General features: G+C 30.1%; 69 protein-coding genes and 1 riboswitch (1 of these 70 cut by a window edge). Of the genes, 17 read left to right on the top strand and 52 right to left on the bottom strand.

The annotated features are described in order from the left end of the window. The 10 genes from LQ679_RS05445 to LQ679_RS05400 form a co-directional block, all read right to left on the bottom strand. Window positions 1-682, bottom strand: a protein-coding gene (locus LQ679_RS05445; RefSeq protein ID WP_232193896.1) for an IS3 family transposase whose coding sequence is annotated in 2 segments (ribosomal slippage) — window positions 1-5 and window positions 8-682 — 1,551 coding nt in all (it extends 871 nt beyond the left edge of the window). Because the reading frame shifts where the segments join, the coding sequence is not laid out codon by codon here. Window positions 683-992: 310 nt separating this feature from the next. Further along, complete coding sequence (locus tag LQ679_RS05440) at window positions 993-1,598, bottom strand: short chain dehydrogenase (RefSeq protein ID WP_025904373.1); 606 nt, start codon at window positions 1,596-1,598, stop codon at window positions 993-995. 124 nt (window positions 1,599-1,722) lie between these two features. Further along, entirely contained in the window at window positions 1,723-2,553 is an 831-nt protein-coding gene (locus LQ679_RS05435) for an N-acyl homoserine lactonase family protein (RefSeq protein WP_191836566.1), read from the bottom strand. Between the two features lie 158 nt (window positions 2,554-2,711). Continuing rightward, on the bottom strand, window positions 2,712-3,533 hold the full coding sequence (locus LQ679_RS05430) for a MetQ/NlpA family ABC transporter substrate-binding protein (protein ID WP_037588813.1): 822 nt from the start codon (window positions 3,531-3,533) through the stop codon (window positions 2,712-2,714). A gap of 12 nt (window positions 3,534-3,545) precedes the next feature. After that, a complete protein-coding gene (locus LQ679_RS05425) occupies window positions 3,546-4,241 on the bottom strand; it encodes a methionine ABC transporter permease (protein WP_025904371.1) in 696 nt (231 codons plus the stop codon). Beyond that, window positions 4,234-5,259 (bottom strand): methionine ABC transporter ATP-binding protein, encoded by a 1,026-nt coding sequence (locus LQ679_RS05420; protein ID WP_037588812.1) that lies wholly within the window; start codon window positions 5,257-5,259, stop codon window positions 4,234-4,236. The genes LQ679_RS05425 and LQ679_RS05420 overlap by 8 nt, the downstream gene beginning before the upstream one ends. A gap of 76 nt (window positions 5,260-5,335) precedes the next feature. Continuing rightward, window positions 5,336-5,442: riboswitch (SAM riboswitch) on the bottom strand. 29 nt (window positions 5,443-5,471) lie between these two features. Next, window positions 5,472-5,795 (bottom strand): thioredoxin family protein, encoded by a 324-nt coding sequence (locus LQ679_RS05415; protein ID WP_025904369.1) that lies wholly within the window; start codon window positions 5,793-5,795, stop codon window positions 5,472-5,474. Next, window positions 5,752-6,156 carry a toprim domain-containing protein gene (locus LQ679_RS05410; protein WP_025904368.1) on the bottom strand — a complete coding sequence of 135 codons (405 nt, stop codon included), beginning with the start codon at window positions 6,154-6,156 and terminating at the stop codon, window positions 5,752-5,754. The genes LQ679_RS05415 and LQ679_RS05410 overlap by 44 nt, the downstream gene beginning before the upstream one ends. Window positions 6,157-6,259: 103 nt before the next feature. Continuing rightward, the gene (gene gcvH, locus LQ679_RS05405; RefSeq protein WP_025904367.1) at window positions 6,260-6,640 is read right to left on the bottom strand and encodes a glycine cleavage system protein GcvH; all 381 of its coding nucleotides are present in this window, start codon (window positions 6,638-6,640) and stop codon (window positions 6,260-6,262) included. A gap of 67 nt (window positions 6,641-6,707) precedes the next feature. Then, a complete protein-coding gene (locus tag LQ679_RS05400; RefSeq protein ID WP_025904366.1) occupies window positions 6,708-7,061 on the bottom strand; it encodes an arsenate reductase family protein in 354 nt (117 codons plus the stop codon). 141 nt (window positions 7,062-7,202) lie between these two features. Here LQ679_RS05400 and LQ679_RS05395 point away from each other — a divergent pair, with 141 nt between their 5' ends. Then, window positions 7,203-7,523, top strand: a complete 321-nt coding sequence (locus tag LQ679_RS05395; RefSeq protein ID WP_037588811.1) for a thioredoxin family protein — start codon at window positions 7,203-7,205, stop codon at window positions 7,521-7,523. A gap of 51 nt (window positions 7,524-7,574) precedes the next feature. Here the strand turns inward: LQ679_RS05395 and LQ679_RS05390 are convergent, their stop codons facing one another. The 3 genes from LQ679_RS05390 to LQ679_RS05380 all read right to left on the bottom strand — a co-directional run bounded on the left by LQ679_RS05390 (window position 7,575) and on the right by LQ679_RS05380 (window position 9,506). Then, window positions 7,575-8,114, bottom strand: a complete 540-nt coding sequence (locus LQ679_RS05390) for a nitroreductase family protein (RefSeq protein WP_191836565.1) — start codon at window positions 8,112-8,114, stop codon at window positions 7,575-7,577. Window positions 8,115-8,242: 128 nt separating this feature from the next. Continuing rightward, window positions 8,243-8,980, bottom strand: coding sequence for a type I 3-dehydroquinate dehydratase (gene aroD / locus LQ679_RS05385; protein ID WP_191836564.1), 738 nt, complete (start codon window positions 8,978-8,980; stop codon window positions 8,243-8,245). 112 nt (window positions 8,981-9,092) lie between these two features. Then, a complete protein-coding gene (locus LQ679_RS05380; RefSeq protein ID WP_025904362.1) occupies window positions 9,093-9,506 on the bottom strand; it encodes a universal stress protein in 414 nt (137 codons plus the stop codon). A 271-nt stretch (window positions 9,507-9,777) separates the two neighbouring features. Between LQ679_RS05380 and LQ679_RS05375 the strand changes: the two genes are divergently transcribed. Beyond that, a complete protein-coding gene (locus tag LQ679_RS05375; protein WP_126476607.1) occupies window positions 9,778-10,572 on the top strand; it encodes a DUF4352 domain-containing protein in 795 nt (264 codons plus the stop codon). A 69-nt stretch (window positions 10,573-10,641) separates the two neighbouring features. Here LQ679_RS05375 and LQ679_RS05370 read toward each other — a convergent pair whose 3' ends face one another. Then, window positions 10,642-10,824, bottom strand: a complete 183-nt coding sequence (locus LQ679_RS05370; protein ID WP_037588806.1) for a CsbD family protein — start codon at window positions 10,822-10,824, stop codon at window positions 10,642-10,644. An 86-nt stretch (window positions 10,825-10,910) separates the two neighbouring features. Further along, window positions 10,911-11,873 (bottom strand): DMT family transporter, encoded by a 963-nt coding sequence (locus tag LQ679_RS05365; protein ID WP_196308010.1) that lies wholly within the window; start codon window positions 11,871-11,873, stop codon window positions 10,911-10,913. A gap of 139 nt (window positions 11,874-12,012) precedes the next feature. Between LQ679_RS05365 and LQ679_RS05360 the strand changes: the two genes are divergently transcribed. After that, entirely contained in the window at window positions 12,013-12,429 is a 417-nt protein-coding gene (locus tag LQ679_RS05360) for an organic hydroperoxide resistance protein (RefSeq protein ID WP_025904358.1), read from the top strand. Window positions 12,430-12,487: 58 nt separating this feature from the next. Here the strand turns inward: LQ679_RS05360 and LQ679_RS05355 are convergent, their stop codons facing one another. The 5 genes from LQ679_RS05355 to LQ679_RS05335 all read right to left on the bottom strand — a co-directional run bounded on the left by LQ679_RS05355 (window position 12,488) and on the right by LQ679_RS05335 (window position 17,691). Next, complete coding sequence (locus LQ679_RS05355) at window positions 12,488-13,888, bottom strand: MFS transporter (protein ID WP_037588804.1); 1,401 nt, start codon at window positions 13,886-13,888, stop codon at window positions 12,488-12,490. 196 nt (window positions 13,889-14,084) lie between these two features. Beyond that, window positions 14,085-15,017 (bottom strand): nucleoside hydrolase, encoded by a 933-nt coding sequence (locus tag LQ679_RS05350; protein ID WP_025904356.1) that lies wholly within the window; start codon window positions 15,015-15,017, stop codon window positions 14,085-14,087. 47 nt (window positions 15,018-15,064) lie between these two features. Then, window positions 15,065-16,225, bottom strand: a complete 1,161-nt coding sequence (locus LQ679_RS05345; protein ID WP_191836560.1) for a DUF4352 domain-containing protein — start codon at window positions 16,223-16,225, stop codon at window positions 15,065-15,067. Window positions 16,226-16,390: 165 nt separating this feature from the next. Then, window positions 16,391-16,927 (bottom strand): hypothetical protein, encoded by a 537-nt coding sequence (locus LQ679_RS05340; RefSeq protein WP_191836559.1) that lies wholly within the window; start codon window positions 16,925-16,927, stop codon window positions 16,391-16,393. Between the two features lie 74 nt (window positions 16,928-17,001). Next, window positions 17,002-17,691 carry an MBL fold metallo-hydrolase gene (locus LQ679_RS05335; protein ID WP_196308012.1) on the bottom strand — a complete coding sequence of 230 codons (690 nt, stop codon included), beginning with the start codon at window positions 17,689-17,691 and terminating at the stop codon, window positions 17,002-17,004. Between the two features lie 142 nt (window positions 17,692-17,833). Between LQ679_RS05335 and LQ679_RS05330 the strand changes: the two genes are divergently transcribed. Further along, on the top strand, window positions 17,834-18,235 hold the full coding sequence (locus tag LQ679_RS05330; protein WP_025904352.1) for an NUDIX hydrolase: 402 nt from the start codon (window positions 17,834-17,836) through the stop codon (window positions 18,233-18,235). Here the strand turns inward: LQ679_RS05330 and LQ679_RS05325 are convergent. From LQ679_RS05325 to LQ679_RS05280, 10 genes are all read right to left on the bottom strand, one after another. Further along, complete coding sequence (locus tag LQ679_RS05325) at window positions 18,232-18,732, bottom strand: GNAT family N-acetyltransferase (RefSeq protein WP_103361536.1); 501 nt, start codon at window positions 18,730-18,732, stop codon at window positions 18,232-18,234. The two genes, LQ679_RS05330 and LQ679_RS05325, sit on opposite strands and share 4 nt — an antisense overlap. Window positions 18,733-18,882: 150 nt before the next feature. Continuing rightward, on the bottom strand, window positions 18,883-20,511 hold the full coding sequence (locus LQ679_RS05320) for a peptide ABC transporter substrate-binding protein (protein WP_191836558.1): 1,629 nt from the start codon (window positions 20,509-20,511) through the stop codon (window positions 18,883-18,885). A gap of 442 nt (window positions 20,512-20,953) precedes the next feature. Further along, complete coding sequence (locus LQ679_RS05315; protein WP_191836557.1) at window positions 20,954-21,457, bottom strand: GNAT family N-acetyltransferase; 504 nt, start codon at window positions 21,455-21,457, stop codon at window positions 20,954-20,956. A gap of 12 nt (window positions 21,458-21,469) precedes the next feature. Then, window positions 21,470-21,979, bottom strand: a complete 510-nt coding sequence (locus LQ679_RS05310; RefSeq protein WP_191836556.1) for a GrpB family protein — start codon at window positions 21,977-21,979, stop codon at window positions 21,470-21,472. 11 nt (window positions 21,980-21,990) lie between these two features. Continuing rightward, entirely contained in the window at window positions 21,991-22,497 is a 507-nt protein-coding gene (locus LQ679_RS05305) for a GNAT family N-acetyltransferase (RefSeq protein WP_191836555.1), read from the bottom strand. Between the two features lie 131 nt (window positions 22,498-22,628). After that, window positions 22,629-23,828 carry a GTP-binding protein gene (locus LQ679_RS05300; RefSeq protein WP_191836554.1) on the bottom strand — a complete coding sequence of 400 codons (1,200 nt, stop codon included), beginning with the start codon at window positions 23,826-23,828 and terminating at the stop codon, window positions 22,629-22,631. Between the two features lie 48 nt (window positions 23,829-23,876). Next, window positions 23,877-24,146 (bottom strand): 30S ribosomal protein S14, encoded by a 270-nt coding sequence (gene rpsN, locus LQ679_RS05295; RefSeq protein ID WP_025904347.1) that lies wholly within the window; start codon window positions 24,144-24,146, stop codon window positions 23,877-23,879. A gap of 275 nt (window positions 24,147-24,421) precedes the next feature. After that, entirely contained in the window at window positions 24,422-24,973 is a 552-nt protein-coding gene (locus LQ679_RS05290) for a hypothetical protein (protein WP_103361532.1), read from the bottom strand. Between the two features lie 241 nt (window positions 24,974-25,214). After that, window positions 25,215-25,649, bottom strand: a complete 435-nt coding sequence (locus LQ679_RS05285; protein ID WP_159315275.1) for a pyridoxamine 5'-phosphate oxidase family protein — start codon at window positions 25,647-25,649, stop codon at window positions 25,215-25,217. Between the two features lie 12 nt (window positions 25,650-25,661). Next, window positions 25,662-26,405, bottom strand: coding sequence for a hypothetical protein (locus LQ679_RS05280; protein WP_191836553.1), 744 nt, complete (start codon window positions 26,403-26,405; stop codon window positions 25,662-25,664). Between the two features lie 137 nt (window positions 26,406-26,542). Between LQ679_RS05280 and LQ679_RS05275 the strand changes: the two genes are divergently transcribed. Beyond that, window positions 26,543-27,502, top strand: coding sequence for an arsenic resistance protein (locus LQ679_RS05275; RefSeq protein ID WP_191836552.1), 960 nt, complete (start codon window positions 26,543-26,545; stop codon window positions 27,500-27,502). A gap of 51 nt (window positions 27,503-27,553) precedes the next feature. Here LQ679_RS05275 and LQ679_RS05270 read toward each other — a convergent pair whose 3' ends face one another. The 3 genes from LQ679_RS05270 to LQ679_RS05260 form a co-directional block, all read right to left on the bottom strand. Next, window positions 27,554-28,543 carry a LysM peptidoglycan-binding domain-containing protein gene (locus LQ679_RS05270; RefSeq protein WP_239762234.1) on the bottom strand — a complete coding sequence of 330 codons (990 nt, stop codon included), beginning with the start codon at window positions 28,541-28,543 and terminating at the stop codon, window positions 27,554-27,556. Between the two features lie 136 nt (window positions 28,544-28,679). After that, complete coding sequence (locus LQ679_RS05265) at window positions 28,680-29,057, bottom strand: YxeA family protein (protein WP_159315279.1); 378 nt, start codon at window positions 29,055-29,057, stop codon at window positions 28,680-28,682. A 210-nt stretch (window positions 29,058-29,267) separates the two neighbouring features. Then, entirely contained in the window at window positions 29,268-29,807 is a 540-nt protein-coding gene (locus tag LQ679_RS05260) for a 2'-5' RNA ligase family protein (RefSeq protein ID WP_159315280.1), read from the bottom strand. Between the two features lie 232 nt (window positions 29,808-30,039). Here LQ679_RS05260 and LQ679_RS05255 point away from each other — a divergent pair, with 232 nt between their 5' ends. The 4 genes from LQ679_RS05255 to LQ679_RS05240 all read left to right on the top strand — a co-directional run bounded on the left by LQ679_RS05255 (window position 30,040) and on the right by LQ679_RS05240 (window position 32,537). Continuing rightward, the gene (locus LQ679_RS05255) at window positions 30,040-30,579 is read left to right on the top strand and encodes a GNAT family N-acetyltransferase (RefSeq protein ID WP_191836551.1); all 540 of its coding nucleotides are present in this window, start codon (window positions 30,040-30,042) and stop codon (window positions 30,577-30,579) included. Between the two features lie 116 nt (window positions 30,580-30,695). Then, window positions 30,696-31,955, top strand: a complete 1,260-nt coding sequence (locus tag LQ679_RS05250; protein WP_126476625.1) for a Y-family DNA polymerase — start codon at window positions 30,696-30,698, stop codon at window positions 31,953-31,955. A gap of 19 nt (window positions 31,956-31,974) precedes the next feature. Further along, window positions 31,975-32,169: a hypothetical protein gene (locus LQ679_RS05245; protein ID WP_191836550.1), complete on the top strand. Its 195-nt coding sequence runs from the start codon at window positions 31,975-31,977 to the stop codon at window positions 32,167-32,169. A 119-nt stretch (window positions 32,170-32,288) separates the two neighbouring features. After that, window positions 32,289-32,537, top strand: coding sequence for a GlsB/YeaQ/YmgE family stress response membrane protein (locus tag LQ679_RS05240; protein ID WP_025904335.1), 249 nt, complete (start codon window positions 32,289-32,291; stop codon window positions 32,535-32,537). Window positions 32,538-33,628: 1,091 nt separating this feature from the next. On the opposite strand, the gene LQ679_RS05235 is transcribed toward LQ679_RS05240, so the two are convergent. From LQ679_RS05235 to LQ679_RS05205, 7 genes are all read right to left on the bottom strand, one after another. Continuing rightward, on the bottom strand, window positions 33,629-35,026 hold the full coding sequence (locus LQ679_RS05235) for an MFS transporter (RefSeq protein ID WP_025904835.1): 1,398 nt from the start codon (window positions 35,024-35,026) through the stop codon (window positions 33,629-33,631). Between the two features lie 170 nt (window positions 35,027-35,196). Next, window positions 35,197-36,117 carry an AEC family transporter gene (locus LQ679_RS05230; protein ID WP_037588786.1) on the bottom strand — a complete coding sequence of 307 codons (921 nt, stop codon included), beginning with the start codon at window positions 36,115-36,117 and terminating at the stop codon, window positions 35,197-35,199. Between the two features lie 143 nt (window positions 36,118-36,260). Further along, a complete protein-coding gene (locus tag LQ679_RS05225) occupies window positions 36,261-36,854 on the bottom strand; it encodes a histidine phosphatase family protein (RefSeq protein WP_191836549.1) in 594 nt (197 codons plus the stop codon). 235 nt (window positions 36,855-37,089) lie between these two features. Further along, window positions 37,090-37,170 carry a type I toxin-antitoxin system Fst family toxin gene (locus LQ679_RS05220; protein ID WP_126476718.1) on the bottom strand — a complete coding sequence of 27 codons (81 nt, stop codon included), beginning with the start codon at window positions 37,168-37,170 and terminating at the stop codon, window positions 37,090-37,092. An 18-nt stretch (window positions 37,171-37,188) separates the two neighbouring features. Continuing rightward, window positions 37,189-38,118 carry a thermonuclease family protein gene (locus LQ679_RS05215; protein WP_191836570.1) on the bottom strand — a complete coding sequence of 310 codons (930 nt, stop codon included), beginning with the start codon at window positions 38,116-38,118 and terminating at the stop codon, window positions 37,189-37,191. Between the two features lie 180 nt (window positions 38,119-38,298). Further along, on the bottom strand, window positions 38,299-38,457 hold the full coding sequence (locus tag LQ679_RS05210; RefSeq protein ID WP_159315288.1) for a hypothetical protein: 159 nt from the start codon (window positions 38,455-38,457) through the stop codon (window positions 38,299-38,301). A gap of 20 nt (window positions 38,458-38,477) precedes the next feature. After that, window positions 38,478-38,831 (bottom strand): hypothetical protein, encoded by a 354-nt coding sequence (locus LQ679_RS05205; protein WP_191836307.1) that lies wholly within the window; start codon window positions 38,829-38,831, stop codon window positions 38,478-38,480. A gap of 248 nt (window positions 38,832-39,079) precedes the next feature. Here LQ679_RS05205 and LQ679_RS05200 point away from each other — a divergent pair, with 248 nt between their 5' ends. Continuing rightward, a complete protein-coding gene (locus LQ679_RS05200) occupies window positions 39,080-39,700 on the top strand; it encodes a LysE family translocator (RefSeq protein ID WP_037588780.1) in 621 nt (206 codons plus the stop codon). Between the two features lie 66 nt (window positions 39,701-39,766). Here LQ679_RS05200 and LQ679_RS05195 read toward each other — a convergent pair whose 3' ends face one another. Next, window positions 39,767-40,333 carry a hypothetical protein gene (locus LQ679_RS05195; RefSeq protein ID WP_191836308.1) on the bottom strand — a complete coding sequence of 189 codons (567 nt, stop codon included), beginning with the start codon at window positions 40,331-40,333 and terminating at the stop codon, window positions 39,767-39,769. A gap of 599 nt (window positions 40,334-40,932) precedes the next feature. Continuing rightward, a complete protein-coding gene (locus LQ679_RS05190; protein ID WP_191836309.1) occupies window positions 40,933-42,873 on the bottom strand; it encodes a CDP-glycerol glycerophosphotransferase family protein in 1,941 nt (646 codons plus the stop codon). 224 nt (window positions 42,874-43,097) lie between these two features. Here LQ679_RS05190 and LQ679_RS05185 point away from each other — a divergent pair, with 224 nt between their 5' ends. The 6 genes from LQ679_RS05185 to LQ679_RS05160 all read left to right on the top strand — a co-directional run bounded on the left by LQ679_RS05185 (window position 43,098) and on the right by LQ679_RS05160 (window position 47,511). Then, on the top strand, window positions 43,098-43,358 hold the full coding sequence (locus LQ679_RS05185) for a hypothetical protein (protein WP_191836310.1): 261 nt from the start codon (window positions 43,098-43,100) through the stop codon (window positions 43,356-43,358). Window positions 43,359-43,715: 357 nt separating this feature from the next. Further along, entirely contained in the window at window positions 43,716-44,138 is a 423-nt protein-coding gene (locus LQ679_RS05180) for a hypothetical protein (protein WP_126476632.1), read from the top strand. A 175-nt stretch (window positions 44,139-44,313) separates the two neighbouring features. Beyond that, window positions 44,314-44,748, top strand: a complete 435-nt coding sequence (locus LQ679_RS05175) for a MarR family winged helix-turn-helix transcriptional regulator (protein WP_191836311.1) — start codon at window positions 44,314-44,316, stop codon at window positions 44,746-44,748. Between the two features lie 4 nt (window positions 44,749-44,752). Beyond that, window positions 44,753-45,778 carry a threonine aldolase family protein gene (locus LQ679_RS05170; protein WP_191836312.1) on the top strand — a complete coding sequence of 342 codons (1,026 nt, stop codon included), beginning with the start codon at window positions 44,753-44,755 and terminating at the stop codon, window positions 45,776-45,778. 94 nt (window positions 45,779-45,872) lie between these two features. Next, on the top strand, window positions 45,873-46,370 hold the full coding sequence (locus LQ679_RS05165; protein WP_239762233.1) for a GNAT family N-acetyltransferase: 498 nt from the start codon (window positions 45,873-45,875) through the stop codon (window positions 46,368-46,370). A 256-nt stretch (window positions 46,371-46,626) separates the two neighbouring features. Next, window positions 46,627-47,511 (top strand): sulfite exporter TauE/SafE family protein, encoded by an 885-nt coding sequence (locus LQ679_RS05160; protein WP_239762232.1) that lies wholly within the window; start codon window positions 46,627-46,629, stop codon window positions 47,509-47,511. 276 nt (window positions 47,512-47,787) lie between these two features. On the opposite strand, the gene LQ679_RS05155 is transcribed toward LQ679_RS05160, so the two are convergent. Further along, window positions 47,788-48,750 (bottom strand): DUF202 domain-containing protein, encoded by a 963-nt coding sequence (locus LQ679_RS05155; protein ID WP_239762231.1) that lies wholly within the window; start codon window positions 48,748-48,750, stop codon window positions 47,788-47,790. A 387-nt stretch (window positions 48,751-49,137) separates the two neighbouring features. Here LQ679_RS05155 and LQ679_RS05150 point away from each other — a divergent pair, with 387 nt between their 5' ends. Further along, a complete protein-coding gene (locus LQ679_RS05150; protein ID WP_239762230.1) occupies window positions 49,138-49,914 on the top strand; it encodes a hypothetical protein in 777 nt (258 codons plus the stop codon). Window positions 49,915-51,051: 1,137 nt separating this feature from the next. Here LQ679_RS05150 and LQ679_RS05145 read toward each other — a convergent pair. The 9 genes from LQ679_RS05145 to LQ679_RS05105 all read right to left on the bottom strand — a co-directional run bounded on the left by LQ679_RS05145 (window position 51,052) and on the right by LQ679_RS05105 (window position 57,619). Next, window positions 51,052-51,873, bottom strand: coding sequence for a hypothetical protein (locus LQ679_RS05145; protein WP_239762229.1), 822 nt, complete (start codon window positions 51,871-51,873; stop codon window positions 51,052-51,054). 500 nt (window positions 51,874-52,373) lie between these two features. Beyond that, window positions 52,374-53,066: a hypothetical protein gene (locus tag LQ679_RS05140; protein WP_239762228.1), complete on the bottom strand. Its 693-nt coding sequence runs from the start codon at window positions 53,064-53,066 to the stop codon at window positions 52,374-52,376. A 15-nt stretch (window positions 53,067-53,081) separates the two neighbouring features. Continuing rightward, window positions 53,082-53,294 carry a hypothetical protein gene (locus LQ679_RS05135; RefSeq protein ID WP_239762227.1) on the bottom strand — a complete coding sequence of 71 codons (213 nt, stop codon included), beginning with the start codon at window positions 53,292-53,294 and terminating at the stop codon, window positions 53,082-53,084. 372 nt (window positions 53,295-53,666) lie between these two features. Then, on the bottom strand, window positions 53,667-54,197 hold the full coding sequence (locus LQ679_RS05130) for a hypothetical protein (RefSeq protein WP_239762226.1): 531 nt from the start codon (window positions 54,195-54,197) through the stop codon (window positions 53,667-53,669). After that, complete coding sequence (locus LQ679_RS05125) at window positions 54,187-55,392, bottom strand: AAA family ATPase (RefSeq protein WP_239762225.1); 1,206 nt, start codon at window positions 55,390-55,392, stop codon at window positions 54,187-54,189. The genes LQ679_RS05130 and LQ679_RS05125 overlap by 11 nt, the downstream gene beginning before the upstream one ends. Before the next feature lie 278 nt (window positions 55,393-55,670). After that, window positions 55,671-55,823, bottom strand: coding sequence for a hypothetical protein (locus LQ679_RS05120; RefSeq protein WP_239762224.1), 153 nt, complete (start codon window positions 55,821-55,823; stop codon window positions 55,671-55,673). Between the two features lie 56 nt (window positions 55,824-55,879). Beyond that, entirely contained in the window at window positions 55,880-56,164 is a 285-nt protein-coding gene (locus LQ679_RS05115) for a hypothetical protein (RefSeq protein ID WP_239762223.1), read from the bottom strand. A 194-nt stretch (window positions 56,165-56,358) separates the two neighbouring features. Then, window positions 56,359-57,438, bottom strand: a complete 1,080-nt coding sequence (locus LQ679_RS05110; protein ID WP_239762222.1) for a phage capsid protein — start codon at window positions 57,436-57,438, stop codon at window positions 56,359-56,361. Next, window positions 57,425-57,619: a hypothetical protein gene (locus LQ679_RS05105; RefSeq protein ID WP_239762221.1), complete on the bottom strand. Its 195-nt coding sequence runs from the start codon at window positions 57,617-57,619 to the stop codon at window positions 57,425-57,427. Before LQ679_RS05105 ends, LQ679_RS05110 begins: the two co-directional genes overlap by 14 nt. Window positions 57,620-57,671 lie beyond the last annotated feature (52 nt).

Genomic DNA, 57,671 nt, shown 5'->3' with positions numbered 1-57,671 from the left:
TCATCAACTGCCTCTCTATTTCTTCCTGCTTTTTTAATACCTCATTCTCCATTTGGAGAAATTTATTTCTTTGTTCAAGTGCTTTTATTTTTAATTCAAGTTCTTCTTCTCTAGTTAAAGCTTCAACTGGTTTTCCTTTACCTCTACCATCTACTAAACCAATATCACCATGTTTTTCATATTTTTTTACCCAATTATAGACTTGTGAATAGTTAACTTGGTACTTTTCAGCTGTCTTATTAAAGTCTCTATTATTTTCAATACAATATTTAGCTATTTCAATTCTTTCTTCAAATGTTGTTTTTCTAGTATTCATAGTGTCTACCTCCAGATATGGAAAATAAGATTTATTTTCCTTTCCTTCAGTATACTTTACCACCCAATTTTTTAAAGTAGCGTGATGTGAAATATTGTAATAGGCTGCTAGATCTGAATACGTCTTATTAGTCTCTAGATATTCTTTAACAACTTTTTCTTTAAATTCGCGTGTATAGATTTTATTTCGATTCTTATTTATAAGTGCTGTTATACCATGTTGCTTATACACTTTATATTTAAATCGAATCACACTATCACTAATATCTAAATTTAACTTATCAATTACATTTTGAAAGGAATAACCCTTTTCATGCAAATCGAAGATTTCCTGATACAGTTCAACAGGTAGTCTAGTTTTATACATAAAAATACCCCCTATAGATTTTTAGTTTTTTTAATGTCTACTCTATAGGGGATAATACACAGTCTTCGTGCGTTATGCCCTTATTTTGTACCCTGGCGCACGATATCTACCAGTCTTCGTGCGTTATTCCCTATTTTTTTACCCTGGCGCACGATATCTCTCAGTCTTCGTGCGTTATGCCCTTATTTTGTACCCTGGCGCACGATATCTCTCAGTCTTCGTGCACCTTGACCATATTTTCATCTCTACTAAAACAAAAAGCAGTCGAGTCTCCGTTTACATCGGGAGAACGACTGCTTTTTCTCAAATATTATTCATAAACTCGGTATGTTTGACCCGAATGAATACCCTCTACACTTTTCAAGTATGCTTTAGCGGCTTTTTTAGCTGGGACTGCTTGATAACCTTTAAAGAAATCACCATAATCTTCGAGTGCTTCTTCAATTACATTTGGACTTACATTATTAATTCTTAAATCGCGTTTTAATTCATATGCAGCTGATTTCACAAATGCTTGAATACCACCACCAGCCATTGCTGATGAAACGCCACCTTTGATTGGTTCGTCCATAATAACACCAGTTGTTAATGTGAAACTTCCGCCATCATTAATATAATGTTGTCCGATCAGTACTAAGTTGATTTGTCCAAGTAATTTACTTGTAACAGCAACTTCATTTGATTCAGGTGTTAAGTCAGATAAATCATCAAAATTCGCTGCACCTGCAGTAGAAACAACTGCATCTACATTTTGAATTTGTTCAAACATTAATTTAATATCTTCTACATTCGACATATCCATTTGATAGTCACCTGAGTTACGTCCAACTTTCACAACTTCATGTCCATTTGACGCAAGTTCTTCTGCCACTGCTGAACCAATAGTACCATTAGCACCAACTAATATAATCTTCATAATTTACCACCTTTTCATTTAATTAAATAAATTTTAACTATAAATGAAAGCACACACAAACATAATGCCCAAAGATGAGTAATAATACAAAAAAACATCTAACCTTATGGCTAGATGTAATGTCTTATAAAATTATAGTTTGTGGTTCAGTATTATCATCATGATTGGCTATTGCTTTTATACAGTTTTTATCTTCTGAAATATACTTAACCCAATTTAAAGATTCTTGAGCATCTTTTCTATTAACTAAAACTCCGGGTAAAATATTTCTTTCCCATGATCTATTTGCATATCCAACATCAGATGCTAAAAGTACAAATTTATCTTGTCCCTCTTTTTTCACCAACGTTGCACATAACCCTTTACTATGTCCAGGACACCATACCATTTGTAACGTGCCATCTCCGAATAAATCAAATGAATATCCTTTAGGACCTATATTTGTGTAACTTAATTTAAAAGTAGATAAATCTACATCTTTCCATTCATGAGGAAGGTAATGCATTTTATCCGATTTAATCGCTTCATTTTCAGGTTCACTCAGTAATATTTTTTTAGCATTTTTTACATGTCTTAAACCATCCGCATGATCGCAATGCATGTGACTCATGAGCACATAATCAATATCATCAATTTCATAACCTAAGTTTCTTAATTGTTCATGAACAGCTTGACCTTTTGGAAGAGAAGCTTTATTCACAGGATACTGAAATAAAAGATTTTTCTTTTGATTAACTCTATTGTCAGTATGCCAACCTGTATCAATTAAAACTAACCCTTTAGGATGTTCAATTAAATAAACAGATACTGGTAAAGAAATTTGGTGCTTTTTATTCCTAAATAAACCAGTCCAAGCAATAGGATTTCTACTAGAAGTACTAAAAGGTAAAGCTTCATCTACAATAACAGTTCCAGTGTGTAGAACATGAATTTTTATATCATTTACCAATTTCATCACCTCACGTTTATATATCAAATATATCACATTATATTATTAAAGTTAGGTTTACAGCTAATACCATGTAGTTACTATAAGTAATTTTTCTCAAAGAGTTTTTCTACTCATAAATACAAAAAACATCTAACCATATGGCTAGATGTTTTTTAAATTTCTTACTTAGCTGCGATTACAGCTCCGTCGTATTTCTTGTTGATGAAGTCTTTAATTTCTTTAGATTGTAAGACTTTCATTAAAGCTTTAATTTGTTTGTCATCTTTATGACCTTTTTGAACTGCAATTAGGTTTGCGTATGGTGAATCTTTTCCTTCTACTGCAATTGAATCTTTAAGTGGATTTAATCCTTGTTCGATTGCAAAGTTAGAGTTGATGATTGTAGCATCACCTTCGTCTGCTTGATAAGATTTAGGTAAAAATTCTGCTGATTGTTTATTGTTGAATTTAATGTTTTTCTTGTTTTCTACGATGTCATCAAATGTTGCGTCAACTGGTTTAACACCGTCTTTGATTTTGATTAATCCTTCTTTAACGAAGAATGAGATGAATCTACCTTCTTCTGCTGGATTGTTTGATACATAAACTGTTGCATTTTTTGGTAAGTCAGATAATTTTTTGTATTTTTTAGAGTAAACTGCCATTGGCTCTAAATGTACGTTACCAGCTGATTCAATTTTATATCCTTTTTCTTTTGATTCAGTTTTTAAGTATGGTGTATGTTGGAAGAAGTTTGCATCAAGTTCACCTTTATCTAATAATTTGTTAGGTGTTGTGTAATCATTGATTGTCTTGATTTCTAAGTCATAACCTTCTTTTTTAAGAAGTGGTTTAGCTTCTTCTAAAATTTCAGCATGAGGTGCTGGTGATGCACCAATTTTAATTGTTTCATTCTTTTCTTTCTTGTCGCCACTACCGCCACCACAAGCTACTAGCACGACTGTTAAAATTGAAATAAATAATAACCCAAATACTTTTTTCATTTAAAACACTCCTTAACGTTTATCAATTCTTTTTACAATTAAATCTCCAATAAATTGGATAACAAAAACAATAATTAAAATAAAGATTGTTGAAATTAAAATGACGTCATTTTGATTTCGTGTAAATCCAGTTAGGTAAGCTAAGTTACCTAAACCACCTGCACCAATTACACCGGCTATAGCAGTTGATCCAACTAAAGCAATAGCTGTAACTGTGATTCCCGATACTAAAGCAGGTAATGATTCTTTTATTAATACTTTTCGAACGACTGTCCAAGTAGTAGCACCCATTGAAACTGCCGCTTCAATAACACCTTTATCAATTTCTTTCATGCCGATTTCAACAAGTCGTGCATAAAATGGTGATGCACCAATAATCAATGCTGGTAAAGCGCCTTTAGGTCCACTAATTGTACCTAGTAAGATGTCCGTAAAAGGTAGTAATAATAATATTAAAATGATAAATGGAATAGCTCTAAATAGGTTCACGACAAATGAAACGATTGAATAGAACACACGTGAACTTTTAGATGTTCCTCTTGATGTTAAAAATAGTAAAGTTCCTAAGATTAATCCAAATACTAAAGTAAATACTGTAGAAATAATCGTCATATATAACGTTTCATACAATGCTTCCCATACAGCATCCCATCGTACGTTAGGCATCGTGACCATTTCTGTTATGATATCTCCAAATGATTTATTCACCTACGTTCACCTCTACTTTCACGCCTAGATTATTCAATTCTTGCTTAATTGCTTCTTTAGAATAATCTCCTTGAGGTAAATGAACGATCATATGTCCAAATGTACCGTTTTGAGTTAATTTAACGTCACCTTCGATAACATTAATATCGATATTATAAGTTTTTATAATTTTCGCTAATACTGGATCAGAACTTGTTCCACCAACGAAGTTTAACTTCCAAATTTCACCATTTGGTTGTTCTTTCTTAAAGTCTTGTAAAGTTCTTTGTAAATCATCTGCTTTAAGATCATCTTTAACAAATCGTTGTGTAACATATGTTTGAGGGTTATTAAATACGTTAATAACTTCACCCTCTTCAACAAACTTACCGTTCTCCATGACTGCTACATGATCACAAATTTTTCTAATGACATGCATTTCATGTGTAATCAGTATGATTGTTAAATCCAGTTCTTTATTAATATCTACTAATAAATCTAATATTTCATCAGTAGTTTGCGGATCGAGTGCACTTGTTGCTTCGTCACATAATAAGACATGCGGGTCATTAGCTAGTGCACGGGCAATACCTACTCTTTGTTTTTGCCCTCCTGATAGTTGTGAAGGATAGGCATTTTCGCGTCCTTCTAAACCAACTCTTTTAATGAGTGCTTTTGTTCTCTCATTAATTTCACTTTTAGATACACCAGCGATTTCTAATGGAAATGCGATGTTATCTTTAACTGTTCTAGACCAAAGTAAGTTGAAATGTTGGAAAATCATGCTTACTTTTTGTCTTTTCAATCTAAGGTCTTGCTTCGATAATTGTCCGATGTTCGCACCGTCAACAATTACCTCTCCCTCAGTAGGTGTTTCTAGGCCGTTAAACATACGTATAAGTGTACTTTTACCTGCACCAGAAAATCCAATTACACCATATATACTTCCTTTATCTATTTTTAAGTCAACATGGTCAACAGCTGTTATGTCACCTTTTTTTGTTTTGAAAGTTTTAACAACTTTATTTAACTCGATCAAATCTGTTGCCTCCTAATCTCTAAATTAAAAACGCCTCACTCTTAAAATAAGAGAAAGGCGTCAAAAATTTGTCTTTCTCTCATCTCCAAAAGTTAACACTTTTTGTGAATTGGCACCATTTCATATTTATATGACGGTTGCCGGGCTTCAAAGGGCACATCCCTCCACCACTCTTGATAAGAGTTATTACGTATTTAATTAAATACATACTATCATGATAAGTTTTTATCGTCAATAACTTTTTGAATATTCTCTAATATATACGGAACAGACTGAAAGGCATAGATTCGACGGATAACTTGATCTTTATGCATGATAAAAAGTACGGGTACTGACATGATTTCAAATTCTTTACAGAATTCTGGATAAAAATTTAAGTCACACTTATTAATAGGTAATTGTGATACTTCGTTTGCAATATCTAACATGCGTTCTGATATTTTGCACGTTCCACATGTTGGCGTATATCCAAATAATAAATGGATATCTTTATCAAAATGCTTGTATATATCGTTCAATATTTCTGTGTGTTTCATGGTAACGATACTTCCCTTTCAATACAAAATCATTCTTAACTATAAATCCATGATAGTTTAACACATTCGCTAAATATTGTCTTGGACAGCGCGCTACTTCAGAAAATGTAGAATCAATATAAATATGCTGGCTTTCACTCGCATATTTCTTAAACCATTTTCTAATTTTCTTACCTTCCTTATCTTGATCTACTAAGACATATACTTGAGAACCGTATATCTCTTCTAGTAGCTCATCCATTTTTTCGACACCCATCGTTCCATGGGTACAAATGATATGAACATGATCATTTAATACTTCTTCCACTCGTTTTTTATCAGAAATACCTTCTACGATTATAATCTTTTTAATCATCGCCATGAATATCACCTTCTACAAATGAGATAGTATTACTGTTCAGTTTCATGATAAATATTTCAAAAAAACTCCATGACACATCAGTATCGTGGAGTTTAATGTTATGTTATTCACCTATCATTTCGCTATAAGCGTCTGCATCTAATAATTCATCTAATTGAGCTTTATCAGATAGTTCAACTTTGACCATCCAAGCTTTATCATATGATGATTCATTAACAAACTCAGGGCTGTCTTCTAGTTCTTCGTTTACTTCAACGACTTTACCAGATAGTGGTGCATATAGTTCAGAAACTGTTTTAACAGATTCTACACTACCGAATGAATCTCCACTAGTTAATTCGTCACCTTCTTCTGGCAACTCAACAAACACGATGTCCCCTAATTCTGATTGAGCAAAATCAGTAATACCGATTGTTACGATATCTCCATCTACTTTTACCCATTCATGTTCTTTTGAATATTTTAACTCACTAGGCACTGTCAAAGTAATCCCCTCCTATATGTAATTCAATTATAATCATGACATAAAGCCATTATTCAAGCAACTATTTTTATAACCAAGTTTGACGATATTCGTCTTCTTTAAATCCAAGTGTCACTTTATTTCCTAAAACGGCTAAAGGTCTTTTAATTAACATGCCATCAGATGCTAATAAATCAAACTTTTCGTTGTCTGATAAATCATCCATTTTATCTTTTAATCCCAATTCGCGATATTTAGCGCCTCGAGTATTAAATAATTGATTAACATTTATGTCTGTCCCATCAATGATATCTTTTAATTCTTTAGCTGTTGGTGTTAATTGAGTAATATCAATCGGTTCAAAACTGGCACCGTTCATTTCTAAGAACTTTGCTGCTTTTTTACAAGTTGTACAATTAGGATATTGATAAAATTTTATCATGTCTTTACCTCCATATGTCTATTTAATTTTATTATAACAATATTAGTACAGAACATGTAGTAATGAGTTAAATATTTTTTTAAATATTAGAAATAAGATATACTTACCTTATAATCATTATTTCTAAGGAGCAGAATAAATATGAGAACAATAAGTCAATATGCTGAATTTGAAGAAATTACACAAAGCGATGAACCAGTTGTCGTTAAATTCTTCGCAGACTGGTGTCCAGATTGCACAAGAATGAATCAATGGATTGATCCAATCATCGATGAATACAATCAATACAATTGGTATCAAATCAATCGTGACCAAGTTCCTGAAGCAGCAACTGAAAATGATGTAATGGGTATCCCAAGTTTATTAGTATTTAAAAACAACGAAAAACTTGCACACTTACATTCAGCAAACGCAAAAACACCAGAAGATGTTAAAGCGTTCTTAGCTGAGAACTTAAAATAATCATATTAAAACCCACAATTGAGTATAAGAACTCAGTTGTGGGTTTCGTTATTACCACTCAGTGATTAATGATCTATTTTTTCTTTCGGCCGCTTTTACACTTGAATCTTTTTCAGTTAAATATAAAAATCCACATACATCTTCATCATCCTGAGCGCCGACTGTTTTTCTAAATGATGGATTAAATATAAATGCAGGTGTTTTCCAACATGAACCCATTCCCTCATCATGCATCAATAACATTAAATTCTGTACAAATGCGCCAATTGCCATTTGATTTTCAAGATTTTCTTTTTGTCTTGAGTCTCTTTTTGACAAGATGACAAACATGCCACCAACTTTAGTCACTTTATTGATATATTTTTCTTGTTTAGCTGGATCGTTAACAAATGCTGATTGTGCTACTTCTTCTGCAAATTCAGGAATTTGTTTTTTATTGATATACACAAGTCTCCAAGGTTCTCTCATACCATGGTTTGGTGCGTATGTTGCTAAATCAACTAAAGAAAATACTTTTTCTTCGTCTATATACATATCATAATCATATTTTTTGACGCTTCTTCTTTCTTCAATCGCTTTCTTTAATTCCATTATTTACACTCCTAATTCATTGATAATTATTATCAATTGTATCATAAAATAAAGAAGCGAGATAGAAATCTAGAATTATCCTGAAGATTTCTACACTCGCTTCATCATTATTATGCTTAATAATGTGATTAATTTTGATATAAAGCTAACTGTTCTTTAATATCTTTAACATGAATTTGACCTGGTGCCGCTTCTTTACCTACGAAACCATAAGTAAATTTAGATCCAAACATACCACCAGTTATTCTTGTCATCTTACCTAGTTCACCCATAGATATACCAATTACATCAATATCTAACTTATGAAAAGCTCTATTCATAGCATTTAACATCGATAATAAATGACGTTCGTTCTGTGGCATCACAGCTAATTTACCAATATCTGCACCTAACTCTGCCATTTTCTCATATGTGACAAACATTTCTTCAACGTCAGGTGTTGATTTAAAGTCATGATGTGAAATAATAATTTTCACATCATTATGCTGAGCTTTCGTAATGCAATTCATAAGATTATCTTCATACGTATCGAGTTGAATATCGACGTATTCAGCTTTTTTGTTACATATAATATCTTGCATGATTTTGTAATAAGTTTCATGATCAAAGTCACCATGACCACCTTGCCCTACTGAACGATAAGTGAACAGAATTGGCGCATCATAATATGCACTTTTAAATTTCTCTAATGTTTCATTAATGTTTTCAATTGAAGTATTTTTTAAAGTATCTGCTCTAAATTCAACAATATCTATTGAATCCTTATGAGCATTGAGTTCTTGCACTGTTTTTTCAATATCATCTTGAGTTTCTAATGAAATCGTTGCAACGATATACGGAAACGCTTTCTTTTGTCCATCAGTCATAGTCATTCCTCCAATATGCTTCTATTTTCATTTTACATGAGTCGAGGACTTTTTTCTATGAAACGATGCATGATGATTCAAGAAATCTATTACTTAAATCAATGTGTGCTTACTACTTCACAATTAATACAGGAATTTTAGCTCTTTTAGCGACTTTATGGCTGACACTTCCTAATACCATTTTATCTGTGTCTTCTGCTTTTCTATTACTCAACACAACGATATCAAAATCACCACTATTTGCTCTATGCACTAATTCTGTTTTAGGATTCCCTTTCGCAAATTCAATTTTATATTGAATGTTTTGTTCATGGAAATAATCTAAGACATGTTTCATAGCTTCTTGGCGTTTTTCTTGAATTTCATCTAAATGAACACCCATTCTTACTGAAGCTTGAAGGTCTTTATCAGCGACAACATTCAGTAATGTAACCTGAGAACCTTCTCCTACGAGGTGATTAATTTGTTCTAAAACCTTTTGATTTTTCATTTCTGTATCAATGCCAAACAAAATATTTTTATACATATTTATCACTCCTTTATTACTATATTACCCCCTTTTGCATAAAATTTACAAACATTCATATTCTACAAAATCATTAAATATTAAAGTACTATAAATTTTTTATAAATTTAATAATAAGCCTAGATTTATTTCCCAGTTTACTATAAACTAAAAATAATTAATAAATAACACAATTGTTTATCAATAGTTGAAAACTTTCACACAAGAATTTCGATTAAGTGGAAACAATAATTTTTTATTAAAATAAAGTAATGAATAAGGGGGAAATATTATGGCTAATTCTAATCAATCAGATCAGAATCCTTTTAATCAGAACACCTCAGAACAACAAAATAATCCATTTAACGAAACAAATGGTAACAATCAGCAACAACAATCGGGAGACGGCAATGGCTCTAGTATGAAACCTTGGTTATTCGGCTGTGGTGGATGTTTAGTTATATTCATTATTTTAGCTGTTATTTTAGGTGCATGCGCTGCTGGTCCAATTAAAGACCAAATCGATGAGTTCACAAACAAAACTGAAGATAATTCTACTGAAGAAAACTCAACAGAAGAAGAAACAACTGAGGAGTCTACTGAGGAAGAAACGACTGAAGAGTCTACTACTGAAGAATCTACAACTGAAGAAAAAACAGATGAAGATGATAATGATTCATCTATCATCGATAGACAAACATCAGTTGGTAACGGGATTAGTGCAATCGGTACAAAGATTACAGTTGAAAGAGCAGAATTTGTTACTCCACCATCTGACGGAACTAAACCTTTAAAAGATAAAATATTAAAAGTTAACTACAAACTTGAAAATATTAATAACTCTAGCTTAATCGTTGGAGATGCTAACTTCGGTGTTACTGCTGATGGAAGCAGAGTTTCAAAATACTATGGTATGAATGACAAAAATGATGGATTCTCATTCAGTCTAAAACCTGGAGAATCTGATACTGGTTATGTATACTACGATGTTCCTGAAGCGGATCAATATGACGTACAATTACAATTACGTTCATCTGATAAACGTTACAAAATGAAATGGGAAATCGATAAAGACGATGTAAAGTAAATAAAAAGCCATTAGACAGTCAACGTGTCTAATGGCTTTTCTTATGCTTTAAATAAATTAGAAAATGTATTATTTCTTAAATTTATCGATTACTTCGTTCGCTTTATCTTTAACATTTTCTACTGCTTCTTTAGCTTTACCTGAAGCTTTATCTTTTTTACCTTCAGTTTCTAAGTCTTTGTTATCTGTTGCATTACCAACTGTTTCTTTAATATTACCTTTTGCTTGTTCGAATTTGCTTTCGTCTGCCATTTTATATCACCCTTCATTAAACTTTATTGAATGATTGACCATTCATATATGTTTTACCCTGTAAAAGGATTTTTAAACATCTCACTTCATGATTTTTTGAAAATTTTACCAATAGATATATGATCGATAAAACTATATATACACATACCTATTATAATGAGTGCTACACCTACCATACTTAAACCATTTGGTAACGGTAAGCCTAGGAGAATCATTTCACCAATAATGGCAAATACAACTTCCAAAGATTGCGTCGCTTCAACGGCTGCTAATTGTTCTTGGTTATCATTCACAATATTTGTAGCATAGAAAAATAGAATTGTTGCGATGATGCCCGAAAATAGTGCGACGATAAATGCTTGTACAACTTGACTAGAAGAAGGTAATCCTTCTTTAAGTACACCAACAATAAAAATGACTACCCAAATAGGCAATGTGACTAACGTCATACCAAATACACGTTCAATTGTACCGAGCTCACCGTTCACAACTTGCATCATTTTTCTATTTCCTAAAGGATAACTAAAGGCTGCAATTAAAATCGGTAAGAAACCTAATAAAAATAAATTCATTTTAATTTCACTTGCTTGAGGAATTTGGATAATGATAATACCGATAAACATAATGCTTGAAATCAATAATGAACGCCATGGAATTTTATGTCTAACGATTGTTTCTTTACCATTTATAACAACTGTTTCTACAAATAATGGCGCGAGAATCATACCGCAAATAATTGTTATTTGCCAAGTACCTGAAATCAACCACCCTGGGCTATACTCTGCTGAAAAAGTTATCGGTACATAAAATAATACAAACCCAACTGCACTCCATATGAACCAAGCCTTTTTCTCTTGTTGAATATGCTTTAAAACAAACTTTGTTCTACCTTTGATGAGTACAAACAAATATAAAAATGGCAGCATAAAAATAAAACGTAAAGAGGAACTAAAATACCAACTTCCACCATCATTAGCCATCATATGATTAACGACAAATGTAACTGCAAAAAATAAAGCTGCCAAGACACCTATTAATATTGCTTTCATGTTGTGACCTCTCTTATTTTGATAATGTATATTATTTCATATTTCCGACAATTTATATATGAAAATTTATAATTTATAAATGATTTAAAAAACAATATACGGGTAAATAGATAATATACTTTAAAGGAGGTATTTTTTTATGGCAACTCATTATGAAACAAAAGCTACAAACACAGGTGGACGTAAAGGTCATGTTTACACTGACGATAAAGCAATCGATGTAGATGTATTACCACCACAACAAGCAGATGGTAATGCCACTAATCCAGAACAACTTTTCGCAGCAGGCTACGCTTCATGCTTCAACGGTGCTTTTGATTTAATTTTAAAACAAAACAAAGTTCGTGATGCTGAACCAGAAGTTACGTTAACAGTTCGTTTAGTAGATGACGAAAATGCTGAAAGTCCTAAATTAGAAGTAGATATTGCCGCTAAAGTAAAAAACGTATCTCAAGAAGACGCAGAGAAATATTTAAAAGCAGCGCATGATTTCTGCCCATACTCTAAAGCAACACGTGGAAATATTGACGTGAATTTAGAAGTAGAAGCTGTTTAATTGAATATAAGTCACATAAATAAGGACTGAGACAAATTTTGTCTCAGTCCTTATTTTTTTATGATTTATTTGGTTCTTCGTGATTCCACCATAATGCATCTTTCGGATTTTCATAAACTTCTTGTAAGTCTTCTTTATTATCAACATTAGGATATGATCCTCTTAATGATTTATTAGACGTTGTCTTAAACATAAATAAGAAAATGACAAGTCCAACGACATTAATCAATGTTAAATAATAAGATGGTGCAATTTTTTGACCAGTTGTTTCGACTAACGTTGTTAAAATAAATGGTGTTAAACCACCAAATATCGCTGCGCCAATATTGTAAACAAGTGATAATGTTCTTAATCTCACTTTTGTATAGAAAATACTTGGTAATACAGATGGCATAACGCCTTCAAATGTAGACATAAACAGTGCAATGATAAATAGTCCTAAAATAACAATCGGTATTGAAGGAATACTCATTAACCAGAAGGCTAATACTGAGAATAAACTAAATCCTATTAATCCAAATAAAATGGTATTTTTATTTCCAACTTTATCACTGTACCAACCAAAGAAGAATACTGCTGGTATCATTGCTGCCATCGTTAACGTACTCAATATACTACTCATCGTACCACCTAAATCTAAAGTGCCATTTAAAAATGACGGCATATATGATAATACCATGTAATTAGCAACGTTTAAGAAAGCTACACCTGCGAAACAAACAATGATATCTCTCCAATATTTTCTGAAGATATCTTTATAAGAGTATTCAAGCTCTTCTTGCTCTTCAAGTGTTGTTTCATAAGCTGGACTTTCATCCAAATTATTTCTCAAATAGACACCTATAATACCAAGTGGTGCAGCTATAATGAATGGGATTCTCCAGCCCCAAGCTGCCATTTGATCATCACTCAATAGAGCATACATAATACCTACTAATGCAGCGGCTAAAATACTACCTGATAAAGTACCAATTTCAAGTCCGCTACCAAGTCTACCTCTCGTCTTATCTGGTGAAATTTCTGCAATATAAGTCATTGCACCGGCATACTCACCACCAGTAGAGAATGATTGAATCATTCTAATAATTAATAATAAAATTGGTGCCCAAATACCGATTTGGTGTTGTGTCGGTAATAGTCCTAAAGCAAGTGTAGATAAAGCCATCATAATAATTGTAGTTGAAAGGACAACTTTACGACCATGTTTATCTCCTAAATGACTAAAGAATATACCACCAATCGGTCTTACTATAAATGCAAAAGCAAATACCGCAAATGTTGATGCAAGCTGAATTTCTTTTGGCATATTACCAAAGAAATTCATACTGATAATGACGGCTAGTTGAGCGTATAGACCGAAGTCAAACCACTCAATCGCATTACCAATACCTGTTGCAACGACCGTTTTTTTCGTTTTACTGGCGTCGACAACATTAACGTTCTTTCTTTTAAATTTCATAATTATAAACACTCCCCATTTTGTCTATATAATCATATAACCTAATAAAATGGTTTTAATCAGAAAATTCACTATTTTATGAGTTGAACAGTGTTGAGCCCTATCATTATGCAATTTAAAATTTTAATTTTTTCATAAAAAAACTTCATTCAGCTCGCTATTTTATCCTAACGACACTGAATGAAGTGCTTATTTGTTATATTTTTTTAGCTAAATCTGTCATGTAATCAAAGAATCCATCTCTATCAACATCATTAATGATATTAATCATTCTTCCTTCATCACTTTTGAATGTTCTACCTTGACTAGGTCCATCTGTAATGACAGATACTTTATGTGATTCTTTCTTAACGAGTTCAGGTTTCCCAACATAAGCTGTTGTTAATACATCCCATAAGAAATAAGTTGAATTTGTTACAAAATGCGTTAATGGAGGCACAAGCGCATAACATATACCTAAGAAATCAACACCTTCATATTGTCTTTCATTCGCCCATCGTTTACGTACGTCTGGTGTTAAAGGTACTTTATTCGTGCTTTCTAATGCTACAATATCAATCGGTAATTGCGTATCAAAAACAGTCTTTACTGCTTCTGGATCCCAAAAAGCATTCCATTCAGCTGTACCATCATGTTCAGGTTCTTCAACATTACCTTTATTCAACAATGTACCACCCATCCATACAACTCTTTCAATACGACTTTCAATTCTTGGTTCAACTTTCAAACTTTTAGCTAAATCTGTTAACGGTCCCGTAAACAGCATTGTTACCTTTTCAGAACTATTCATTACCTTTTCAATGATATCTTCATATGCTTCTTTTTCAGAAATTGTAGAATTTACTTCAACATCTTCATTTAACATTGGCATCGCATCTACAAAGAAGGCATGCATTCTCCAATCTTTAGGAAATGGATTTTTCCCTCTTTCTTTCGAAGCTGCGACATTTAGTTTTTGTGATGAAAATCGATTAATGATTTTACAAGAAGCGTTTGTTGCCGGTTCTACATAGCTATCTGCACCAATTGCACTTACACCTATCAAATTAACATCTTCCATTTGTAATAATAAAAATAATGAAATTAAATCATCTACGCCACCATCATGGTTGAAATATACAGTCGTCATTTGGTTACCTCTTTCTTATGTTACGCATAAATTGTTCATTTGATTAACTAACGTTCTTTTTGTTCATTTGAATTATTTTGAGATTGTCTTTGCTCTGTTGATCTTTCTTTTGCTTTTTGTGCTGCATCTTGAGCTGCACGATCTTTCTCTCTTTGTGCCTCTTGATCTCTTTGTTGTTGCTGTTGTTTTTCACGTTCAGCTGCTGCTTGTTCATCACGTTTTTTCTGCTCTGCTGCTGCTTTTTCGTCAGCTTCTTGTTGTTTTTGTTCAGCTTCTTCAGCTTTTTTATCCGCTTCTTCTTGACGTTTTTCTTCTTCCTCTTTAGCTGCCTTTTCTTCTTCAGCTTTCTTCTCTGCTGCTTCTTTATCTGCTTTTTCTTTAGCCTCTTTATCCGCTTCTTCTTGTTTACGTTTTTTCTCAGCTTCAGCTTTTTTCTTCTCTTCATCCGCGTTATTGTTAGGTTGTTGAACCGTTCTTTGCTCATAAGTTGGCGCTTCTTGAGTCGAATTGATTTCTTCAGTTGGATTCTCTTTAGGCGTATTATCTTTAATATCCTTATCATTTATACGCCAATTAGCATTATACGTTTTCTTAGAAGTTTCATAATTCATTTTAACATCATATTTATCAGCGTCCGCTACATCATAGTATAAATAACTTGATTTGCTGTCATCTTTATCAAGTTGATGTTGGAATCCACCTTTATTATCTTTCATACCATTAAATTGCGGTTGTACCGCTCCACCAATAGTTAGTTGAAAATTAGAATTATCGATTAATTTTTTATCTTTTTCTAAATTTTTGAACTTATAAGTGACTTTAAGAATTTTGCCATTTTGTGAATAAGAATAACCGTCATCAGGTTGAACAACTTCTGCTTTCGTAACGGTCACTTCTAGACCATCAACAATAATTTTATCACCTAGTTTGATATTTTTTAATTCTTTTTTAGGTGTGTCGGAAACATGTTTAACAGCTTTAGGCTTATCTTCCTTAAATAATTGTTTATATGAATATTCTTTATCGAATGACAGACTGACAAATATACATACAAAACTAATCACACCAATTACAAATAGTAAAATTGTGCTCACTAAATAGCTACTATACTGTTTTTCTTTAGCATATTTAACGACTGTAATAATCAAAGTCGTTATAAAGGCAATCGAAATAACAACCCATAATAACGCAAAAAGTAGACTACTCATTTTTTCTCTCCTCTACAAATGATTAATAATTTCATCATAGCATGAATTATTCAAAATAATAGTACAAAATCAAATAATTATTAACTATAATTGACCTATTTATATATGGCTTCACTTAAAAAAACAGGTTAAAAAATAAATTCAAAACCTGTTTATGTAATACCTTTATTTTTCTAATTTTTCAAAAGTTATTTCATATAAATCTTTATCATCCATATTCACAAAATCATCGATGGATATTCTATATTCATTGGAAGATCGTTTTTTAGAAACTTGACCATCATACTTCAACTCAATTGTCATATTCGTTTCAAAATAGTGATTGTCGATTGTCTTCTTAAATTCATTAAAGACTTTTTGGTTAAGAGGAATTAAATAGAATTGATTATTAGGTAAAATATTAATATGTTTACGTTGTATCACTTCATCGCCATTTAACTTTAAGACGACTTCAATATTTTTAGCAGAACCGCCGCCTAAATTTAATAGCTTAAAAGCCGTATTTAAATATTCATGATCAGACGAAGTTAAATTCATCACTTTAATACCACTTTGTTTCTTCTCCAATATAATCTGATCAAAAGATAAATAAGGTATAAATGATATTTTAATTTGGCGAATTTGAATCATGACGGATATAAAATATAGAATCGCCATAATAAAGGTCCCTATAGAACCAATCGCTTGAATAATATTAATCATGCGCTCACCTCACAATATAACCTTGTCCTAAATTATACCCATTTGTATAGGTGTAAATCATAGATTTATAATCTTCAAGCTTTCTCTAACAATCCGCCGTGGAAACAATAATATTTCTCAGCATTTAAATCTTTAATTTTCTTTAAGGAATTTTCTGCGTCTTCTAAATTCATACTATATTCAGGATTTGCTACGTTTAAAGTCTCTCCTTCTTTCACAGCAGCATCTCCAGTAATGACGCTATTGACTGATTGTATATATAAAGAAATATGCCCTGACGTATGTCCTGGTGTCGCAATAACTTCCACTTCATTATTTAATATGAGCGCCCCATTTGTAACTTCTACATCAACATCGACATGCTCTAATTCCTTTAGCATATTAACAAATTCTTCACCATATGGTTTTTCATCTTCTGACATTTCATTTAACAAATCTTCAGCTTGAATCAATCTTTCTGATTTAGCATGTCCACCTATATATTTAGCTTCTACAAAGCTACTTATAATTTGTGTATTAGGATATTTATCTTTAAAAGCTTTTAACGCACCGATGTGGTCATCATCATAATGTGTAATAATAATATTTTTCAAATTTTCTATATTGTAATTTAATCGCTTAATTTCTCGTTCAATCTTATCCATGAAACCTGTATAACCTGTATCAACGAGTGTCAATTCTTCATCTTGGATGATAAGTGTAGGATGTATTTCGTAGTTATCTCCTTCATAATCAAAATTTATATTTAACTGTTCTACTTTAATAGGCATAAAAGTTCTCCTTTATAAAATGACGTATATTTATATACATTTAAGGTAATTATATGACATTTTAGTCATTTAATCATAAAATATTATTTGTACGACTTTTGATTAAATAGAATCTAATTTTCACAGGAGGTTACTTATGGTTCCAAAACATATTGTTTCAGCTGCTTGTATTGTCTTAAATGACGAAGATAAAATATTACTCATAAAAGGTCCTAAACGTGGCTGGGAAATGCCTGGAGGTCAAGTTGAATTGGGCGAACCTTTATATGATGCGGCAATTCGCGAAGTTAAAGAAGAATCTGGTGCTGATATCGAAATTATAAGATTTTGTGGTATTTTCCAAAATACGAAAAGTTCTATCGTCAACACGTTATTTTTAGCGCGTTATACAGGTGGCACACTTCAAACAAGTGACGAAAGTTTAGAGGTAGGCTTTTTTACTTATGATGAAGTTATGAATATGGTTACTCGACAAACATTCAAAGAAAGGTTCGAGTACTGTTTAAATCGTACTGAACCTTTTGTTGTTTCATTTTAATATTCTTCTTTTAAAATACTATAAATCAATGAATCTCTGTAGCCATCTTTAAGCTTAATATCTTGTCTTAAGATGGCTTCATGTTTCATACCTAGCTTTTGTAGTACAATTTCAGATGCTGTATTACGAATATCTGTTGATGCCCAAATTCTATTAAGTTTCAATACTTTAAAACCATATTTAATAATCGTTCTACCAATATCCGTTGCGATGCCGTTACCCCAATAATCAGGATGAATGATATAACCAAGTTCTCCACTTTTATTTTTCGTATCACATACTAATTGCACTGCGCCAATGACTTTATCATGTTCTGCATCTACTATGACGTTGTACATCCAGTTCTCATCTCGATTTAATAACATCTCAACAAATGCTTCTGTTTCTTCATATGTTTGCGGCTCCCATGCTTGATATTGACTCACTTCAGGTAAAGCATTATATGCATGAATATCTTCTATATCTGATCGTTTCAAATCCCTAGTATAGTAATCCATTTAAAATCCTCCAATGATGATATGTAATTTAATGATTGGGAATATCTTATCATAATTTTCAAACTATACAAAACTATTCTTATAAGAATACTCAACTTTATAAAAAAATAAAGTGCTAGGACATTGAATCATGCCCTAGCAATATATAAATTATCTATCTAATTTTACATGTTTGTACTCTTTCGTACCTACGTAATGAATGATACGACCGTGAACTTCTTTTTTTGTTAATCTTGCTTTACCTTTTTGATAAAGCGGGATAACCATTGCATCATTCAATAACATTTCTTCTCCTCTAGCGAGTTCTTTCCATCTCTTGTCTGGATCTTGAAGTAATGAAGATTTACCTTCGTTGATAATTTTGTCGTATTCAGGGTTACTATATCCCGTTTCACCTTTAGTTGTTTCACTATGGAATAAATCTAAAAACGTCATTGGATCTGGATAATCTGGTCCCCAACCTGTAATTGCTACATCATAATCACCTTTTTTAGTCAGTGCTATTTTCTGTTTGTTCGGTTGTTGTTTAATCGACATTGTTACACCAGGTAAATGTTTTTCAACTTGTTCTTTAAAATACTCTGCATCTTTTTTAGCATTATCTTGATCAAATGTTAAAAATTCTATATCTATTTTATCTTTACCTAATGCTTTTTTAGCTTTTTTCAATGAAGCTTGTGCTTGTTTAACATCATACGTATAAGGTGCATTGACTAACTTGTTATAATCTTCTTTTTTCTCATTAGTAAATACTTTTTCAGGTGTAAATGTATCTATCGGTTTCGAACCATCATTTAAATTATGTTCTACGTAAGATTTTTTATCGATTGCTTGAGCGAGCGCAGCACGTAAATCTTTATTTTGTAAGTCTTTATTCGTTTGCGTATTAATTTGAATATAATAAGTAGCAGATTCTAAATTCGTATCAAAGCCTTCTTTATCTTTGTTAGATTCGACGTTTTGAGAACTTAATTCTGTTGTATCCACTTTATCATTATTATATAAATTGAGTGCCGTTTGTTCGTCTTTAATGACTCTATAATTAATGCCTTTAAGTGAGACATGATCTTTATCCCAATAATGTTTGTTTTTCTTAAGCGAGTAATTATCTTCAACTTTCCAACTCTTCATTACAAACGGTCCACTATATAACGTCTTATCAACAGTCGTTCCATACTTACTGCCTTGCTTTTTAACAAACTTTTCATTCAATGGCATGAATGTTCCAAACGTTAATAGCTCTTTATAATAAGGTAACTCTTGATTGAGCGTTAACTGTAAAGTATGGTCATCAATTGCTTTCACACCTAATTCTTCAGGTTTTTTCTCACTTTTGTTAATCGCTTCAGCATTTTTAATATCATACATGATGTATGCATATTCTGATGCCGTCTTTGGATCTACAACCCTTCTCCATGAATAAACGAAATCATGCGCAGTAATAGGATCTCCATTAGACCATTTCGCGTCTTTTCTTAAATTAAATGTCCAAGTCTTCCCATCATTTGATTTTTTAGGATCACCAGTTGCGATTGCTGGTTCTGCTTTATCATCTTTGTCCAAACGATATAACCCCTCTTGTGTCGCATTCATTACTTCAAAAGCACCAGCTTCAACAGCCAAACTAGAATCTAATGTCGTTAAATCAGACGGTGCAATTAAACGTAGCGTATCCTTTGAATCACCACTCGCACCATCACTATCCCCGCCACTACTACAACCAGCTAAAAATAACGCTAACACTAATACATAAATCCCCACTTTATAAATATTTTTCATCAAATCAATCCCCTTTTCTTGTTTGATAATGTTTAATTGCGTTTATTCTATCATAATATTTTGAATATTCAATTGATTATGTTCGATTAATTTAATATAGCAACAATAACGAACTGTTACGTAGTGTGTAGAAGCGGAGAAAATGAAAAAAGCTGAATCGTCTTATGGACAATTCAGCTTTTTACAATTTTCGGGCCGATAAATTATTTTATCGACCTGGTAATCCCGTTTTCGGGTCGCTATTTTTTTATCGGACTGGTAATCTCGTTTCTGGACCGATAATTATTTTTATCGGTCCATATTTTTCATTTCTGGACCGATAATTTTTCGTATCGGTCCATATTTCTTATTTCTGGACCGGTAATTTATTTTATCCGTCTATATTTCTCATTTCTGGACCGGTAAATTTTTTTATCGGTCCATATTTCTCGATCCATTCTCTTCACTCTATTTCATATCTCATCATGTCTTCATCATAATAATCTTTTCCATCTAATATTGCATTAGGTTCAGTAGCATATTTGTCAAATCCGACTTTATTATAAAATTCTACTGCGCGTTGATTATTAGAAAGGACACTTAAATCAATATATTTTAAACCTGTTAACTTGGATGCTTCAATAATCAATTTATTGACTACTTTCTCAGCAATACCTGTACCTCGATAATCAGGATGACAATACATCGCCACTAAATTTCCTTTATGATGCATCTTCTTAACCGCTTCTCTATAAAAAGTAGCTACACAAACTAGGTTATCATCTTCAAAACCACCTATTGTAAATTTTGTATCACTACATTCTAATCGCTGTTCAAATTTATTAACTGGATAGTTTATTTCAATATCATATAAAGACGCAAATGCAGATGGATCTGTCTGCAAACTTAGTAACCTAAGACTTCTAAATGCATTTACATCATTTTTATTTAGTAACCTTACTTCCATCCCACCACTCCTTTATTTTCCTTTATACCACCTGATTGCTTGTTGTTCTAAATTTTTAACATATGATTTTTTTGCTTTACTATAACTAGCTGTTTCATTATATTCTTCAGCTAATTTTGCTTTATAGTTACTATATTCTATAGCCATTTCTCTATTTTCTCTTAGATAATCTCGTAATATTAAATGTCTGTCTATTTCAGGGTTACTTTGTTCATAAATATGTATATGATGTGTTCGATTAATTCCTCCCTTTCGAATGAGTCTTCTTCCTTTTATTCCCCATTCTCCAGCCAAATCGTAACCTCTACTCAAAAACTCATCATCAAATAAATCAATTTTTTCTATATTATTTACAATTACCATCATATCTATAACTGGTTTTGCTTTCATACCTTCAATTGATGTACTACCAAAGTGTTCAAACCTAATAACTTCATCTTCTAATATAGATTTAATTATTCTACATTCTTCTAAATACATATTTCTCCAATCTTTATTAAAATCACTCAACCTTACTTCCATCCCACCACTCCTTATTCACTAAAGTAATACACGTTGCCTTCTCCGTCGTAATTATCTAGTTCTGGGTTATGTTTGAATTCTAATTTTTCTGCTGTCTTTATTGAAGGTGTGTTTTCTTTTTTAGTTAATGCTACGATTTTATATTGGTTATTTGTTAATTCTTTGACGTGCTCGATTATTTTTCTACTTGCTTCTGATACGAGTCCTTGTTTTGTTTCTGCAGCTTCAATTCGATAGTAAATATTCAAATATGTTTGTCCTAATATTTCTTTATACTGCAACCCACATACGCCAAACGGGAGATAGTGATCTTTCTTAATCAAGACGTAATATCCAAATCCATGGTCTTCATAATGTTTAATCCATTGATCTAATGTTTCTCTAAAAGCTTCTATTGTTGTTGCTGGACCTGCTGGGTTGTATTTTTGATTTGCAGGATCATGATGGACTTCAAATAATTTTTCAAGATATGTATATGCTGGGGGTACGAGTTTAATTCTTTCCGTTTCTAATATCATTGTAATGACTCCTTTTTAGTTACAATTTAGTTATTTAATATCATAACATTAAGCATCTCATATTGGGAGGTCGTAGATATTTTTATGCATACAAAAAAGCATGAGCAGTTACTTATGCTCATGCTTTTAACTTATACTGTTGATAGTTGCCATTGGTAAGGTTCTTTTAACTTTGTCCAATCTGCATCGATTTCTTCTGAATTCAATAAGCATTGATCTAATGCTTTTGTAATTTCTTCTTTATTTAAGTCACTACCGATAATGACAAATTGTGTTTCTCTGTCGCCATATTCTGGATCCCAATCAGCTTTAATTTCTGGTCTAGATGCAAAGATTTCTTGTTTCGCTTCTTCTTTCATTGCATCAACCCAGAATGTAATTGGATGAATATTTACAAAAGAACCTGCCTGAGAAAATAGACATGCTACGTGATTATATTGAGCTAACCACACGATACCTTTAGCTCTTATAATATTCGTTGGCATATTTTCCATCCATTGATTAAATCTTTCTGCATGAAATGGCAGTCTTCTCTTGTAGACAAATGATGATATACCATATTCTTCAGTTTCTGGCGTATGATGCGCATGACCACCTTCTGTTAGTTCTTTAATCCACCCAGCTGATTGACTTGCATCTTCAAAATTAAATAAACCTGTATTGAGCACTTCTTGAAGCGGCACATCTGCATAACTCGTCTTGATAAATTTCGCTTTAGGCTGTAATTTTTTCAAAACGATTTCCAATTGCTTTAAATCCTTTTCGTCTACTAAATCAGCTTTATTTAATATAAGTACATCACAAAATTCAATTTGGTCAATCAACAAGTCTGAAATAGAACGTTCATCCTCTTCACTGACACCTTGGTCTCTATCTTTCAACAAATCCTCAGAATACATATCATGTACAAATCTATGTGCATCTACAACTGTAACCATCGTATCTAAACGACATATACTAGTTAAATCAATGCCTAATTCATCATCTATATATGAGAAAGTTTGGGCAACAGGTACCGGCTCTGAAATACCAGTTGATTCTATTACGATTTGATCGACATCTCCTCGTTTAGCTATCTTTTCGACTTCTATTAATAAGTCTTCTCTTAAAGTACAGCAAATACAGCCATTCGATAATTCTACTAATTTTTCGTCAGTTCGTGAAATACCTCCGCCTTGTATGACTAAATCTTTATCTATATTAATTTCACTCATATCATTTACAATGACTGCAATTTTTAATCCTTCTCTATTTTTCAAAATATTATTGAGCAGTGTTGTCTTTCCAGATCCTAAATAACCACTCAACACTGTAACTGGTATTTTATTCAACACATTTCCCCTACCTTCTATCTATTTATCCCATATAAACAAAAAATCTTACCAACTTGATTTTTTCAATCCAGGTATTTGACCTTTATGTGCGTATTCTCTTAAAGCAATTCTAGACATACCGAATTTTCTATATACACCTCTAGGTCTGCCAGTCACTTGGCATCTACGCGTAATACGTGTAGGAGAAGCGTCTCTCGGTAATTTTTTCAAACCTTCGTAATCTTTATTAGCTTTTAATTCTTCACGTTTTTCACGGTATTTTTCAACCATTTGAATTCTTTTTTGTTCTTTTGCTATTTTTGACTTCTTCGCCATTTTATATACTCCTTTTACATTTAAAATTTTTGAAATAAATCATTAGATATAAAGAGTGAGACGGCAATTGAAGTCTCACTCTTTTGAAATCGTATATTAAGTAAGTAAAGTAGCCATCTCATTTCCGGAGGTAAATCGTAATGACTACGTTTTAACTATAATACATGAATTTTTATTTGGCAAGAGCAAATTTTTATTTTTCATTTAGAATTGATAATGACAATCGAAAAAATAGAGCCTAAGACAACGTAATGTGTCTTAGACTCTGCTTATCTCTATTCAACTTTCCATACATTAAATCCATGTAATTGGCTGTTTGCATCATATTTCAAATCTTCTTTACCATAAAAAGTATAGCTCTCGCCTTCTTCAAGTTTTTTATGATCATAATCTATAATATAATATGACACTTTATCGTCCCCACTACCTTTTGTAACTTCAACGATTTTATCACCAGCTTCACTATGGCTAATTTTCTCAACCTTAGCATTTGTGATTTTTAACAATTCGTTATGGCTATATGTTTCATTATTATACTTGTCATAATTAATCTCTTTAGAATGGTTCATTTTTTTCTGAACATATTCATTCGCTTGTGCTTCTGCTACGTGATCATCGAACTTAATTTTTGAATGATTATCTTGGACAGGTTCAGTTGAAACAATTCCAACAGCACAACCTAAAGTTAAAAAGAATAATATAATGGTACTTAGCAACGGAATCCTGAACCTAGTATCTCTAATCGCTTTAACAACCGTCGTGCCTAACATCACAATAAAAGCTATTAATACTACAACTCCAATAACGCTAAATATAAAACTTTCCATTTTCATTACTCCCTTGATTTATTCACTATCATATTTGTACATAATAGAACATCTCAGCTAATATTTCATCTATTTTGTTTCAGTTTTCGAAATAAATCAATATTATGCTAAAGTATGAAAGCGTTAACCTGGTTGCTATAAAAAGGATAGGTGAATTTTAAATTTTTTTGTTGAAAAGTCTTTGTTATTCTTTAAAATTAATATCTTCCAACACTTTTTCCACCGCTTCTTCTTGTAATTATTAGTATGATTGGTCTCTTGCTACTATTGTTTGATATTCAAATCTAATCAATACATAATCAGTATTACCAAGTACTGATTTAAATCTCGGATGCCAGTTATTTTCTTCACCCATATATTTATGGAATAATTTTTTTATAATCTTATTATCTGCCTTTTCTAAGTATGCATTACCTCTAAATCCTATATGCTTAACAATTCCTTTTGTTACATCATATTCTACAATGCCTATTGCACATTTCCCATTTTCTTCTATTCTCTTTGGAAAAGAATCCGTCTTATAGTTTCCAATAAACCATAATGATTTATTATCCCAAATGAACCATACTGGAGATTCTCTTGGCTCACATTTTTCTACAGTAGATAAATGGGCAAATAAAGGTTTCGACAACACTTCTTCACATAATAATCTTTGTTGCTCTGTCAAACTATCCATTATCTCACTCCCTTATTTCCTAAATAGGTATTCACTTAATTTTTGTTTTTTTCCTTCTTTATTCCATTGTTGATATTCTTTGATCACCTTATGGATGTTGCCTTCATAGTAGTTTTCAACTAAATCAACTATTGCTAAAAAGCTTTTCCAGTAATGAAACATGACATATGCATTATCATTACTTTTATAAATTTCATATGTGAATGATTCTAAATTATTTTCATCATATTTTGATTTGTAATAATTAAATAATTCTGTTTCATACTGTACGATTTCTTTAAATTCTTTGTCATTATATAAATAATACCTTGGTAAGAAAGTAACCAATCCTTCTTCAAACCACAAGTCATCTGATGTTAAGTCAAGATCATCAAATTCTGTTAAAAAGAAGTCGCAATGGTGCGTAATTTCATGACCTAATATGCATAATATTTCTTTTTCTAAATAGTTATTAAATATGTTTTGAGTCGTTTCTGACATGTCACTTTTGATTTGACCATTTAAAAAGGTCATCCAACTTTCTTTTTCAATATTCATAAATATACCTTTTTCATTTGTAAACGCTGGTACCTTCTTCTTAAATACGTGTGTCATTACATAATCACTTGTCCATATGACGTGTTCTGGCATGTCATTTAATTCGTAATCTTTTTTCAGAATATCAATATAATTTTCAATTTTATCTATAAAATATTTTGCTGTTTTTCGAGTTTCTTCCATATCATTTAGTTCATCCATCATAAAAATAGATTTCATGTGTCTATCCCCTTACAAATATCAATAAATATAGTATTAGTAATCATATTATAACAATATTCATTATCTTTTTATTCAATTGAATTAATTTCTACTTCATACTATGATTTATATTAAGCGATTTACAGGAGGTTATGATGTCGTACTTGAAATCTTTTTTAGAGGATAAACAAATTTATATATATCTTTTATTTATTATGATGGGCGTAGGTTTCGGTTTATTGTTTGACCATGCTAGTCTTATTTTTGAACCTTTTATTTCTATTTTAATTGCGATTCTATTGTTTAGTATGTTTGCGCAAATTCCTTTTTTATCTTTACGTCAAAAGGTATCAAATTTTAAATTTCTTGTAGCACTTATTATTTCTAATTTTATCTTTATTCCTATTCTTGTTTTTCTAATTGTCACAGCATTTCATATTACTTCTACACCGCTTCTAATCGGCATTTACTTAGTTTTACTGACACCTTGTATTGATTATGTGATTGTTTTTACGAAGTTAGGTCATGGAAATGAAAGCTTTATGTTGATTGCTACACCTATTTTATTTATTCTACAAATCATCTTATTACCGATATATTTTCTTATATTTTTAAACCAAGATTTCTCGGATTACATAGATTTTATACCTTTTCTAAAGACTTTTGTATACCTTATTCTAGTACCTTTATTCATAGCAATTTTCATGCAGATTTTAAGTAAAAAGTCCGATGCTATGTCGAACATTTTATCTTTATCAGAATGGTTGCCTGTTCCTTTTATGGGACTCGTATTAATGACGGTTATAGGCTCTCAAATTTCAAAAATATTTAATGATTTACACGTCGTATGGATAGTTGTTCCTGTTTACATTTGTTTTATGATCATTGCGCCTTTTATTGGTTATCTTTCTGGTAAAATCTTTGCTTTACCTTCAGATTTAAAACGCACGATTGCTTTTAGTTCTAGCACAAGAAATGCGTTAGTTGTCTTGCCATTAGCTTTATCTCTACCAGACAAATGGTCAACAATTGTGACAACTGTTGTCGTCACACAAACACTTGTCGAGCTTATTGGTGAACTATTCTATATTAAATTGATACCTAAATTTAAATAAAGAAACACCTCTAAAGTTACAGTAACGCTTGCACTTTAGAGGTGTTTTTAATTATTTCAGTTTCAATACTTGTCCTATGCTTATATCATTTGAACTTAAATTATTTAATGATTTAAGTTTAGCTACACTTACGCCGCTTCTTTGAGAGATATTATACAACGTATCTCCAGAAACAACAGTATGTGTATCGCCTGTAATAGTGTCACTTGTTTCATTTAAATCATTATAATGCTTTTGAACGAGACTATAAAATTGATCCATATCATAGCCCCACTGACTAAAGTAATTGATTGGATCTGTATGGTCTGTTCCACCATAATACTGACTAATGGCATTGTGGCTGATAACTGTACCTGTTCCTTCATTATTATCGGCTAATGATGGTTTCAGTCCATTTTTGTGTAACATTTTCGCAGTTAAATATGCTTGATTATTGACCGATTTCGCAAACTGGTCAAATGTACTAGATTGAGCCAATTCTATTTGATAGAAATATGGATTAGCTTTTGCGCCTGTACCCCAAGCTAAATAATCACTAGATGCTGTTTGAACAATTTTACTACTACTTGCATAAGCATGAACAAACGCACTTTCATAATTGTTATACATGTAATTGATTTCTTCATCTATTGTGCTATCAGGATTAGCTGTTTCATGAATAATCACACCGATAAACTTATCTGATTTATAGTCATATTTCGGCAAACTATCCATTCTAGAATCTTGTGTAATTGTGGACGGCTTAATATTATTTTTAGCAATATAATTATTAACATCTTGATAAGCTTCATTTGTATGTTGATTGGATTCTATTTCTGTAGAATTTTCTTCTGCATCTTTATTATGTAATTTGAGATCTTCATCCGTTAACAAGCCTGTTAATTCTTTCGGGTTCATCTTTTGTGCTTGTTCAAAACTAATCGATTTGCTTGTGTTCGCTGTTTGTTCACTTTGATGTTCTTCTGCATTGATATATCCAACAGATTGAGCAAATAATACACTTGTCGTCAAAATTATTGCTGTTCCAAACTTGTACTTCATAATAATCCCCCTTATATTTTATTTTTATATTGTATTACAAACTATAATTAATTAATATACTTGAAGAATATTTCGTTATATTAAATATTTATTACAAGTAAAAAAAGAACGAGATAATTTGATTATCTCGTTCCCTCTATTCTATAGCGTTTAGAGCTTTCTTTGGTATTTCACTTTTATCAACTTCTTCAAATGATTCCACATGTGTCCCTTTATGCTTAATTTTTAAATAGTGATTTGTTTTAAGCTCATCTGATGATATAAATTCCACCTTCGTACGTTTACCATCTTCATCTACAATATCTTGCTTATATCTTCTAATATTATGTTCTTCAACAGCATCAGGTAGCTTTGTCTTTACATAAGCGTATTTCTCTTTCATAAATGGATTTAATTGATCTGATACACCTTTAATCTCACTTGAGCCAGATGTACTAAATATAACGATTAATAAACAACAACATAAAATGACAAATATAATTAGAAAAACAATACCTTTTAATAAACCTTTCAATGTTATCTCTCCTTTCAAGTAAAATGATAGCATCATCTCACTTGAAATAGTCCTAACATTGTTGTCACAACAGGCTTCTAAGCTTACAATTTTGTAAGATTAAGTCTCTCTTATTAAAACACACCTAATATATTCTGACATAATGAGCACCTCTCTTTTTTATATTTTATAATTAGTAAATTTAGATTCTAAAAAATGTATTTATCAATTTTAATCTTTCAATCCAACTTTCTTTAGGCGAACATACTTATTATTTACATATTTATAAATATAAACCTCATTCACTTGAAATGGTTTAAATATATCTTTCTGATTCAATTCTTTTTCCATGTTCAACAAATTATTTATATTATTTCCAGTACTAATGTCATCTCCATAACTTTGTTTACCAACAGTTAAATGTGGTACATATAAATCCCCTTCAAAATACTTTTGTTGCATTTCCTTTGTAACATTTAATAATCCCACTATTTGTTGATGTAAGTCATGAATTTCTAATGAATCAAATGACACGTATAATACTTCTTTACCAAAATAATCTGTTTGTTTTGGTGTTACAGTAAATTTAGAAGTATGATTAATCAAATTAGTAATATCTTCTATCCAATTTTCATCTATTGTTAAATTACTTTGAGCTTTTAAAGTAATATGTGGTTCTACACCTATTCTATCCATATATTGATGTTGTAAGTTAAGTACCGTACTATACATAGGTTCAGGTGGTACAATTCCAATAAAATATTTACTCATCATATCCCTCTTTTGTTAGTAAATTAATGTATCTATTAATACTAGCTTAAATCAGAGCAATTGTTCAAATTCATTTCTCGTAACATATTCTGACATAATGAGCACCTCTCTTTTTTATATTTTATAATTAGTGAATATAATTGTCAAAAACTGTAAAACTGAAATAAGTATAATTTTTCCAATTCACATGATAAAATAATTTTAATTATTTTATACAGAACTGAGGGATAACATGGGTAAAAATCGCGAATTACGTATTAGACCTATTAAATTAGAAGATTTAAATAGTATATGGCAGATGGCTTTTAAAGATTCAAATCCTGAATGGAAGTTATGGGATGCGCCTTATTTTCCTCACCATGCTATGTCGTATGATGATTTTTTACTTCAAAAAGATGATTGGATCAATGTTCCGAATAGATGGGCTGTGATATACAACAACGAAGTTATTGGTACAGTCTCTTATTATTGGGAACATGAACCTTCTAAATGGCTAGAGATGGGTATTTCAATCTATCAGTGTGATAATTGGGGTAAAGGCATTGGCACTAATGTCATGCGTATGTGGATTGATCATTTATTCAATACTTTAGATATTGTTCGCGTTGGTTATACAACTTGGTCAGGAAATAAAGGGATGATCAAAATTGGAGAACGTCTTGGTATGACGATGGAAGCTAGAATTAGAAAAGTAAGATATTATAACGGGACTTATTACGACTCTATTAGAATGGGGCTTTTACGAGAAGAATGGCAAGATTTAAAGTCTTAATCTAATACGTCATAATCATCATATGATAATATATTGTGCTTTTACACAAGTTTATACTTTACAAAATAGAACGTATGTTCGTATAATAAAAGTACAATATGACTAGGGTGATTTTTATGTATGACTACAGTTATTGTCTAAATCGGGATATTTTATGTGTGGATTTAAAGAGTTTCTTTGCGTCTGTTTCATGTATTGAAAAAGGTTTGAACCCGCTAACGACTAAGCTAGCTGTTGTGGCTGATACGAAGCGTAAAGGTTCTGTTGTCCTGGCAGCTACACCACCTTTAAAAGCAATTGGCATTAAAACAGGTTCTCGTTTATATGAAATACCTCAACGTAAAGATATCTATGTTATTAATCCATCTATGAAGAAATATATGCAATTATCAACACAGATTAGCAAAATTGCTTTGGATTATGTTGCTCCTGAAGATTTTCATCAATACAGTATAGATGAATTCTTTATGGATGTATCAGAGTCTTATCATTTATTTGCGCATTCTCCCTTTTCATTAGCGATGCAACTTCAAGAGCGTATATTTAATTATACTCAAATTCGTAGCACGATTGGCATTGGATCTAATTTATTACTCGCTAAACTTTCAATGGATATTGATGCTAAGCATACAAGTCTTGGGATATCGGAATGGCGCTATGAAGATGTGCCGTCTAAAGTTTGGTCCATTCAACCTTTACGAGACATGTGGGGAATCAATCGACGTACAGAAGCTAAGCTTAATAAGAAAGGGATATTTACAATTGGTCACTTAGCTAACTATCCTGTGGAATATTTGAAGCGGGACTTTGGCGTTATTGGTGTTGACCTTCATTTGCATGCTAATGGTATTGATGAAAGTGTCATTAGAAATCCTCATCGTATATATGATAAATCTCTAGGTAAGTCGCAAATACTTATGCGTGATTACAGTATGAATGAACTTAAGACTGTATTAAATGAACAAGTAGATGAAGTTTATTTCCGTTCTAGAAAGCTCAATTTATACCCTACACGTATTAGCGTGAGTGTCGGTTATGCAGACGTTGGAGGCGTGCGGAAGCAATTTACAAATAAAACGGGATTCATGAATACTTATGTTATCACACAATTATTATGGGATTATTTATCTCAACGATTAGAACCGGACAGACTTTATAGAACGATTGCTATATCATTTGGTAAATTTATTCCGAACCAAATTAAGCAACTATCTTTATTCGATGATCCATATCAAATTAAGACAGAGACACTCGAAAATCATTTAGATTTTATACGTATGAAATATGGCAAAGATGTTGTGATGCGTGGTTCAAGCCTATTAAATAGTGGTACATTATTAGAAAGAAAAGACTTAATCGCAGGTCATAAAGCTTAATATTTATGGAGTGTATAGTATGAAAGAACTTAATATAAACTGGGAATCAGATTTTATTGAATACCAAACTTTATTATATAGTGGTGTCGATCCAGAATGGTTCTATGCCTGTATTAGAAATGATGTTTTAGTACCAGCATATACAGGACAAGGCAAACAATATTTTTGGACTAAAGATATCCTGAAAGCTCATAAAATAATACCAATATTTTAAAAAACCAACTATTTACTACAATTATTGTTTAATTTTACCAATTATTTTCTTTATAAGTGTTTAACGAATCTTCACATTGGATATATATAAAGAAGTGTAAAAATAGGAGGTAATTATATATGGGCTTTATATTAATGTTAATCGTCGGCGGTTTAATCGGCTGGCTAGCAGGTGTTATTTTAGGTAAAGATATTCCAGGCGGTATTATTGGTAATATTATCGCAGGTATTATCGGTTCAGCAATTGGTGGTAAATTATTAGGAGATATGGGACCAGTCATAGGTGGAATTGCAATTATTCCAGCATTAATCGGTTCAATCATCTTAATCTTAGTACTTTCATTCATTTTAAAAGCAATTAAAAAATAGAAAGTACAATAAATATAAAGAAGCATATCACTTAATTGATTTTGTGATATGCTTCTTTTTTGATACAGATATATTTACAAATAAAAGCACCACACAAATTTGTGCGGTGCTTATGTCATATACGAATAAATATTTTCAAAACCACTCTAGGTAAATAGCTTTGTAATAATAAAATACCCGACGTATATAAACTCTAAACATTATTTTAATAATAATCTAAAGAAATTCATGATTCTTTAACGTTTATTAGAACCTTTACTAAAAAGATTTCTTATAAGTCTCATAATTAATACTGTACCAACATATCTTAAAATACGTTTTACTATGTTTCCCATCCTTATCAGCTCCTCTTACAATATATCATTTACTATTACTACTTCACTACTTTACCCAATTAAGTCTTTCATTACACATATAAAAAATTTCTTAGTCCCGTTCCTGCAAGGATGACTAGAGTTGAAAAAGCTTAGTACAAGCGCATTTCAATTCAGTTATCTACTGTCAAGATACTACAAGAGACTGAGACATTATATTATGTCCCAGTCTTTTTATAAGGAAAAATCAATATTAGCGTGAGCTTCTATGTTGCTTGTTTGATCAGTCTTGCAATATACAAGGCGACTATTTATCTTGTTTGGCTAGTCTTGATAAATACAACGCTCCTATTTATCTTGTTTGGCTAGTCTTGATAAATACAGAGCTTCTATTTATCTTGTTTGGCCAGTCTTGATAAATACGAAGCTCCTATTTATCTTGTTTCACCAGTCTTGATAAATACAAGGCCGCTATTTATCTTGTTTGGGTAGTCTTGCAACATAGGAGGAGTCTATGTTGCTTGTTTGATCAATCTAGCAATATTCAGACCTCCAACATTGCTAGTCACCCTTCACTAGCAATATTCAGTCCTCCAACATTGCTAGTCACGTCTCACTTGCAATATTCACACCTCCAACATTGCTTGTCGCGCCTCACTTGCAATATTCAGCCCTCCAACATTGCTTGTCACACCTCACTTGCAATGTTGACCCTCATATTTCTATAAATATGAAAAAGAGTCTGGAACATTTCTGTACCAGACTCTTTAATATAAATTATGATTTTGTACTTTCGTTATGCCACCATAATGAATCTTTCGGATTTTCTACAGCATGAACAAATTCTTTTTTCGATGCTACAGTTGGATAAGAACCTTTTAATGATTTTTTAGAAGTATCTTCAAATAATGTTAAGACAACAATCAGACCAATAATACTCACACCTAATAAATAGAATGCAGGTGCTAAATTATTACCTGTCACGTGTACTAACCATGAAGCTACTAATGGTGTTGTACCACCAAATAACGAAACTGAAATATTAAATGTCCATGATAATGTTCTGTAACGAATATCTGTATGGAACAATGTTGGTAATGACCCTGGCATTGTACCTTCGTAAACTGATAATACGATACCTAGCAATAGTAATCCAAGGAATAAGAATCCTAGTCCACCAATGTTTAAGAATTGGAATGAAACAACAGATACTAATATACCTAAGATTAGACCGAAAGAAATCACTTTCTTATTACCTATTTTGTCACCAAGTCTACCAAATGTAAGTGCGAACGGTACCATAATCAGTAATACAACCGCTGTTATCGGTGTACTAATACGATCACTAATACCAACCGTTTCATCTAGGTATGATGGCATGTAACCTAATAATACATAGTTTGTAATGTTGAAGAAGGCTACAAACACAATACATAATAAGATATCTTTTTTATATTGTTTTATAATTTCAATAACGCTTAGTTGATCTTTTTGATCAGCGATATCATTTTCAAAAATTGGTGTTTCTTCTAAATGCGTTCTCAAATAAAGACCAATCAATCCAATTGGTGCACTTAAGAAGAATGGAATTCTCCAACCCCAAGAATTCATTTGAGCATCTGATAATGTCCAGAATAATACTGTAACAAGGATAGATGCCACAATGTAACCAGATAAAGTACCGATTTCTAAACCACTACCTAATCTAATTCTTTTATTATCCGGTGAAGACTCTGCGATATAAACCATCGCACCAGCATATTCCCCACCTACTGAGAAACCTTGTAAAATACGAGCTAGCAATAATAAAATTGGTGCCCAAACTCCGATTTGATCATATGTAGGTAATAGTCCAATAATCAAAGTAGAAATTGCCATCATTATAATTGTAAATGTTAAGACAACTTTTCTACCTAGCTTGTCACCTATTTTACCAAAGACGATTCCGCCCACTGGTCTAAGTAAGAATGCTATCGCAAATGTTGCAAAAGTGAAAATTAATTTTAATTCATCATTTTGAACTGGACTGAAGAAATTCTTACTAATGATAACTGCAAGGTAAGAATATAGTGCAAAGTCAAACCATTCCATTGCATTACCAATACCAGTAGCAAACACACTTTTCTTTGCCATACCGATATCTACGACGTTGATTTTCTTTTTATTAAACTTCAAACGTATACAGCTCCTTTTCATGTTTAAAGAGTATACGCTCACTTTTTTATAGTGTCAACTTAATATTTAAATATAATAATATACACTTTTCATCTAATGGTATACAAATAAAAAATGTCCACGCTTACATATTAGTAAGCACGGACATTATAAATTTAAACGATATTCACTTAAGTAAATAGTATATATGAAAAATAAATGACGATTGAAACTGTGACTGAACTTAATAATGTAGAGAATAATACAATTTGAGCATGTAGTTCTGGTTCCACATCATATTCAAAAGCAATTGTTGATGTATTTCTTGAAGTTGGAAATGCACTAGCTATAAATAACGATTGTGCAATAACACCATCAATATGGAATATATAAATTAAACTAAGTGCAATAAGTGGTCCAATTATCAACCTACCAATCAACGATCCCATAATCGCTCTATGCAATAATTTCAATTTAATATGCGCTAATTGAGCACCCAATAAAATTAAAGCAATTGGCGCAAAACTATCTGAAATTTGATGGATAGGAATAAGAAACACTTGAGATAATTTAATATGCCCTACTTGAAATATAATCCCTAAAATCAGTGCGTGAAAAACAGGTAGCTTCAAAAAAGAAATGACAATATCTTTTAAACTTTTAGTAGTGGAAAGTAAATTATACATACCATAAGAATACGTAAGTAGATTTTGGAAAATAAGCACGAAGATTTGTACCGCAACACCAATAGGATTTTGACTAAAGATTAACTGACTGACCGGCAAACCATAGTTCCCAGAATTCATTAAAGAGATACTATTCTTTAAAGCAGCACTCTCACCTTTTTGAAGATTCAATACTTTAGCAAATAAATTACCAATTAAAATCATCACTATACTATAAGCTACAATATAGTATAGAACCTTTAACAACAAATCCATCTGAATCGTAATATCATAAATATTCGCAAAAACCGCAACAGGCATTAAACAATAAGTAATAAGTGTAGAAAAATGTTTTAAATTAAATGCAAACTTTCTTTGCAATAAAAACCCAACAAAAATTAAAATAAGAAGCGGTAATAACACTTCCGTTAAAATGAAAACAAACATAATATCCTCTTTCTCTCTATATTTCCTTTATATTCAAACTATCACAAATAAATCATAATAAATATGACTAATTTAGTATTTTGAATGATAAGTTTAAGTTATGAGTATAGAAATATAGATAACTAAAGCTTAGGTAGTTTTATTTATATCTCACCAATTTTCTTATATTGAGACAAGTGATTCACTTGATTACATTCTAATATTTCTACTTTATCGTCTGATATTTTTAACGACGATATGCTACCGTTTGTAAGTTTAATTTTTCCTGTCCCTGTTTCTCCATTTGAATAATGATATAATATGGCATTAATGAAGGCGCCATGAGATACAACTACTACATTTTGATTTGGATATTTTTCATGTATTTCAGACAATCCATTTAAAATTCTACGCTCAATGCTAGACCCATCTTCACTATTAGGATAAATTCGATCTGGGAATCGTTCGAGTCTTTCAGCTAGCGTCAAACCTTCAGCATCACCAAACGATAATTCAATAAACGCTTCTCTTTCAATCAGATCTACATTCAATTGTTCTTGAACAATTTCAGCAGTTTTTTTAGCTCTTTTTAAAGGACTCGTAATAATCACATCAATTTCTTTATCCTTTAAAGCTGCTCCACTTTCCTTTGCTTGTAATTCGCCATTATGATTCAAAGGAATATCCGTTCTACCTTGCGTTCTACCTTCCAAATTCCAATCCGTTTCACCATGTCTTAAAAAATATACATTTGTCATCATTCAAACCTCACATTAAATAATTTAAAATCTATTGTATCACTTATAACGGTACATAACACGCTAAATTTCAGTATATATACATTGAAAATTGTGAAGAAAACTTTTGAATTGAACTTAACAATATTGTATAATATTTCCATACAATACAACCATGTTAGCTTCCATCATGGACAACACCAAACCCCCTTATTTTCGGAGAATAAGGGGGTTTTTTAGTGTGGTTAGTCACCTATTATTTTTTGTTCTGTTTGCGTAACCAATTCGCAAATAAAGCAACAATACAACCACTTATAATGGTTGAAACTATAATAATTACTAATTTAAACGCTAATTAATTTACTTCACATGCAAAGTTATCTTTGTCTCTATCTAGTTTACCATTGTATGCTGGATGTGTACTAGGTACGCCATTGGGATATACTTTTCTAAGTGCTGTACAATTTGGATAATATTCTGATCCTGCATTTTGAGAAGAATTATTTGGTGTTTGTGTTGCAGAATTTCCTGCTCCGTTTGAACTTTGAGTATTATTTGATGCTGGTTGTTCAGTTGTGGATTGTTGTGTGCTTGCTTGATTATCTTCAAATGCACTTCCTAAACTCCAAATGCCTAATTTTTCTTCTTTGGCTTTTTCTTGTGCACTTTCTAATTTATCTAAGTATCTTGTACTTGGTGGATATACATATGCTACTTTAGCTAATCCTTCTCTCACTAATATTTCATTAAGCATTTTACCGTCTACATATATGTATGCTAAATAACGTTGATATTTATCTGTTTGTCCACCTACATCAAACTCTACTTCGATTTTATTTGCATTTGTTAACAATTCTTTCGTTCTATCTGATGCTTCTTGTCCAAATGGTTGCTTACCTAGTCTTGGGTGTTTCGTTTCAGGTGTATCAATTAGTAAAAACCTAAATGATTGTTGGCTGCCATTATAAATAAATTTCGCAGTATCTCCATCAACAGTACCCGCTAATTCAACTGGAATTCTGTCAGTTGTACCTGGTTTATATGATTTTTCTTGCGTATCATTTTGAGTAGTTTTCTCATTATAATTAGAATTTTTCTCGGAAGTCTCTATTTTTTCCTTTAGCTTTTTATTTGTCTCTTCTAATTCTTTTTGTTTGCTTTTTAATGCTATATTCTCTTGTTTTACGTTATCATCTTCACTATTATCAGTACTTACATTACTACAACCACTAGCAATAGTTGCTAGGAATAAAATACTTACACATAACAATATAATCTTTTTCATAACACTTACTCCTACTTAAATATTCACTTGTTAATTATACTAAATTCACAAAAATTTATCGTATGTTTTTATTATCTTGTTCGATTAAATTACCTTAAAAGATTATATTTACAACATGTATAAATAAAAATTGTTCAATGGATTCAAACCAAAAAAAATAAAAACACCTTTACGATGTTTTTAGTCAAATAATCGAAATATCATTCTAAATATCCAGCCTATAGCTCTTGGAATTGTAACAAATATTGCTCTGATAATATCTCCAATATAAAAGAACCCTTCTAAATAATCCCCAAAAGATAATTTATCAGCTTTATGTTTTTTATTTTCTTTACCCATATGACGCCTCCTATCTTAATTTATAAATGTACAGAAGCAAATTCAACTAGATAATTGATACCTTTTATAAATATATAAAATGCATAAGCCATAGTGCCTAAAATAAATAAAGCAGACATTATTTTAATTTTTTCTCCCTTTTCTCTATAAACGATATGGACGATAATAAACAATGTCATTAAAGAAAGATAAGCAAAAGCCACTGCAGTTAACATACCTACCGTATTCCGCTTCACATGAAAGTGACTCGTAATCCATGAATCATAAAATGCATCTCTAATACCAAGATGCCCTGTATAAAGATCAAAGCCTATTCCTAGTAATATCAGTAAACCTTCAACAATAAATGCCATCAACAATAAGAATGCTTTCATTTAATCACCTTTAGTATTTTAATTAATTCCATAATTAATAAATAACATTTGTTATGAATAATAGTAATATACTTATGAAATAAGGGCAACATGTCTTAACACATTGCCCATGAAAATTTCATATAACTCTTCTAAAACACCCTTTAAATTCAGTGAAAAATACCACTTAATTATAAAATAGTATAGTTATTTTAATATTTCTTTGTTATATTATTTAAAACAAATCATCAATAAGAGGTGTTGCATATATGGATAATTGGTTAAGTTTCGTAGTTATTGCATTAATGATCATTATTATTCCAGGACCAGATTTCTTCATTGTATTGAATAATACTTTAAAAGGAAATGCTAAAAATGGCATTATGGCTGGCTTAGGAATATCGAGTGCACATGTTTTTTATTCAGCTTTAGCAGCATTTGGATTAATTTTTATATTAACAACTTCGTATTATGTTTTTAGTGCTATCAAAATATTAGGTTCTGTTTATATTGCTTATTTAGGTGTTAAGACCATTTTAAATGCTAAAAAGACTTTTAACATTACAACTGAACCAACAATACAATCTAATATTAGTCTGACTTCATCGTATAAACAAGGATTTTTAAGTACAATGTTTAATCCGAAAGCAATACTATTTTATGTGAGTATATTACCTCAATTTATTACAAAACAAGACGGATCAATGACAATAATCATTCTATCCTCTTTATTTATCATCACAGTATTTGTGTGGTTCTTTATCTGTAGCTTTCTATTTAATTACATAAGACAATTATTTAATAATCACAAATTTAAATCCATCCTCGACTATGCAATAGGCACCGTCTTAATCGGTTTAGCCATCAGTATATTTAGATTGGAGAAATAATTAAAGTCCTGGCTAATTAAATAGCTAGGACTTTTTGTTAATCAGATATTTATAAAAATTTATTTTTTAATTTGTTGGTTGACCAAATTCACTTCTTTGAGCATCTATTAAAATTTGAGTTGCTTCTTCTTGTCTTCTAATACTTTCTTCTTCAGAAATTACACCATTATCTCTGTCTTCCATTGCTTTCATTTCCATTTCATACTTTTGTTTTCCAGCTTCTTCAATAGCTGGTGTTCTGCATGGTTCTGGTATTTCAGGATAGGCATTAGCACAAAAGTCATTCAATTCATTAGCTTGATTATTCTGATTCTGAGAAACTTGCTCTTGTTCAACCGGCTGTTCGACACTTTGTTGTTCTTGAAGTGGTTGTTCTGAAGTATTTACTTCTTCTGTTACTTGTTGCTCATTAGTTATATTATCTTCAGTAGTCTCTTCTTCTGTTTTAGGTTCTGATTCCTTAGTTGCTTCTTTATCTTTTGAATCATTTTTTTCTTTATCTTCTTTTTTAGTTTCTTTCTTGTCTTTTTTCTCATCTTTTGGTGCAGGATCTAAAATTGATTCTTCTTTTTTCTCTCCACATGCTCCTAATACTAGTAATAATGATAATAATAAAACAATTAGCTTTTTCATATTTCTCCCCCTTATATAAATATAATATTATTAATTTGATTATAATCTAATTACACTTGATTAGTATAGACTTTTTATATTTATTTTTGAGCGGATAATTCTATTTACTCTTCTACACCTTCAACCTATCATTTGAAATAGACAACATAAATGAAATATGTTAATTTATATATAGAAAAAGGGTGACACACATATTGTGTATCACCCAAGTGAGCCCGTTAAAAAGACGGTGACTTTGTATAAATGCTTAAATAACCATCAAACTCGGTCAAAGTTAGTGATGGTTATTTTTTTTGGTTTTCTTTAATCATGACTAAAGCAATGACAGTAAAGACTATCATTAAAATCTCATAGTCAGACATGTTATTCCTTTCTAGGAGTAACAACTATAACCATAGGCATCACCCCTTTATAAGAGATTAGCCACCATCTATCTAACTTGATCATTTTTAATTAAATTTAGCATAATATTGTCTATAAATAAATGCTGCATTTAGCTGTAATTTAAGCACCTAATCAACTTGATTTTCAAATACAGTTATTGCCTTTAAAAAGTCCTAACTAATCAAATTAGCTAGGACTTTTTCTTAACCTCTGTGTTAAAACTTTCTATTCAAATTAAAATAACTTAACATCTCTTCTGCTATCCTTTTACATGCTTTTTTATCTGAATACTTATATATTTTATCTAAATTATTTTTATGTTCTTTATACATTGAAGTATTTATTAATTCACTCATTAACTCATCTTGAGTAGTTATCACTTTACCTGGCAATAAGTCAGTTGTTTCTTCCACAAAATCATCACCTAATATTTCTTTAGGTCTATAATATAATACCTTTTTATGCATTAAAGCAAAATCTAATCCAACACTAGAATAATCTGTTATCAAAACCTGATACTCAGCTAATAAATCTTTAACATCATGATCACGTTCTGAAAGAATTTCAATATACTCCGAAGAAAAAAGTTTATTAAATACTTGGAAGTTACGATGCAAATATAAAGATACTTTATATCCTTTTTCCTCAATTAATTCATAAATCTTAGGGTTATTGATTAATGTTTGAAATTCTTTATAATATTTTGATTCCATGAATTTTTCATCAGAGAATGTATGCATCCCTGTTCTCCAAGTAGGCATGATCAAGATTTTATTCTTATTTTTAAATTTTTTATATTTGTCTTTTCTAGTTTTAATAACTTCATCAAATCTTGGTAACCCGGTCAATATTATTTCATTATTTTCAAAACCATAATCTTTATGGACCAATTCTCTTTCTCTATTAGAAGAAACTACAAATAAGTCTGCGATTTTATCGTTAGGTTTTCTACCATAAATTGAACTTACATCTTTTGAACCAATAATGCCATGTTGCAGAAATACCCTATTCTTTTGATTTATCATTTGTTCTGTTTTATTAGTAGCAAATGGTAACACATATCCTGCCGAGTGAGAATGACAAATAACGCTTGCATTATATGCAATTGCTAAATTCTCTTTAGATTTGTAATAAATAACATGATTTTCATATCCTTTTAAATTTTCTAAATCATTACTTGCTGAACTGATCAAATAATAAATGTTTAATTTTTTGCCATATTTTTTTACTAACCATTTAAAAAATATAAGACCATTTTCCTGAGCTTTTTCTGGATACTCTAAGCAAACAATACTTTCTTTGTTATTGTCTCTTTGCATTACTGATCCTGAAATATAGTATTGATATGTATCTTTTGGAACTGGAATAAGCCTCATTGAAAGATTTCCATATATCGTGGGGTATGGTCTACAAAGCAACATAAACGTATCGCTAAATTCTAGCCAATTTCCGTCATTAATGAGATATTTATTTTGCTGTGAAAATTTTAATCTAGCATAATATTTGGATATCAACATTTCGTCAATTTGATAATTTATACTTATATCATATATATCTGAATTATATTTATAAAAAGGCACATCCCCCATAAATAAATATTCTAATTCCTCTAACTTAATCTCAAGTTGAGCTGTAACTTTAAAAGTATTCATATTTTGATTAATATCTATTATTTTTCCATTAACTATAATTTCAATATCTTTATTTCTTACTTTTATTTTGCCTTCAATATAAGTAGGCTTATAGTTGTAACATTCAAAACTCATTTTCATTATTAATTGATTATTAACAACATTTACATCTTCTAATACACCATTTTTATTGTAGAAGTTTAATAATGCTGGCCTTTTATTATATATCACAGCAATTTTATTTTCTTTAGTTATATATATGTAATAAGTAGCTTTCTTTTTCTTAATCGATGTATGTCCAAATTTATGTATTTCATTATTTACAATTATATCTTCATCATGTTGACTTTTAAAAAATAAAGGCTGATTTTTTTCCTTTAATAATTCTTGTAGGTCTTCAAATTTAATCACTATTTTGCCGTTTACGGAATCAAATGACTTATTAATGCCATTGTTTGATAATTTTATTTGTGATTCTTTTAGATTTTCAATCACAAAACATTCATTTTCTACTTTAATCTCCAATTATTTATCCCCTTTTCTTTTTATAATTCTAACAATTGAATTGTAGATATAAAATCATATGAATTAATAAATTATTACTATTAATTTGATTATAATCTAATTAAGCTCGAACAGTATATGTTGTTTGTATTTATTTTATAAAAAGTCCCAACTAATCAAATTAGCTAGGACTTTTAAAAGCGTACAAGTGCAATTTATACTGTCATTTGAAATAGACAACACAAATGAATGCGACAATATTAAAAGATACTGATTTTAAAGATAATAACATTCTTTTAACACTAGAACATATCAAGTCTGAAACGATTGATGGTATAAATCATTTGTTCTTCAACATGATTGTTACTTATGAAAAAAGTAGTATAGAAAAAGAAATTATTTTATTTGAAGACGATATCTTAGACTCAGATATTAATAATTTTACCAATGATTCCCCAGACTATTTCTTTAATGAACCAGATTTTTGGTTTACAATTATTCAATAGAATCCTTTAATTAAAGAATTTGGATTTAAGCTTTTTAAATAAAACTACTACACCTAAAATTATTACTACCACTATAATTAGTGAAATTGGTCCTCCTACACCTATTAGCATATTGCACCTCCTAAAACGATTTTGAATTTTATATCAAAATACTCAATTATTAGTATTATCTCATTCATTGTAAATATTTTACATAATCTCAATTTTATTATAATATGAATCAATAAATTTTAATAGTTATAGTTAGCAAAGCTATATCTAAAAGCTCACACAAAAAACACGTAACATTATTGGTAGAAATGTATACAATTTTATACAAAAAAACGATCATATATATCAAATGGGTGAATCAAATCAATGAAAAGTATTAACATTTTATTAAATTTATTACCAACTGAATTGCAAAGAATGTTAGAAAACGAAGATATGCATAATATTTTAATATATTTTATGTCAAACGATATTTCAGATGAAAAATTGGCATTTTATTTATCTAATCTTGCTAATCAAGTTAATACAATTGAATATCATGAAATGGCTGCTAGCCTCTACCATTTTCATTTTAATTATATAGATGGTGCTTATGATTTAGCTTATTATCATTATTGGCAGTCGTTAGAGATTTCACAATTTAAAAATCAAAATCTGTTAAATGAGTTTTTAAAAATTCTTGATGAACCAGATTTTGATATGATTACAAATGAGAATATAAAATTTGTTGCCAATAAAGCTCTTGAAAAAGATTCTAAAAATAAGCTAGCAATTAAATATGCTAATTAATCCCTCTTTCAATCATGATGATTATAAGAGGGATTTGTTTTTATGAAAGATTGGTATTTAGGAACTATGCTCTCTGTTAAAGTACTCTAGTGATCCCAATATAATAGTTGACAAAATCAACTATTAATTTTATGCTTAGATAGTTGCATAATACAACTATTAAGGAGTGGACGTTTTGGCTATCAAAGATATTAGACATTTTAATCGTTACTACACTAGAATCCTAGGGATATTCGATAATAATGTATTTAAACTCAAATATTCATTAATTGAAATGAGAACTTTAGGTGAAATTGGCAGACACGATAAAGTTACTGCTCAATCTCTTTGTAAAATACTTAATATTGATAAAAGTTACTTAAGTAGAATTGTTAATAAGCTTATAAAAGAAAACTTAGTTTATAGAGAACGTAGTGAACAAGATAATAGATATTTTTACCTTTCATTAACAAATGAAGGTGTGAAATTAAATGAGTATGTTGAGAAAGCGTCAGATGATAAGATTCAAGAACTTATAAAGGACTTAGATGATGCCGAAATTAAAGAACTTCAAGATTCAATGAATAAGATTGAAAATATTTTAAATAAACACATTAAATTGGAGGAATAATTAAATGATTTCTTTTGAAAATGATTATTTAGCTGGTGCGCATGAGAAGGTTTTACAAAGATTAATCGATACTAATTATGTACAAGAATCTGGTTATGGAAATGATCAATTTACGGCAGAAGCTAAAGATAAAATTAAAGAAGTTATAAAATCTCCAAATGCTTCTATATATTTCTTGGTAGGTGGCACTCAAACCAATCAAGTCGTTATCAATTCAGTACTTAAACCATATGAAGGTGTCATTGCTGCTGATACTGGGCACATTAGTACTCACGAAGCTGGCGCAATTGAGCATAGCGGACATAAAATTTTAACACTTCCTTCAACTCTTGGCAAAATTTCGTCTCAACAAGTAAATGACTATATTGAGACTTTTTATGAAGATGCCAATCATGAACATATGGTATACCCAGGAATGGTGTATATCTCATACCCTACCGAATATGGCACATTATATAGTAAACAAGAACTCACTGAGTTATCCAACGTTTGTAAATCTTACGACATACCATTATATATAGACGGTGCTCGCTTAGGATATGGATTAGCAAGTGACGAAGCAGATTTAACAATTGAGGATATAGCTAACATTGCGGATATCTTTTATATTGGCGGGACTAAAATAGGTGCACTATGTGGTGAAGCTATAATATTCACAAATCAATACGAACCTAAACACTTTACGACATTGATCAAACAACATGGCGCATTGTTAGCAAAAAGTAGATTAATAGGCGTACAATTTACTGAACTGTTTACTAATAATTTATATATGGAAATTAGTAAACATGCGATAGATATGGCATTAAAATTAAAACAAGCCTTTATTAATAAAGGCTACCAGTTATACCTAGACTCACCTACAAATCAGCAATTTTTTGTAATGCACAATGACAAGATCAAAGAGCTAAGTCAACATGTTAAATTCTCACAATGGGAAAAATATGATCATAACCATAAAATAGTCCGCTTCGCTACAAGTTGGTCTACAACTGAAAATGATATAGCTACATTAATAGAATACATTTAAATAATGATAATCCCCAAAAATAATTTCACTATATATTTGCTAATGATTATATTCATTCGTTAAACTAGAAATAGAAAAATATAGGAGTGTAATTATGAAACTTAGAGCACTAGAAGTTAGTGATTTACCATTTGTCCATAAATTGAACAATGAATATTCAATTATGTCTTATTGGTTTGAAGAGCCTTACGAATCTTTAACGGAACTTCAATATTTATTTGATAAGCATTTATTAGACGAATCAGAAAGACGGTTTATTGTAGAAGATGGGAATCAAGTTGTGGGAATAGTAGAATTAGTTGAAATTAATTATATTCATCGTAATTGTGAAATTCAAATAATTATTAAACCAGAATTTAATGGTAAAGGGTATGCTAAATTTGCTTTCGAAAAAGCAACAAGCTATGCATTTGATATATTAAACATGCATAAGATCTATTTATATGTTGATACAGATAATGAAAAAGCAGTTCATATATACGAATCTAAAGGTTTTAATATCGAAGGATTACTTAAAGAACAATTTTATACAAAAGGTAAATACAAAGATGCATATATCATGGCACTGTTAAAGCATGAGTATATTTCATAAAATAATACAATATTACTTTATATCCACTCCTCATCAATGAGGCAGTGGATTTTTTTGAGCAAATTTGGGGCAATAATGGGACGTTGAAAAACAAAATTTTAACAATCAATCAAAAAATTATTACTAATAAATTTTATATTAAACAATAATAATTATAAATAATATTGACATAAGTATAAATAAAAGATAATATATGTACTAATCCTTAGTAAACAGATAGGATTAATATAATTAACAATTAACTGGAGGCTATTACATGAACAAAATTATTATATTTGCTTTAGCTGGATTTTTAGCAGAATTAGTAGATGGTTCCCTTGGAATGGGATATGGCGCTTCATCTGCATCAGTATTACTTACATTTGGTGTTGCCCCTGCTATAGCATCAGCAACAGTCCATTTTGCCGAAATTCTTACGACTGCCGCAGCTGGAACATCACATTTAAAGTTTAAAAATGTCCACAAACCATCAGTCTTGAAACTTGCTATCCCTGGTTCAATTGCTGCATTTATAGGTGCATTCTTTTTAAGTAATATTAATGGAGATTTCATCAAACCATTTATCTCAATCTTCTTATTATCTTTAGGTATTTATATCATTTATCAATTTCTATTTAAAAATAAACCAGATGAACCAAAAATTACTGGTATAAAAAAGATATCTAATTTTGTATTAGTACCACAAGCTACAGTAGCAGGATTACTTGATTCTATAGGAGGCGGTGGCTGGGGCCCTGTAAATACGCCTATGTTATTATCAAGTAAAAAATTAGAACCAAGGTACGTTGTTGGTACAGTTTCAGCAAGTGAATTTTTTGTAACTGTTGCCTCTTCGATAGGTTTTTTAATATTTTTAGATTGGTCATCAATCAATTGGATTTTAGTATTATCCCTAAGCTTAGGTGGCGTAGTAGCTGCTCCTATATCAGCTTGGTTAGTAAAATCTTTACCAGTTAGTGTCCTTGCAATAGGAGTTGGAGGTCTTATAATATTTACAAATGTAAGTTCTTTAGCAAGCTTATATATTAATAATTCACATATTATTTGGTCTATTAAAATACTGATCATTCTATCTTGGTTATCATTAGTATTGGTAACATTTTATAAAAGTAAATTTAAAAAATTAAACACTAGTACATAAAAATAAGACAAATACCCCCCTCATCCATGTGAATTAGAGGGGGTTTAACTGTGGCAAATTTGTGGCAATACTATGGCAACAAAAATAAAAAGCCCATAACCACAAGAGTTATAGGCTATATAATGGAGACGGGGGAAGTCATTATAGCGTTAATTAAAATATTTAAAATGTCCTTGAAGCATTGATATGACAATGTTTTGATTTTATTACTGATTGTGCTTGACATGTATAAATTGAGAAAAAACATAAAATTTGTGCACTCTAATTTACCAACTACTATCCAATTAATTCATCGAATTCAAGTTTATCTTCAACACATTTATAGAAAACTTCTTCTTCTTCGAGTAATGTTGATTTATATAACTCATATAAAGTATATTCATCCTTCACTTTGGGATTAGCTCCAGAAATCAGTCTAGAATTCTCACTAAATTTATTTAATGTAGCTAAAATTTGATCTCTATTTTTATTCCAAAACCCTTTTGGACGATTATTATCATCTAAATAATAAATTAGATTTTTAATAGTTTTATGAGTTTTAAAAAGTTTTTCTTGATTACGAGTAAGCGTAGGTTTTTTAGCCACTTCTTTTTCTAAATAAACTTTTTCCATTTCTTCAAATATAAATTCATTATCAGGAACTTTCTTTATTTGTTCCTTAAATTTAAAAGGTGTTAAAGTTTTCAAACTATCAATTTTCTTATTCATATTTGGTACAATCATGATAGTCTCATTTTGCAAATTATCACTTATATATAGCTTTGTTTCCTTTGATAAATTATTAATTATTTCTTCTATACAGGCTTGTCTATATTTTGTTATATATAAATTTAAATTACTTTTCTTATCCTCCACATCAATGATCGAATAGGTTTCTTCTTTAATCTTTAACAATTCAAAATATCTAGATTGTATAATTGTTTCTTTCATCATTTCATTACTTTGAATCATTTGATTCTTTTGTTCTTCTTGTACTTCCTTTGTTCCTTTGAGTTCTTCTCTTGTCATCTCTAATTCTTTTCTAGTCAGTTTCAAATCTTTATTTTGAAGATATGATGTATAGATCAGCATAGTAAATGCAGCTATTGAAACTACACTTTCATCAAGTAGAGTTTCACCACTTTTATATAAATTATAACCAATACTACCTATTATAACTAAAACTAAAGATACAGCTATAAAACCTAAAAACGATTTTTCATTTACAAAAAATAGTTTAATCTTTTTAAATATATTCATGAATGAACCTTCTTTCAAAAATATTATACTTCAAAAACTGTCACAAAGGCATATTTACTTAAAACAAAGGAAGAATTTACTAAACTAGGTCTCGATTCTGTATAAAGTTAATTCTACACTCATCAAAGTCAGTGATGGAGTTAACTTTATTTATTTTTAAGAATAATTATATAGTATTTGAAATGTTCTTTAAGTTATTCAGTGAATCATTATTCATACACATTTAAAAGACACAAACATGTATTATTCAAACAATTTTGACGCTAAAATAATGTTAATAGATCAAAAATTAGACCATGCTTATACAACATAAGTAATAAATAGATATAGGTTTTATATCCAAGTACACCTCATAAATAGTATAATATTTCTGAGGTGAAAATAATTATGTCTATAATTTATGCTATACCAGTTATAACTTCTCTTATTTTAGGAATAACGTATATTATTATTACAACTTCTAGAGATCGATTTTTAAAATACACTGAAGTAAATCTTTATTTTGCTATAGGTAAGCTATTAAATTTTTTTATATATTTAATATTCACATCAATGATTGTTTTCTTAATTTCCATAGAACTTTCTGATCATTATAAAATTGACTTAGATAAAGTTTTAGCAGATAAAACTCAAAGGTATTATTATATTAGCCTAATTTCCATTATTATAGTTTTGTTATCAATGGCTTACTTTGCTATCTCAACTATGGATTTAAAAGGAAAATCAGTCTACTATATAAAAAATTACAATAAACAAAATCAAACGTTATATATATTGCAACAACATAATGGTAAATACATATGCACTTTTGATAAAATATCTAATGATCAACGTATTATAATTGATAATTCAAAACTAGATGATTTAGAAATGAATGTTTATTCTGAGAGTACAATTAAAAACCTAGATTTTAGTAATGTATTAAATATATATTCTAAGAAAATAGGTGCATCACTCTTTATATTCTTTATGCTTTTCTTATTTATCATATGTATACTAATAATCGGAGCACTGTTTTTAATTAATTATTCTTTAGAATTTGGTTCTAATACACTGTTATTAATCTCTATTGCAGCTTCAATATTTATAGTTGTATTTTTATTAATGATTTATATCACTAACTTCAAGAAAATTAAATCAAAAAACACCAGCAATAAAAATTAAATATTAATATGAACACTATCTAATTCAAGATAGTGTTTTTTATGTTTTGTGTACTCAAACATATAAAAACATTATAAACTAGATTATTTTGGAACTACTATCGGATGAAAAATAGCCCACCTATTTTAGCTGGGACTTTGCATATTCATATAACTTAACAGCTTAGTCAAAGCTTAAATTTTCTATTTTCCTTTCGCCTCATCATATAGGTCTAATAGATGTTGCGTCACCACCAGTAACTTTTTCTATCTTTTGTCACACTTATATCTGATTCTATTTATTTTTTAACTATTTTTATAATGTAAATTTTAGTGAACCGTTTATCCATTTATATAAACAATAGATATATAGCTATAGCTAATGGAAGTATGTCAATTGCATAATTTAAAAATGTTCTAACTCTTATTTTGGTTAAATTTGTCATTTTTATCAACTCGATTTATAATAAAATGGAAGGGATTAAATCCCAACTAATGTGTTATTATTGAAGCAATGGTTGCAACTCCTACGCAGTAATTTCGGAAGGTTCTGCTTTTAGTTTCTGCAATCTTTGCTTCTTTTTCTTTCCGTTTTAAACGATTTACTTTTCCCACTTCATTACTACACTTCACATTACAAATAATATTCGTCCTTTATATAAATATTTTAATCTATTTTATTTAAAGTATACATAAAAAATACCCCTATCTAGTCTCGCTAGGTAGGGGTATAAATTAACTTAATAACCTATTCACTTTTTTGAATTGTATTAGGATTGTGCCAGACTTCTTAATGTTTATCAACTTATGTTTCACCAGTCCCCACTTATCAGCGATAACTTGTTATGTTACCTGTGGAATTTATTGATTTAACTACAATGCGAGCATAAAAAAACAAGTGTCAAAAAAGTAAGAGAATTATTCTCTCGACACTTTTTTGACACTTGTTAGGTCAAAACCCCGTCATATATGGGGTTGGATATGGAGACGGCGGGAGTTCATTAAAGCGACTATCTATTGATTTACAATTCTTCAAGAATATTGTCATATCAATATTTACATTGTATTTTCTATTCGGTGTAAAATATTAAAGTTGAAAAAACACCATATTTTTGGGGCAACATATTAGAATTAATACTCATATAAACGAAAGACTTATTTATTCATAATCACCATAATATTCAGCAATAAAATTCCTTATATCTGTCTTAGATTTAAATTTAAAGTTATCCCAATAAACTCTAGCGTTTTTTAAAGCTAAATATACATTTTCTATATCAGTATTATTAATCGCCTTATCTATCTCTATTAAATCTATTTTCACTTTTTCAATCTCATTGTTATGGCTTATTTCAACAATCACTATGCCTTCTTTTTCATCACGATACATACTCAAACCTGATCCATATCCATAAATACTAAAGTTATTATAGCCTTGCTGATCAACTAATTCTTGTACTTTTATATTTATATTGCTAATACATTTAAACAAATTATCTTCAAGGACATTTAGCATTTCTTTTAACTCGCTAAATTCATAAGAAAGCAATGGGAAAAGATTTTCAAAATTATTTTTTTTCACAAAAAAATCATAATTAGATTTTAATTCCATGAATTTAATATGATATGAATTAAATTCTAAAACGTTATTAAAATTACGGTCACTTAAATAAATTTCTAATTCAAAACTTAATCCTTCTCTGTTAAATTCATCTAATATTTTATTATTATACTGAAGAGTATTTCTCAAATCATTTATCATACTCTCTTTTTTAGCCAACTTACTAGCATTTTCGCCTGATACTTTAGCACCTAAATAAGCACCACCAAATGTAGCAAATATACCAACAAAAGATATTGCTAATGTGTATGCCTCTAATTTATTATCTGGATCAATATTACTTAAAACAAATCCAAAAAATAATATAAATCCAATAACTCCTAACACTATTATAAAAAATAATTGTACTTTATCCTTCATTCTCTCACCTTTTTATCTTAATAATACAATATTTATCCGAATACTGTATATACATGACTTTACTCAAAGCGATTTCTAGGCAAGTTAGTATAAACTACCCACATAAAAGTATTTCGAGGTGTCTAAATCACAATGAGTAACGTGTATTTTTGTCTAATGTCGTGATTCACGACTACCTTATAAATAAAGTCATTAGTAGTGACGTCAAATACCTGTATATACATATTTCTAAAATGGGAATATGTATAATTTCAAACTAGTGTGATGAAGTAGTGATTTGCTACTCCAACATCTTTTACACTGTATTGTTCTATTATAAAGGTATCTGTATAATGACAGCACTTTATAATCTGTGGTACTCATTTGGTACTCTAGCTTTATGACATACGTAGCCAAAACGACAACGCAGGTATTAGTTTATACTAAAAGAAAATGGATTGTATTGTGGAGATAGAATAGAAAAGCCTCATCTAAATAGATGGGGCTCAATATATTTGTTATTATCCTACATATTCACGTACTTTAGAGATAGTTTTTATATGTTTTGTATAATTGTGATATTTATAGTAAACATAATTAGTTTTTACAGATCTTCTATGTTTGCCTCGCGGTTTAGAATAAACTTTCTCTATCCAGAATGCTTGTTTTGCTTTAGAAGATACGTAATAAGTTGCTACACCCACCATGATACTAACAGCGACACCAGCAAATGAAGCTAGTATTGATGCGGCTAAAGATACTCTATTCGTCCTCAAATTGGTAGAATTTTTTCTTTGATAATTAAACTTATAACCTGATGATTTAGTTTGTATGTAATTTATACCGTTAGAATTAGAGGTACTTGTTTGTTGAACATTTATATTATCTTCATTTTTTTGAGGAGACAGTTCTTCAGTATCTTTTGAAATAGTTTCTGTTTCTCCAGTTTTTTTATTTACTACTTTAACATTGTTTTCATCAATTTTATATACTTCAAATTCGACTTCATTATCTTTATTTTTTGTAATTATTTTATTTTTTAGTTGCACGGCTTTTTCACCATTATTGAATTCTACAGTGTTTCCATTAACTGACTTTACGTTTAGTTCACTTTTTTCATCTGGGACTATATTTGCTTCAGCATATAATGGTTCCGTAGCAGTAATTAACATAGCTGCAGCTATAGAACAAGTAAGAAATTTATAATATTTCATATATTACACTCTCCTTTATTTATGGTTTTCCCTATCAAAAATATCTTTTTTTATAAAATAGTCAAAAAGAACTATTATTATTAATACACCTAATGGCAATAGAACATAATGAGTACTTCCATTAGCATAATTAATTCGTTGATCATAATTGCTTAAAATAAAATACATTATGATACTGTAAATAATTGCAACTAAGATACCTGTTTTATTTCTTTTTCTTTTCTTCATACCGTTTTCTCCTTTCATTATTGATTCTAGAGATAGTTAATACTAAAAATATTATAAACCGTAATCCAAATTTTGTATATATTTTCCACAATATTGAAATATTTAAAATAATAAAACCTATTACTATTATAAGCAAAAAATTGTAGTGAATATGGATTGTATTGTGGAGATAGAGTAATTTGCCACCGACATCAATGTCGGTCGCTGAATAAAAAAAGAGGCGACCGTCGCAACAGTTAACCTCATGTACACTCCGCAGATGTGTACCCTTACTATGTCTATTATAGCAAAAAAAGCCCACCAATTAAGGTGGGTTTATGTTAGTTAAAATCATATACATTAGTATTATTTATCTTGATTCAGTTTTTTATATCACTTTAAAAGGTTCTTTAAAGAATACTCGTTTTTACCAGGTCTGACTTTATGGTATTCCTCTATAGCTCTAACTAAATCATATTTACTATAGAATTTTTCAATGTATTCCTCACTTTTTATATTTTCTTTCACTAGTTCCTTCATATACACTGATGGTTTTTTATTTGTTTTTACTTTTTGAAAGTCTGTGAAATTATCCATTGCTATAATCATCAACATTTCAATTTCAGGACGAGTTATAATACAGATTTGTTCTTCAATATTGTGAGCATATGTTTTTTTGATGTTTAATTTGGTTTTCTTATCAACTACTAATACAATTTTGATTTTTTTATCATAACCCAATGTTAGATATTTTTTAGTAAACTTTTCGGCATTTCTAAAATCTCCACCCAATACTTTTTGGTCAATCAGTTGATCCCTACTAAAAATTAATAAGTTGTTATCAAGTAATTTCTCAACAATAAACTTTTCTGATTTCCCTTCACATATTAGAGCAATGTAATTATTTTCAGTATTAATAATCATTACGAGCTTCCTTCATACGTTTACTAATATCTTTTTTTATTCTAAAGTAACTAGTATAATCTGGTACAGTATCAATTATTCCGCTTAAAAATACTTCGCTTTTCTTCCTATCCGTTCTGTCGTGTTTTCCAAGACGTTCTGATAGTTTTTTTACACTTATATATTCTTCTTTATTTAGAATATAAATACTATCACTTCTGTCAACTTCATCTAAAATCTCAATATAATGGGTGCTAAATATCAAAGTGGCGCCGTTTACATTAATGTCTGATAAGAAAAACTCTAAAATACTTGAAACTATTCTCTTATTCAAATGGTTTTCAATTTCATCAATTATTAAATAACCACCCTCAACTAAAACCTTAAATACATTAGCAAATATATTAAGGCCTTTAATCGTTCCAGATGATAGAATATCCCCCAAGTCTCCAATTTCTGAAGTATGAATTAACTCTGAATTTTTAAATTTAATTTCGAATTTAGGTAAAACATCATTTTTCACATTAAATTCTGCTTCATCTTTAATTCTAAATAGTTCGATACTAGGATCTAAATATCTTATAAATGATTCGTTACTCATACTTTTTAAATAGTAAGCAAAAAAGTTCATGTCAGTTAAATTGATTAATTCAAAAACCTTATTTCTCTTGTTTACAATTTCGTTTAATTTAGCAGAAAAAATAGAATCTTCACTCTTTAAATAGGAATTTGCTAATTTTTCTCTATTTTGTTCGTGTTCATAATACTCGATATCAAAAATATTCTTTTTAGTCACTTTTTTGTTAACTTTTCGTATATATAAATCTTCATCATAAAAATATAATCGAGATTCCACATTATCCTTTTTAATTATTGACTTAACCATATATATATTATTTTCGTTTTTATCATATAAATAAATCGTTACTTCTAATTCATTACTAAAATTCTTTGTTAAATTACTTTTAAACGAAATACTTTGATTATCAATGTATATTGACAATAAGTTTTCAATTAATTCTAAAGTTGTTGTTTTGCCAGAAGCATTAATACCTATAAATGATAAAGTATTTTGAGTGTAAATACTATTAAACAGTAGTTTAACATTCTCATCTATTTCAGATGAATTTACTTTTTTACTAGTAATAAAATCAATATCTAAAGCTTTATTCTCAAAATTATCTAGACCTTTTACTATCAACTTTAAAGCTTTCATAGTTTTTCCTCTTCCTTTGAATATTATACTCTCATTGTAACGTTTAAAACGTTTTTTTACCACCTTTTACGTATCTTTTTACAAATAACAGGATATTAATTACACTTTTATCGTTCTTACCCTTATACTGTTGCACTAGGTATTAACTATAGTATTCTTTGATTTTTTACAAAAAAAATAACCCTACCTAGTTTCCGCTAGATAAGGTTTAAAAATTCTATATAAATGTTAAGTAGAGCTAATGTACCATATAGATAATTCCATAACAATATTTTGGATTATTTCTTTAATTTATCCATACCTTTTTCAATATACTTTGAATAGTCCTTACCACTTTTCTTCTTATACATATCGTTTGCTTTGTGTAATCCTTTTTCAAGTTGAACGTTTTTAACTAATTTATCAAAAGTGTTTTTAATTTTATTTTTCACAGGGGTCTCCTCATTTTTTCGTCATAATTTGTATAAATCGACTTATAAACTATCAATTACATCGATATTCTTTTTCCCACATAATTTAATAATTCTTCTTTAACTTCAAAGCTATAATATGTTTCTGAGATAATCGATGCTGCAGTTTTAGCGCTATGTTTAATAGGCATAAGATTAACATAGATAAAATTATCCATTTCTTTTAATTGTTTGCTATTATTTTCAATTTCATAATCTTTGAAATTTTTCACTATATCTCTAAATAAATTTTGACAATCTTCATTCTCTAAATTAACTGACTTTAAAGTATTATATCTATCATTAACCATCAATGATATCATTGCTTTTCCTCCTTTGATTTACTGAACAAAAATACTACCTTTTATATTATGTTAATTCATTATTTTAAACAAGGTTTTACTATTTTTACCCCCCCTTTCATGAAAAATCCCCCGCGTTGCAAAGTAAGGGGCATCTCCGGTTACCCGGAAACCTCACCACTGTCGCATTGGTAGGGGGGTGTTCATTTTGTAAACTATTTTACTTTTACTATTCTCAATAATTCAGGTACAACTTTTATATCAAATACATAATTTAATGCAAATTGGTATACACCTTTCACTGCATCTTTTCGCTTGTTATACATTGTAGGCTCATACTTAGCATATACTCCGTTTTTAAAGTCACCAACAAATACATCTTCTGTATCATCATTCACTACGATATTATTAACATTAAATGCTTTTCTCAAATCAGCAGACAACGCTCCTAATCCTTTCTCTCCTAACTCTATTACTAAGCTATTATAATGATCACGGTTCATTACAATTGATGTGTTCTTTCGAAATGATTGGGGAATATCTTTAATACCTTTCATAATTCCATTATATAATGTAGCATCTTCAACAACTTCTATGCCTTGTTTGTAAAGGGACAAGTGCTCGTTATCTTTATCAATTAATCCACTTGTATTATCTTTGTCTAATAGTAATGTAGATTCATAAGCGATGCATTCATTAATAAAGATATCTTTGAGTAAGTCATCTAATGTACGTTCAGATGCATGTACTACTGTATCAGATACTTCTGTAAGTATATGTCCACTCAATCTATCAAAGTAAATACTACTATTATTTAAACTAAGTTCAATTCCATTAGAAGCTAACTTCTCTTTCACATAAGTTAATGACGGGATAGTTTCAAGATGTTCATCATCAGTAATAGTGATGATCTCACGTAATGTATTAGGTACTTCATTATTTGCCACAATCTCTTTTAATACTTCTCTCTTTGCTGGTGCAATTTGGCCAACGATAAAGTTTCCTTCATTCTTCACTAATTGTTTTGTTATACTACCTAAGTATGTTGTACCTTCTCTATTAATCTTATTCATTTCAATTCCTCCATTTGCTTTATTATATTTACTATCATCTTTAATCATTTGATTGATCTCATCTGTTAGCATAACCTTATCTGCATTTATAGATAATCGCTTTATACTATCTTCTATTTGTTGTTGAGTTGCACCAATATTATCTTTGTAAAACTGCGCATATTCCTTAATATCCTCACTGCTAAACGTTGCTATATTATATCCATACTTATTTAATTCCATTTAGTTCACTCCTATTATTTTCATTTAATACTTTTGTATATACACTTAAGGTATGAATACCTTCACTTGTTGTTGATTGTATATTAATGTTCGTTAAGTAATATTTGCTATTTAAATAGTCTAAGTGTTCCATCAACTCTTCTCTGCTAGAATAACTAAAATGTCTTTGATTGAAGTCCACACTTGTACCTCCTTCTATAACTATTAATGTGTTCTTTTACTGAATTGAAATC

Source organism: Mammaliicoccus sp. I-M35 (assembly GCF_022386455.1).
GTDB lineage: Bacteria > Bacillota > Bacilli > Staphylococcales > Staphylococcaceae > Mammaliicoccus > Mammaliicoccus sciuri_A.
The sequence above is the reverse complement of the archived record's forward strand: the minus strand, read 5'-3'. Positions and strand labels throughout refer to the sequence as shown.

Coding starts and splice junctions, on each gene's coding strand:
- LQ679_RS05355 (WP_037588804.1), bottom strand. CDS start 13,888: ATGAAATTTAAAAGAAAGAACGTTAATGTTGTCGACGCCAGTAAAACG.
- LQ679_RS05310 (WP_191836556.1), bottom strand. CDS start 21,979: ATGGAAGTAAGGTTGAGTGATTTTAATAAAGATTGGAGAAATATGTAT.
- LQ679_RS05390 (WP_191836565.1), bottom strand. CDS start 8,114: ATGGAATTAAAGAAAGCGATTGAAGAAAGAAGAAGCGTCAAAAAATAT.
- LQ679_RS05180 (WP_126476632.1), top strand. CDS start 43,716: ATGAAAAGTATTAACATTTTATTAAATTTATTACCAACTGAATTGCAA.
- LQ679_RS05210 (WP_159315288.1), bottom strand. CDS start 38,457: ATGGGTAAAGAAAATAAAAAACATAAAGCTGATAAATTATCTTTTGGG.
- LQ679_RS05365 (WP_196308010.1), bottom strand. CDS start 11,873: ATGAAAGCAATATTAATAGGTGTCTTGGCAGCTTTATTTTTTGCAGTT.
- LQ679_RS05255 (WP_191836551.1), top strand. CDS start 30,040: ATGGGTAAAAATCGCGAATTACGTATTAGACCTATTAAATTAGAAGAT.
- LQ679_RS05430 (WP_037588813.1), bottom strand. CDS start 3,533: ATGAAAAAAGTATTTGGGTTATTATTTATTTCAATTTTAACAGTCGTG.
- LQ679_RS05315 (WP_191836557.1), bottom strand. CDS start 21,457: ATGGAAGTAAGGTTACTAAATAAAAATGATGTAAATGCATTTAGAAGT.
- LQ679_RS05380 (WP_025904362.1), bottom strand. CDS start 9,506: ATGTATAAAAATATTTTGTTTGGCATTGATACAGAAATGAAAAATCAA.
- LQ679_RS05185 (WP_191836310.1), top strand. CDS start 43,098: ATGAATGCGACAATATTAAAAGATACTGATTTTAAAGATAATAACATT.
- LQ679_RS05165 (WP_239762233.1), top strand. CDS start 45,873: ATGAAACTTAGAGCACTAGAAGTTAGTGATTTACCATTTGTCCATAAA.
- LQ679_RS05285 (WP_159315275.1), bottom strand. CDS start 25,649: ATGGATAGTTTGACAGAGCAACAAAGATTATTATGTGAAGAAGTGTTG.
- LQ679_RS05280 (WP_191836553.1), bottom strand. CDS start 26,405: ATGAAATCTATTTTTATGATGGATGAACTAAATGATATGGAAGAAACT.
- LQ679_RS05245 (WP_191836550.1), top strand. CDS start 31,975: ATGAAAGAACTTAATATAAACTGGGAATCAGATTTTATTGAATACCAA.
- LQ679_RS05305 (WP_191836555.1), bottom strand. CDS start 22,497: ATGATATTAGAAACGGAAAGAATTAAACTCGTACCCCCAGCATATACA.
- LQ679_RS05260 (WP_159315280.1), bottom strand. CDS start 29,807: ATGAGTAAATATTTTATTGGAATTGTACCACCTGAACCTATGTATAGT.
- LQ679_RS05110 (WP_239762222.1), bottom strand. CDS start 57,438: ATGGAATTAAATAAGTATGGATATAATATAGCAACGTTTAGCAGTGAG.
- aroD (WP_191836564.1), bottom strand. CDS start 8,980: ATGACTGATGGACAAAAGAAAGCGTTTCCGTATATCGTTGCAACGATT.
- LQ679_RS05135 (WP_239762227.1), bottom strand. CDS start 53,294: ATGAAGAAAAGAAAAAGAAATAAAACAGGTATCTTAGTTGCAATTATT.
- LQ679_RS05435 (WP_191836566.1), bottom strand. CDS start 2,553: ATGAAATTGGTAAATGATATAAAAATTCATGTTCTACACACTGGAACT.
- LQ679_RS05200 (WP_037588780.1), top strand. CDS start 39,080: ATGGATAATTGGTTAAGTTTCGTAGTTATTGCATTAATGATCATTATT.
- LQ679_RS05195 (WP_191836308.1), bottom strand. CDS start 40,333: ATGAAAAAGCTAATTGTTTTATTATTATCATTATTACTAGTATTAGGA.
- LQ679_RS05160 (WP_239762232.1), top strand. CDS start 46,627: ATGAACAAAATTATTATATTTGCTTTAGCTGGATTTTTAGCAGAATTA.
- LQ679_RS05275 (WP_191836552.1), top strand. CDS start 26,543: ATGTCGTACTTGAAATCTTTTTTAGAGGATAAACAAATTTATATATAT.
- LQ679_RS05145 (WP_239762229.1), bottom strand. CDS start 51,873: ATGAAGGATAAAGTACAATTATTTTTTATAATAGTGTTAGGAGTTATT.
- LQ679_RS05270 (WP_239762234.1), bottom strand. CDS start 28,543: ATGAAGTACAAGTTTGGAACAGCAATAATTTTGACGACAAGTGTATTA.
- rpsN (WP_025904347.1), bottom strand. CDS start 24,146: ATGGCGAAGAAGTCAAAAATAGCAAAAGAACAAAAAAGAATTCAAATG.
- LQ679_RS05400 (WP_025904366.1), bottom strand. CDS start 7,061: ATGATAAAATTTTATCAATATCCTAATTGTACAACTTGTAAAAAAGCA.
- LQ679_RS05375 (WP_126476607.1), top strand. CDS start 9,778: ATGGCTAATTCTAATCAATCAGATCAGAATCCTTTTAATCAGAACACC.
- LQ679_RS05250 (WP_126476625.1), top strand. CDS start 30,696: ATGTATGACTACAGTTATTGTCTAAATCGGGATATTTTATGTGTGGAT.
- LQ679_RS05340 (WP_191836559.1), bottom strand. CDS start 16,927: ATGATTAATATTATTCAAGCGATTGGTTCTATAGGGACCTTTATTATG.
- LQ679_RS05225 (WP_191836549.1), bottom strand. CDS start 36,854: ATGACAAATGTATATTTTTTAAGACATGGTGAAACGGATTGGAATTTG.
- LQ679_RS05115 (WP_239762223.1), bottom strand. CDS start 56,164: ATGATATCATTGATGGTTAATGATAGATATAATACTTTAAAGTCAGTT.
- LQ679_RS05395 (WP_037588811.1), top strand. CDS start 7,203: ATGAGAACAATAAGTCAATATGCTGAATTTGAAGAAATTACACAAAGC.
- LQ679_RS05410 (WP_025904368.1), bottom strand. CDS start 6,156: ATGGCGATGATTAAAAAGATTATAATCGTAGAAGGTATTTCTGATAAA.
- LQ679_RS05345 (WP_191836560.1), bottom strand. CDS start 16,225: ATGAGTAGTCTACTTTTTGCGTTATTATGGGTTGTTATTTCGATTGCC.
- LQ679_RS05170 (WP_191836312.1), top strand. CDS start 44,753: ATGATTTCTTTTGAAAATGATTATTTAGCTGGTGCGCATGAGAAGGTT.
- LQ679_RS05415 (WP_025904369.1), bottom strand. CDS start 5,795: ATGAAACACACAGAAATATTGAACGATATATACAAGCATTTTGATAAA.
- LQ679_RS05360 (WP_025904358.1), top strand. CDS start 12,013: ATGGCAACTCATTATGAAACAAAAGCTACAAACACAGGTGGACGTAAA.
- LQ679_RS05320 (WP_191836558.1), bottom strand. CDS start 20,511: ATGAAAAATATTTATAAAGTGGGGATTTATGTATTAGTGTTAGCGTTA.
- LQ679_RS05215 (WP_191836570.1), bottom strand. CDS start 38,118: ATGAAAAAGATTATATTGTTATGTGTAAGTATTTTATTCCTAGCAACT.
- LQ679_RS05140 (WP_239762228.1), bottom strand. CDS start 53,066: ATGAAATATTATAAATTTCTTACTTGTTCTATAGCTGCAGCTATGTTA.
- LQ679_RS05230 (WP_037588786.1), bottom strand. CDS start 36,117: ATGTTTGTTTTCATTTTAACGGAAGTGTTATTACCGCTTCTTATTTTA.
- LQ679_RS05330 (WP_025904352.1), top strand. CDS start 17,834: ATGGTTCCAAAACATATTGTTTCAGCTGCTTGTATTGTCTTAAATGAC.
- LQ679_RS05150 (WP_239762230.1), top strand. CDS start 49,138: ATGTCTATAATTTATGCTATACCAGTTATAACTTCTCTTATTTTAGGA.
- LQ679_RS05155 (WP_239762231.1), bottom strand. CDS start 48,750: ATGAATATATTTAAAAAGATTAAACTATTTTTTGTAAATGAAAAATCG.
- LQ679_RS05240 (WP_025904335.1), top strand. CDS start 32,289: ATGGGCTTTATATTAATGTTAATCGTCGGCGGTTTAATCGGCTGGCTA.
- LQ679_RS05370 (WP_037588806.1), bottom strand. CDS start 10,824: ATGGCAGACGAAAGCAAATTCGAACAAGCAAAAGGTAATATTAAAGAA.
- LQ679_RS05325 (WP_103361536.1), bottom strand. CDS start 18,732: ATGGATTACTATACTAGGGATTTGAAACGATCAGATATAGAAGATATT.
- LQ679_RS05130 (WP_239762226.1), bottom strand. CDS start 54,197: ATGATTATTAATACTGAAAATAATTACATTGCTCTAATATGTGAAGGG.
- LQ679_RS05125 (WP_239762225.1), bottom strand. CDS start 55,392: ATGAAAGCTTTAAAGTTGATAGTAAAAGGTCTAGATAATTTTGAGAAT.
- LQ679_RS05205 (WP_191836307.1), bottom strand. CDS start 38,831: ATGAAAGCATTCTTATTGTTGATGGCATTTATTGTTGAAGGTTTACTG.
- LQ679_RS05350 (WP_025904356.1), bottom strand. CDS start 15,017: ATGACGACTGTATATTTCAACCATGATGGTGGCGTAGATGATTTAATT.
- LQ679_RS05290 (WP_103361532.1), bottom strand. CDS start 24,973: ATGGAAAGTTTTATATTTAGCGTTATTGGAGTTGTAGTATTAATAGCT.
- LQ679_RS05440 (WP_025904373.1), bottom strand. CDS start 1,598: ATGAAGATTATATTAGTTGGTGCTAATGGTACTATTGGTTCAGCAGTG.